Here is a 54,896-nt window from a genome sequence, read left to right as displayed (position 1 = left end):
CAAGTAACTTGGACCAGTGTTGATCATTTAGCATTGTTCGAGGCATAGCGAGTGTAAAATTGGGTTTGGCGATTTAATTTTACTATCTCGCTATTTTTTTAATCAACAAATGTCAACAGACCCTAATTAAAAATAACAAAAATCATGCGATTGAACTGTTGGATGAATATTTGGCTGATTGGTATCAAATGCATAAAAATACACTTTGGTACAATAGTCATTTAAATTTAGATAATTATTCATATGTTGGTTACTGGGCTTTTGAAGCAGCAGCTCTTGTTTATTTACTAGATTTGGATGACAGTTCTTTACATAAACATTTGTTTTATCCTAAAGATATAGTTGCATGGGTTCGTAAAAATAATACTCAATCTGAAGTAACCCAAGACAATCTAACTGTATTAAAAGTCAATGCTGGCGAAAAATCTCCAAAAACGGGCTATTGGACAACCCCTGCACAAGTGGATTCACGCGTTTATGTGTTAAGAGGTGAAATGTTACCAACACTTTCTAAGGCAGATTGGGGTGAAGTGTACTGGTATTTTAATGGTGAAGAATAAATAAAATATGCCCTTCGGGGCATTAATTTTAGGCTGAATATGAATTTTAAAATCGATCCTAAATTTTTATATTTATTAGAACATTTTAGTTCTAAAGAATTTTTTTATAGCATGAGAAATAACTATCAATCTTTTTTAGATCGTTTGGAATTGCTGTTTGCCGTTTATATGAGAAATCTACCCTATAATTATCTTGATTTTCCAATGCCAAAGCAAGTAGACATCAATTGGGGAGGGACGGTTTTACCACTTTTAAGAAAAACTATGGATACTTTAGATTTTGCTTATATAAGAATAAAAGAAGGCGATCTAACATATTTAGATTGCGCATCAGAGATTCGATCGAATGACAAAGGTATGAGTGAGTTTTCAAAAAAATGGATGGATGAACTACCTCATGAAAATGTGAAAGAATGTTGGGATTTTTATACAAAGGCTAAGGCCGAGGCATTCATTATTGAAAATACCTATCCAACGTATTGGAATCAAGAAAGTATTGTTGATGAAATATCTGATATTTCAAAAATTAATATTCCTGTGTCATATCCCATTTATCGTGTAAATCAAAGTATTAAAGTAAAATCGAATGAAAAAGTTGCGATAACAGGTTTATATATTTCCGAATTTGTGCCGAACCGAATAGAATTTATGGCTCATAGTAATGAAGATGATAGAGGTTTTGGTAGTGTAATTCCCACTACAATAGATCCAGAAACTTATGAAACATATTATGAGAAAACAGATTGGTACTTGATTGAAAGAGTTGCAAATGAAGGGGGCAAGTTTACCGATCGAAGCTGAAATGATTTGTGTTGTCTGATGTGTGTTGATAAATGATAGCGAAATAACACATATAATTTATCCAAAAGATTTGGTTAAATTTGCCCTAAAACAGGTGAATGGTATAGTCCTGCGAATAACATGGAAAAACGCCATTTTAATCAAGGAGAAGATATGCCTGAGATTAAAGATAACCCTTGGAGTCTTACGATTTGGTATCTGACTGAATAAGTAGATGCCATTCGAGGTATGTTGGAATGGATGGGTATGTGTACTGGCAGCTTGATGGTGATAAATAGGATAAAATTTCCTTTTGGTTATTCGTTTCTAATGGATAATATTTTTAATTTTCTTTGATTATTATTTTTAATTAAATAAATTAAAACCCAATATTTTTTAAAGGATAATGATGAAAGTTTTAAAAACGAATTTAATGTTTATTATGCTTTCAGCAATGAGTTTAATAGGGTGTAATACTCATTCAACAAAAACTTATGTGTTGACGACAACATCTTATGGTTATGATGCAAGTTATATACCTTATATTGTTGAATTAAATGGTGAAGAGTTGGGTGGCGGATTTGGTAGTGGAACGAAAAGATCAGCAGTGTTAACAGGGTCCCAATATGTAAAATGGGGTGAAACAAACAGTTCGCGTAAACATAAAGCTATAAATGTTCCTTTATTAATTTCTAAAGACTTAAAAGATAAAAAATATTTAGCAGTACATTTATACCCAGATGATAGTGTGGAGATTACTCTTTCAAATGAATTACCTCGTGCTACAAATAAAGGTTTAGAGTGGAGAGCAAAAATTATTGATGAATTGAAGGTAAAAGAAGAAAAATAGCTGTATCAGTCATGAGTGGCATATAGATCAAAAAAAAGCGCATGATGACATGCGCTTTTTAATTTACAGCTAATTATTTTTCAACGAATGCACGTTCGATCACGTAGTCGCCTAGAACGCCCATCTTAGGAGATTCTTTCAGGCCGTGCTGGTCAAGTAGTGCAGCAACGTCGTCTAGGAATGCAGGTGAACCGCAAAGCATTGCGCGGTCAGTTTCAGGGTTGAAACGTGGAAGCCCAATTTTTTCGAAAAGTTGTCCAGATTCAATGGCAGTTGTTACACGGCCTTGAGTATGGAATTCTTCACGAGTTACCGTAGGGTAGTAAACCAATTTTTCTTTCGCGCCTAATTCACCAAAGAATTCGTGGTTAGGAATTTCATCTAAGATTAAATCTTGATAAGCCAATTCCGAAATGAAACGTGTACCATGTACAACGATGATTTTTTCAAAACGTTCGTAAGTTTCAGGGTCACGAATTACAGAAAGGAACGGTGCAAGACCTGTACCTGAAGAAAGTAGGTATAAGTTTTTACCAGGGTTTAAGTCATCTAGAACCAACGTACCTGTAGGTTTTTTAGATACTAAAATTTCATCGCCAACTTTTACTTTTTGTAAAATAGACGTTAAAGGACCATCTGGAACTTTAATAGAGAAAAACTCTAATTCTTCTTCATAGTTTGCGCTTGCAATAGAATAAGCGCGCATTAAAGGCTTACCATTTACTTCAAGGCCGATCATCACAAATTGACCGTTTTTAAAACGTAACGCAGTATCGCGAGTGGTTTTAAAAGAGAATAAAGTGTCATTCCAATGGTGGACGTGAGTAATCTTTTCGACGTTAAAAGCAGCCATTAAAGGTCTCAATAAAATTATCAAATTAGAACAGCTTACTATTCTAATCTAAAATCATTCTCGATAAACTGAATATATTTAATTGAACTTATCAGAAAAAGTGATTATGTCTGAGCTTAAAATGCCAATTATCGGGTATATGAAATCTCCCTACCGAGAAAAGTTTGGTATTCCACGTCAGCCAAATTTGGTGCAAGTCGAATCTTATATTGAAATGGTAGAACCTTATAACGATTTATTGGCTTTTGAGGGGATTGAAGATTTTAGTCATCTTTGGCTGATTTGGCAGTTTCATGAAAATAAAAATGCAGATTCGACAAAATTTCGTCCGCAAGTTCGTCCTCCGCGTTTAGGTGGTAATCAAAAAATCGGGGTATTTGCGACACGAAGTATGTACCGACCGTCACCTATGGGCTTGTCGGTTGTGCAGCTCAAAGGGGTGAAAAAAGTCGGTAAATCGGTACGTGTCTATGTTGTCGGTAGTGATTTGTTAGATGGCACGCCAATTTTAGATATCAAACCCTATATTCAATATTCAGATGCAGTGATGGATGCGCAAAGCGGTTATGCGCAGGATGAGCCTGTGCGTAAACAAGTGATTTGGTCAGAAGCAGCAGAACTGCAAAAAGCTCAGTTGATCGGTATGGGGTCTTTAGGGATGCAGACAGTTTTAGAATTACAAGAGGTGTTATCTTTAGATCCACGACCTGCATATCAACACGATGAGGAGCGTGTGTATGGCATGTTGTTTGGTGGTTGTAATGTACGTTTTAAAGTGTTGGAGCTTCAGATTAAGATTTTAGAAATCACTTAAATGTAGAGGGAAAGACCGAACCCTAATAAGTTGATAAATAAGTAAAAATTATTTATCAACTGTGGGGTGTAGTAAAATTAATATTTTTTCATTTCATCTAAAATAATTTGGCTTGCTGTATTGTTAAATAAGCTGCAAGATTTGCTTTGTAATTCGATAAACTCATCTAAGGCTGTATTTTTTGGAGTGATTGCTTGTAAAGCTTGAATTTCTTTACTTAAGTTAAATTCTTCGCCCTTTTGATAATAATTAACTTCGTAGATGCTGCTTTTGAATTCAGCTAAACCATAAAAAGAGTCATCATCTTCTTTTATATAACTCGTTGAATCTTTGAAGATTTTTTTTATGTAATTTTGGGATAAAGTGCTGATATTATTCCATTCTTCTCTTAAGTAAGGTTGAATGTCGTTATCTAATGAATAGTTATATAATTCAATATATTCTTCAGAATTATTAATCGATTGGAATTGGATACAGCTAGAACCAGCTGGGAATTTAACATTTGAAAGGGCTTGATAAAAAGTTTGACCTTTAATTCCCATCGGATATGTTGATAGTAGATTGTGTTTTAAAGTTATGTAATTTGCAGGATGTAGTAGAGGTGCAATGAGTTGCCCTGAAATATCGAGCTTTTTAAATGCTACAGTTGTCGTCAAACCCATAGAATTAATTGAGGAGTAAGGGGACTGTACCCATGTATTACTATTGGCTTTAATTGTTCCTTTGTGTTTGCCATAAGTAGAATGAGGTATGCCATCATCATATATGCCATTTGCTGTCAGGAAAAAGGTTTCACTTTCATCCCAACCAGTATTTTGATCAATCTTGATATATATATTACCTTGATCAAATGTGATTCTTTCTATTTCATGTGCAAGAGAATCATCAGAATATTCATCAATATAAAAAGAAGTCCATTGCTGAAAATCTGGATTAGATAGATCGTTTCCGCCAGTTCCGCCAGTTCCGCCAGTTCCGCCAGTTCCGCCAGTGGATTCATTTGATGATGAGCCGCCGCAAGCGCTTAGAATTAAGGAACTAAAAATGGCTAGGCTTAAAATTTTAAATTTCATGTTACCCTCTTTAATAAATTATGAATTACGTCACTATTATTTGTGACTGTTACATATAGTATAGAAAAACATAAAAAAGGGAATGTTAAAAATTAACTAATTAAAATTAATGATTTAAGTTAAATTTTTCTTAATAATTTAAGTAAAAAATATTGCGTTTTAATCAGCTGGTTTTGTTATAGTGAACCTATGTTTGGGGAACATAGAACAATGACTTTTAATTTTGAAATTGACACTTCTTGGTGTTTAGACCAATTACAAAAAGATGGACGTATTACTGAACGGGACAAAATACTGATTCAAACCACGCACCGTCAGCGTGAGCAGTTGAAATGGCATCCTCTACAATGGATTGCCAATTTTAATTTAGTCGATCAGAGTCATCCGCAGTCTACCTTAACATTGAATAGACTTTGCCAATGGTTGGCAGAAAAGTCTGGAGTACCGTTTTATATTATCGATCCTCTAAAAGCTGATGTGCCTGCTTTGACAGCCATTATGTCTCAGGAATTTGCAGTACGAAATCGCATTTTAGCGGTTGAATTACAAAATGAGCATGTGCTGATTGCAACGGATCAACCTTATAAAAATGAATGGATTGCCAATTTAGAGAGAACGGTATTACCACGCAAGATTCAGCGTGTATTACTCAGTCCAGACCAACTACAGCGTTACTTGGTTGAATATTACCAAGTGAGTCGTGCGGTCAGTAATTCGCAAAAATCATCGAGTTATGACCGTGAAAATAAAGGCGTTGAAGCACTATTACAATTAGGTGATACACAAAATCCAGATGCCAATGATCAGCATATTGTGAAGCTTGTGGATTGGGTCTTACAGTTTGCCTTCGAACAAGGTGCAAGTGATATTCACCTCGAGCCGCGTAAAGATACAGGAAAGGTGCGTTTTCGTATCGATGGCGTATTGCATACCATCTACAACATGCCCGCAAATACCCTGACAGCCGTGGTCTCGCGAATTAAGATCTTAGGTCGGATGAATGTGGCTGAAAAACGTAAACCGCAAGATGGACGTTTAAAAACCCGTACACCCAAAGGCCAAGAAACAGAGCTACGTTTATCGACGCTGCCAACAGCCTTTGGTGAAAAGTTAGTCATGCGTATTTTTGACCCTGAAGTCTTGGTACGTAGTTTCCAACAGCTCGGTTTTGAAGGGCGTCTGTTGGATGATTGGAAAGCATTAACCAGTCATAGTCACGGTATTATTTTAGTGACCGGTCCGACGGGTTCGGGTAAAACCACCACGCTTTATTCATCGCTCAAGCAATTGGCAACTGAAGAAGTGAATGTCTGTACGATTGAAGACCCGATTGAGATGTTAGAGCCGAGCTTTAACCAAATGCAGGTGAATACAGGGATTGATTTAGGCTTTGCTGATGGTGTACGGGCTTTAATGCGTCAAGACCCTGACATTATCATGGTCGGGGAGATACGAGATCATGATACGGCAAATATGGCGATCCAAGCTGCATTAACAGGTCATTTGGTGCTTTCAACTTTACATACCAATGATGCACCATCGAGTTTGACGCGATTACATGACCTAGGTATTCAGCCTTTTTTAACCGCAGCGACCATATTAGGGGTTTTGGCACAACGTCTAGTTCGTCAACTCTGTCCACATTGTAAGCGTGAGACTTTTATCAATGAACAAGAGTGGAAACATCTGACCTTTGAATATGCGATTCAAATGCCTGATTTTGTCTACGAGGCGGTGGGCTGTGATGAATGCCGTCAAACGGGTTATAAAGGCCGTGTGGGAATTTATGAATTTATGCCACTCAGTATTGAAACCAAGCAATTGATTGGTGCTAATACAGATCTAACCCAACTACGTACACAGGCTCGTAAAGAGCATGTCGAGCCATTACGAATTGCCGGTGCGCGTAAAGTACTTGCAGGGGTAACCACTTTAGAAGAAGTCCTGCGTGTCGTGCCGCTCAACTAATGGTTCGATCAAAGTAAATAAAAACGTCTTTGCAGCTTAAGATTCGACTCATCTTGCTTTGTTTAAATAGCGCTATCGAAATAGACACAGTAAGAGAGACCGAAGATGAAAACATTCACTCAATTGGTATGTGGTTTAGCATTTGCAGGTGTGGCATCGGTTGCAGTCGCGAATACAGCCGTTAATCAAACAGCAGTTGCACCGATGAAAACCACATCTGTGAAACATGCCTTAGGCTTAAAAGATGATAGTAAAGTTCAATTGAAAGGTTATGTTGTGAAATCGATGGGCGATGAAAAATATCAGTTCCGCGATAGCACAGGCAGCATTACAGTGGATATTGATGATGAACTTTGGCAAGGCAAAGCGATTTCAGCTAAAACACCGGTAACGCTCATTGGAGAAATCGACATTGATTACAAACCAACAAAACGTGTTGAAGTGGATGTCGATCAAGTAAAATTTTAATTTAGCCTGTCATTCAATACAGTGCTGCGCCATGAAAAAAACCACAGCAAGCTGTGGTTTTTTTATGATATGAGTAGATATGAGCAAAAGTTCGATACACTGAAGTCGGAACCATAGAAATAGGGTAGGTAAGATGCGAATTTTATTGGCAGAAGATGATGCATCCCAAGCAGACAGTATAAAAACATGGCTTGAAATGGATGGCTATAGTGTCGATTGGGTTGAGCGAGGCGATCACGCTATTTTGGCTTTAGAACAACATCAATATGATTGCATACTTTTAGATCGTGGCTTACCAAAAGTAACTGGTGATGAAATTTTAAAACGTATCGTACAGTTGCATCCGCTTACACCAGTTTTATTCATTACTGCTCGTGACAGTATTGCAGATCGTGTTGAAGGTTTAGATCTGGGAGCCCATGATTATTTGGTGAAACCTTTTAGCTTGGAAGAGTTGTCAGCAAGGGTACGTGCCCAATTACGTTTGCATCATCAGCAGCGTGATAATTCTCTGACTTTCGGGGAATTAAGTTTAGATGTACTAGCCAAAACGCTGCGTAAAAATGCGGAATTGATTACGCTGACATCGCGTGAATATCAAATTTTGCATAAGATGATGTTGAATCCTGAGCATATTATGACGCGTAGCCAACTCGAAGAATCGCTCTATGCTTGGGGGGATGAAGTTGAAAGTAATGCGATCGAAGTTTTTATTTACCAATTGCGTAAGAAGATTGGCAGTGATTACATCAAAACCTTAAGAGGTTTGGGTTATCGCATGAATCTTCCACAACAAAGTTAAGTCTATGAGTGATAAAAAAAGCATTTCCTTACAGTCGCAACTGATTAAAACCTCACTGCTCAGTGCAATTTGGGCGGGAGCAATCTCCCTGTGTCTGATGTTGGGATTTGGTCTTTATCACATCATGAGTGTACATGATGCCCTGATGGACGAAGTGGCTGACATGCTCACTGCTACTGATCTCACGCTGAAGCAAGACGAACAAATAGATGAGCTGAGTGAAGAGTTTGATATGCAATATCAACTCATGCAAGGGTCGCAAGTCTTAACCACATCGGAACAACACACAGCATTTGAACATCAGCCCAATTTAAAACAAGGGTTGCATTATCAATGGAGAGAAGGCGCGCTTTGGCGTAGCTATGCACTTCAGGACGATGGATTAAGCGTACAAATCATTCAACCGATGAAAACACGGCTCAGAGAAACGCTGCAAAGCGTACTAGGCTATGCAGGGATTCTGTTGATTGTCTGGTTGATCCAATGGCTATTACTGCATATTTTGATTAAACGTCAATTGAAAGTTTTACAGCTTTTTTCAAAACAAATCGCTGAAAAAAATGTAGATGACTTACAAGCCATTGTCTTACCTGAACCTGTATTACAAGAACTAGAGCCGATCCAAACACAGCTGAATTTTTTATTAAGTCGATTAGATCAAGCCTTAGAGGCGGAACAACGCTTTACCTCCGATGCCTCACATGAATTACGCTCACCGCTGTCTGCGATTCAAATGCGACTTCAGGTATTAAAACGAAAATATCCCGACATTCAGCAGGATTTATTGAGCATACAGCACGATGTTAATCGAGGAACGCGCGTGTTGGAAAATCTACTGATTTTGGCACGGCTCGACCCGACGCAATCGGAGCAATTAGATAAAAAACAAGAAGACTTAGAACAGCTGAGTTTACAAGTCTTTGACGCTTTACAGCCTTTTATTGAAGAAAAACAGATCGAATTGAAGCTACAGACCCAGTCTGTACAGTTTGCTATGAACCCAGAGTTGATGTTTAGCTGTCTACGCAATTTAGTCGATAACGCAATTCGCTATAGTCCTGAGCAAGGACAGGTAAAGATTGATTTAACGGTAACAGCACAGCAGGCGGTTTGGACGATTGAAAATCAAGGTGCGGGACTGACAGTCGCAGAATTGCAACGCATTGGCGAGCGATTTTACCGTGTATTGGGAACGAAGACGCAAGGTTCAGGTTTAGGTATTTCAATTGCCCAAAAAATTGTACAGTTACATCAAGGCCATTTAAATGTGGATGCATCTGAACTTGGTGGCTTAAAGGTACAACTCACTTTTCCAATCCGTTAAAAACACGATTTGCTCTAAGGAATTTAGCGAAAGAGTGTTGTGAGAGGAAGATGAGTGTTGCGATTTAAATTAAGTTTGAGTAGCTATAAAACTTAATTTAACTAAGTACAAAACTTAAAAAAGCAGTAAGCGAATGGCTTACTGCTTGTGTCCACGATTATTTTTATTGCGCTGATAATTATTATTTTTATCAGAAATTATTTGGTCAAAATAAGGCGATTATTTCGTGTTAAACGTAGTCGATATTCTTCACCTGCATGCATAATGCGAATTTCACGTCCTAAAGCAAAAAGGTTGTTTGAATGTAGCATTGGCAGTGAGTGGTGTGCTTCATTGCTACGAGTAAAAAGGCTAAATGGTGCGTTCATTCCGTCGACTCCGTGGTGTATTTCTGAATGGTTTAAATGATAATCATTATCAAATAGGCCTGTCAACGGTAATTTTAGGATTTTATAAAAAAGATAAATTTGCTTACACTTAGATATCAATTGGAACAGAGTAGAGAGCAGGGAACTATGTCTAAACCGCAAATCGATGTCGCCATTGCGATTTTATTGCATCAAGACAAAGTACTGGTGGGTTGGCGTGAAGCAAAACAACATCAGGGCAATAAACATGAGTTTCCGGGCGGTAAAGTCGAGCAGGGTGAAAGTCCTGAACAGGCTTGTCGTCGTGAAATTTTTGAAGAGGTTGGAATTGGTTTACATGACTGGCATGCTTTTGATTTTATTCAACATGAATATGATGATGTCATTGTGAAATTACATTTATTTCATGCCACCGTCCCGCATGCGTTGCTGAATGAAATCCAAAAGCCATGGGCCTGGTATTCGCGTCAACAACTCATGAGTTTGAATTTTCCAAAGGCCAATCAAGCTATTTTGCAGCGTTTATATTGGCAGCAACAGATCAAAATCACCGCCGATTTACCAACACTTGAAACGCTTAAAGAGACGCTGTTGTATTATTGGCGAGTCGATGCCAGCGCAGAAAATGCAGAGGCATTAAATCAATTACCTACCGTGATTTTAAAACAACTGATAATTAATGAAGATCTATGGTCATTACTCTCTACAGAGGTGCAAGCACATATTTCGGCTTTACATCTTAAGCAGCACCAATTGCTGAAAAAAAATAAAGGTGATTTACAGCTTGGGAAGCGCTATATCGCAGCTTGTCATGATCAAGTTTCTGCGCTGCATGCGCAAAAAATTGGCTGTGAGGCTATTTTTATGAGCCCAGTTCTGGCGACACAAAGTCATCCAGAGGCGCAAGGTATGGGATGGGCGCATTTTTCTGAGATTGCACGAGGCATAGAAATCCCTGTTTTTGCTTTAGGTGGCATGCGTCCTGAATTATTGTCTATTTCACAGCAACATCATGCTTATGGGGTGGCAGGTATTCGCAGTTTTTAAATTAAAGTGTGTATTGAATTAAATTTGTATTTAAAGTCGATATTTTAGACTTAAAGTAACTATTGGAAATAAGCTTACTTTTAGTATGTTTTAAATAAAAAAGCCTGATCTCAATTAAGATCAAGCTTTTTTACGGGGTGCTTAAAGAGCTTTAATTGCTTGTTGTGCTTTTTGAATGGTGCTGCTTTTCTTTTGCATTTGACCAGCTTTTAAAACAACATTCCAAAGCTGTTGTTTCATCGGCTTGGTTTGAGCATAGCTTAATCCACGCAGTGCCAACGATTCTGCATTCGCAGGTTGATTTTTTCGATTGGCGATCATTGCCAAATATAAAAAAGTTTCCGCAGATTGTGGTGCCAAACGCTGTGCTTGAGTTGCAGCACTTTCAGCTTCATTCCATTTTCCATTGGCATAAGCGGTTTGCGTAGTTTGCATCAATTTTTTGAATGCAGGTAAGTCACGACCATCATCAAACTTTTGAATTTGGGTTTTCTGCTCAGGAATAACGATGCGTTGACGTTTAATTTCTGGATGGTCATATGGCGTAATAATGACCCCAGAAGAGTCATGGATATCTGCCTTTTTTTCAGGTGGAGCAAGCGGCTTTTGCTCAGGTTCGACTATGGTTTGGCAACCAGCCAAAATGATCGTCAAAACGCTCAGAATACTGAACGTTTTTAAAACTTTAATGTTTTGCAATTTAATTTGTATACTCTCCACTTGAGATGATGCGAGGTTGATCAGATGAACCCTGATCATTATCGACATCACTTTCACGAATGTAGTCACCTAAACTATCATTTTGTTCCTGAGTTGGCTGCGTCTCTTCAGTATCAACTGTGTAAGGTTCTACTTCATATTGTGTCGAACCACATGCCGTAGCCTGATTTGGAATAGAGTTGCGCGACAGAGGAATATACATCGCACCTGTACAATGCTGCGCAGATAAATTACCTGAATAGCGGTCTAACCAATGCCACTGTACGCTGTCTGGTTGACGTAAATTAACTGGCTTTTGACGTAACTGCTTCATCACATTGGTCCAAACAGGAAGGGCTCCTGACGAACCAGTTAAGCCTGTAACTTTATTGTTGTCTAAACCTAACCAAACCACACTTAAGTAATTACCTGAATAACCTGCAAACCATGAGTCACGTGTATCATTGGTTGTCCCTGATTTACCTGCAAGTTTAAGTGAAGCTGGTAATGATGCATAAGCAGAACGGCCTGTCCCTGAACTCATCACTTGTTGTAAACCGTAGTTCAAGATAAAGGCAGCATCAGGTGCAATAGTCGGTTGTACCGTTAAGCTATAACGATCTAATAAACGACCATTGGCATCGACCACTGAACGAATAGCTTTCACTGGATATTTGAAGCCACCGGTTGCAAAGTTACCATAGACACTCATGACTTCCATCGGTGACATATCAATGGCGCCGAGGTAAATCGAAGGGTAGTTTGGAATATTAGACGTCACACCAAACTTTTTCAGATGGTTAATAAAAGTCGACATACCGAACTCTTGACCTAAGCGTACCGCAGAGAGGTTATAAGAGTTTGATAGGGCATCGACCATTGGTACGACACCATGTGCGCCACCACTATAGTTTTTTGGTGTCCAAGCTTTGCCATCACTTTGAATGCTGATAGGGCTATCTTCGATCTGACTCGCCCAGTTATAGCGGTTGGATTCTATCGCACTGAGGTAAATCACAGGTTTTAGCAATGAACCGACTTGACGTTTAGCATCCATTGTACGGTTAAAGCCGGTAAAGTCCTGCGTTGAACCGACTGCTGAAACCAATTCACCATTTTCAGGATGAGACACCAATACCGCGCCTTGTAATTCTTTCAAACGTGCTGGATTGGCATTGCTTAAACGCGCCACAGATTCTTTAAATGCAGTTTGTACACGAGTTTGAGCAATCGGGTCCATCGCAGTGAAAATACGCAGACCTTGATTGGTCAAATCGCTTTCTTGATATTCAGTACGCAGTTGACGACGCACGATATCCATATAGTCAGGGAAGCGAGAAGGGCCCAATGTTGGTTTTGTAATAACATTCAATGGACGCGCTGACTCAGTTTCATATTGTTCCTGAGTTAAATAGCCCATCACCACCATATTGTTTAACACAATATTACGGCGTTTAATCGCACCTTCAGGGTTTTTCCACGGATTAAATAGGGTCGGGCCTTGTACCAAACCGACTAAATAAGCCTGCTGAGCAATATTTAGTTCACGTAGGGGTAAACCAAAATAGAATTGTGAGGCTAAACCATAACCATTGATTGAATAGTTACCGTTTTGACCTAAGTTCACTTCATTTAAATAAGCTTCAAGAATTTCATCTTTGTCATAGTGAAGTTCAATCAGCATCGCCATTAAGGCTTCATTGGCCTTACGTTTAATGGTTCTCTCAGGCGATAAATAAAAATTTTTCACCAATTGCTGAGTGAGGGTCGAACCACCTTGACGTTTTCCGCCTGTGACATTACTCACAATGGCACGTGCTGTACCACGAATCGAAATACCATGATGTTGATAGAAATTGCGGTCTTCGGTAGCAATTAAAGCTTGGATTAAAGGCTTAGGCACTTTATCCAGTTTGATCAGCACACGGTCTTCATTGTGCTGAGGATAAATACCACCAATTAACATCGGCTCTAAGCGGGCAATACCACTACTTGAAGGCTTGGTTGCACTCACTTCAGTGATTTGATCTTCACCAAAGGTCACTTTAAGGACTTGTTCCGGGTCGACACTATCACCAAAGTCAAAACCACGCGTATGGATATAGGTCACATTGCCAGAAGTAACGTAACTCCCCGTTTTCGCATAGCTATCTTGAGCTTTATAACCCAAAAGTTTCAGTTCTTGGTTGAGGTCTGCTTGGCTCACAGGCGCATTAGTATAAATTTCTAAAGGACGTGCAAATACCTTGGCTGGAATATCCCAACGTTGACCTTCGAATTTGTCGCGTACAATATTATCTAGACGAATAAGATAAATGCTAAACACGATAAATCCGCCGATAATCAACAGCGAAAAAATCAGTGCAATTATGCCTATGCCACGTTCAGACTTCATAAATAGTGATAAGACCCTGAGAAATTTTGCTAATCATGCGAAGCTTTTCAGTATTTTGCAATATTTAAACTGTTATATGTATGCAAAATATAGGAACCTACTTCACTAAAGTCGAAACTTTAAAGTTTTTTTAAATCATTTCTGTTAGTGATATGATACCAATGAGGCGAAGCGGAGCAAAAGCGCAGGTGCAAATTTCACATAAATCATTTCGAAACATTGGGTTGATTGGTCGTCCAGACAAATCATCAGTGATCGAAACCCTATGTTTGATCCACGATCATATTTTAAGTTTGGGATTACATCCTGTATTTGATACGCAAACAGCGCAGCTGGTACCCTATAACAATACTCAGACGGTCAGCCGTAACTTATTGGGTGAAGTCGTCGATTTGGTGATAGTTGTCGGAGGTGATGGTTCATTACTTCATGCTGCACGTGCTTTGGTGAAATATAATACCCCTGTGATTGGCGTGAACCGCGGTCGTTTAGGTTTCCTGACTGATATCAAACCGACTGAAGTGATTTTTAAGTTAGATCAAGTGCTCAAAGGTGAGTTTCAGTTGGATCGACGTTTCTTGCTGGAAATGGAAATTCGCTCGAAAGGTGAGTCGATTTATGATGCCGTGGCTTTAAATGATATTGTGCTGCATTCAGGTAAATCGGTACATATGATCGACTTTGAACTGAATATCGATGGCCAATATGTGTACCGCCAACACAGTGACGGTTTAATTGTTTCCACGCCAACCGGTTCAACAGCTTATGCATTATCTGGCGGTGGGCCGATTGTCCACCCAAGTATGGATGCGATTGCCTTAGTGCCAATGCATCCACATACTTTGTCGTCACGGCCGATTGTCGTAGGTGGACAAAGCGAAATTAAAATTTTGATTCGTGAAAATCGTGTTCTACCAATGGTCAGTGCCGATGGTCAACACAGTGTATCATTGGGTGTAGGCGATAGTTTACATATCCGCAAACATCCATTTAAGCTCAACTTATTACATCCACCTGGTTATGACTTCTATATGGCATGTCGTACCAAGCTAGGCTGGAACCAAGATTTTGACTCATTAAAGCAGGATTAATTATGAATATTGAACAGATGCTTGCCGTACTCGATCCTGAAATTGTTGGTCGATTAAAAACGGCAATTGAAATTGGTAAATGGCCAAATGGCGTAGCGCTGACTCAAGAACAACGTCAAATTTGTATGCAAGCGGTGTATGCATGGGAAATTAAACATTTGCCAGAAGATGAGCGTAGTGGTTATATCGACCGCGGGACCAAAGAAGAAGATGAGCATTGCGACTCGCATGTGGAAGAACCTGAGTTCAAGCCGATTCGTTTCGTTTAATCCGTTTTCTGTCTGATTGAAAAAGCCAGCTTAATGCTGGCTTTTTATTGGCTTGATGCATGCCTAAATTTTTTGCTTCATACTGCTTATTTAAGCGTGACGATTTGCCCACATGGTTTTGGCAGTTTGCATTGCATCATCAAAACTTGCGACGGCGCCCATGGTATACAGTGCGATTCCCATGGTTTCGGTCACTGCGATTTCACCATATTCATGTGTCTGCTGACCGTCCCAAACGGCTTTAAAAACGGCCAAATCAAGTTCTTCTTCGACTGGACTACGGTTGTCCGTCAGTTTAGGTAACTCATGTGCATACATTTCACCATCCTTGATGCCACAAATTAAGGTTTTTGCATCGGGGTTACGTTCGAATTCACCACCTTCACCCTTAATGACAGCACTATTTTGATAACCCAATTGGAATGCCGCACGTTGGTGTGATCCACGATAGGCTGGATGGAAAATCGCTTGCATGGTGGCTTTGGCATTAAATGGATTTATCAGACGCGCAAGGGTGTGAATTGGGGAACGTAAGCCCATGACATTGCGTAGTGAAATTAAATCACTGAGTATTGGTGAAATGACGTCGAGCGGAATATAAGCAAAATGACGTTGTATAAGCTGCTGTTCCACATCTGTATCATTTTGGCAAATAGGAAAACCCAAATACTCTAATACTTGTTCTGTATAAAGGCGGTTAATGGTATGACCTGAAGCGCCATGCATTACGACATTGTAGCCGCGTTTTGCCAGCGTTAATGCGGCCAATAAAAACCAAGGATAATGTTTGCGTTTACCTGCATAAGATGACCAATCTAAATCGACATCAAGCTTTTTAAACTTGAGCTGATCACGTGTGGCTTGGACAAAGCCTGTCAGTTCATCGACAGATTCTTCTTTTACACGCAATAACATCAAGAAAGCGCCCAATTGAACGTCTAAAACCTCATCTTTTAAGATCATGCTGAACGCTTGGTAGGCTTCATCATAAGTGAGAGAACGTGCGCCATTTTTACCTTTACCCACGATACGGACAAATTGCGCAAAAGGATGTTCAAAATCTTTGTAAATATTTCGTTTATTGTTCATGCAAATACTGGGCTTAAAATTAGGACTTAAGGATAGTTTACTTCTATAGTTGGTATTTTTCAGCCTGATAACAGGTTTAAAAAAGGATGTCTTTAGACTATCGTCTAATAAACTCGGTCTATTATTTAACCGAAATTAACATTTGTGGCAGAACAAGCCTTTAAAAAACAGGTAAAATTTAACCTACTTTAGTATGTGTTTCATCTCCTGATCAATGCGCTGATTTTATATCAGGTCCTGATGTGATTATTTAATCACCATACATATTTCGTTTTTCTGTATTTGGCTAAGTCAAATACCTTTGGTGCTCTTTTGTCGAAGACAAAGGGGTTTTGGGCTGTTTATTTTTTGAAAATAGACAAAAACTGAATATTTCTTTGAAGCAGAAATATATCGTGAAGTAATGTCATGGCTAAAAAACCAATTTATAAGTCACTATATTTTCAAGTGATCGTTGCCATTATTGCCGGTGTATTGGTGGGGCATTTCTCACCAAGTGGCACGCAAATTATCAATGGTACCGAGCAATACGTAAAAGGCTGGGGTGAATTGTTCTATCCACTAGGACAAGGTTTCATCAAGCTGATTAAAATGATTATTGCACCTGTGATCTTCTGTACCGTGGTGAGTGGTATTGCAGGTATGGAAAGCATGAAATCTGTGGGTAAAACAGGTGGTGTCGCTTTACTATACTTCGAAATCGTTTCGACCATCGCACTCATCATTGGTCTTGCAGTGATTAATATTGCAAAACCAGGTGTAGGCATGAACGTAGATCCAGCATCTTTAGATACTTCAGGTATTTCTAAATATGTTGAATCTGGTGCAGCACAATCTACCCAAGATTTCTTTATGAATATCATCCCAAACACCGTTGTTGGTGCGTTTGCTGAGGGTGAAATTCTTCAAGTTCTATTATTTGCCTTATTATTTGGTTTTGCTTTGCATAAACTTGGTGATGCAGGTAAGCCTGTATTGAAGTTTATTGATCAAATTGCACATGTATTCTTTAACATTGTAAACATGATCATGAAGCTTGCGCCAATTGGTGCCTTCGGTGCGATGGCTTATACCATTGGTAAATATGGTATCGGTAGTTTGGCGCAATTGGGTCAGTTGATCATCTGCTTCTATATTACCTGTTTACTGTTTATTTTCCTTGTACTTGGCTCAATTGCACGTATTTGCGGTTTCAGTATCCTCAAAATGATTCGTATGATTCGCGAAGAACTCTTGATCGTACTAGGTACGTCATCTTCAGAATCTGTACTGCCACGTATGTTGAAAAAACTCGAACTTGCAGGTGCAGAAAAATCTGTAGTGGGTCTGGTTATTCCAACAGGCTATTCATTTAACCTAGATGGTACGTCTATTTACCTGACTATGGCGGCGATCTTTATTGCACAAGCGACCAATACGCCGCTTGATATTTCGCATCAGATCACTTTGTTATTGGTTCTACTGATTTCATCTAAGGGTGCTGCGGGTGTGACGGGTTCAGGCTTTATTGTTATGGCTGCAACACTTTCTGCTGTGGGGCATATTCCTGTTGCTGGTTTGGCATTGATTCTTGGTATTGACCGTTTCATGTCAGAAGCACGTGCATTAACGAACCTTGTCGGTAACTCATTGGCAACGATTGTGGTTGCAAAATGGGTGGGTCAATTAGACAAAGAAAAACTGGATTTTGCTTTGGCAAACCCTGAAGAAATTGACCGTCAGATGCAAGAAGAAGGTAATGCACATCATGCCTAAGGCAGATGCTGTGATGTAAAAGATGTGTTTAAAAAGGAAGCTTCGGCTTCCTTTTTTTATGCAAGGCCAAAGCCAAATTTGAACGCTTTAGTTTTTAGGCATGACGGCTGTTCTAAACTGCAATAGGATGGAGTTCAACAAAACAACAAACTCAACCAAGGAAGAAACACATGCTGGCTTATGATGCAGACTTAGAATTATTTCGAGATAACTTTCGCCGTTTTATGGCAGAGCATGTCGCACCACATTATGAGCAATGGGAACGTGAAGGCATTATGCCGCGTTCAGTATGGAATGCCTTGGGTGAAAATGGCTTTTTATGTGTCGATGTGCCTGAAGAATATGGCGGCTATGGCGTCCCAACGCATTATTCACTGATGCTAGTCGAAGAATCTGCGCGCGCAGGTTTTAGTGCATTATCGACAGGTATTTCATGCCATTCTGAAATTGCAGCACCGTATATTTTGCACATTGGTTCAGAAGAACAAAAACAACATTGGTTGCCGAAAATGGTCACGGGTGAAGTGGTCGGTGCCATTGGTATGACGGAGCCGGGTGCAGGTTCAGACTTACAGTCTATGCGCAGTAGTGCAATTTTGCAGGGCGATCATTATCTTCTCAATGGTTCGAAAACCTTTATCTCAAATGGTCAACATGCAGACCTAGTGGTATTGGCGGCGAAAACTGATCCACAAGCACGTGCTAAAGGCGTGTCATTACTTTTAGTCGATACCCATTTGGATGGATTTAAGAAGGGCACTAACCTGGATAAAATTGGTCTGCATGCGCAAGATACGTCAGAGTTGTTTTATGACAATGTCAAAGTGCCGAAAGAGCAACTTTTGGGTCAAGCTGGACAAGGCTTTGCTTACTTGATGCAAGAGTTACCGCGTGAACGTACCGCGATTGCTTCGACTGCAATTGGTGCGATTCGTGGTTCCATTGATGTGGCAACGCAGTATGTCAAAGAGCGTCAAGCGTTCGGACAGGCGATTGGACAGTTCCAAAATACTCGTTTTGTCTTGGCACAGGCTAAGATTGACGAATTGGCTACCGCGGCGTTTTATAATCAAAATGTTGAGCTTTATATGCAAGGCAAACTTGATGTTGAAACTGCAGCAGCACTCAAGAGCTTCTCTACCGATATGCAAATGAAAGTGGCCCATAATCTACTTCAATTATTTGGTGGCTATGGTTATATGACCGAATATCCAATTTCACGTTTCTTTGTCGATGCACGTATTCAGCAAATCTACGGTGGCACCAATGAAATTATGAAAGAAATCGTGGCACGAAGTATTTTAGGTCGATAAACAAATTATCAGGCTGAACTTAAAATAGCGAAGTGAAGACTTCGCTATTTTTTTGACAATGTATTTCTATAGTGACGATGTATTTCTATAGATTTACGTGTTTGAATTAGATTATGCAGTTGAGTGTAAGTGAATATATTGAGATCTATGATAATGACGGTTGCCCCAAAACTTGTAGACAGACTTCAATAAATTCAGGCGTATCTAAAGTACTGCGAGACGATATATACAAGTTATTATCATTCACGACCGATTGATCCGACACCACCACACCTGCGTTTAATAAAGCGGATTTCAGCGTTTCAGATTGGGCGAAATGACGACCTTGTATGACACCAGCTTCTAGTAACAACTGTGGACCATGGCAACTGCTCAAGATCGGCTTTTGGCTATCTGCAAAATTACGTACAAAATAGATAAAACGGTCATCTAAAGCGAGTTTCTCTGGGGAATAACCGCCGGGAATAAATAAGGCATCAAAATCATGCACAGAGGCATCGTCGATACTTTGGTCAATGGTGATCTGGGAACGGCGTTTAATGCCGTAAACGATTTTTCCAACCTGATCTTCGATATTGATAATGCTGTGCCGAGCGGCTCGAAAGGCCTCCACAGGCTCAAGATACTCAATATCTTCAAAATCGTAGGTCACTAACACTGCAATTTTCTTGTGCATACTTGTACCTATGGGGCTGTTATTTTTTTTCTGATATTTAGACTACAAAGCAATGATAAGAATTACCTGTGTCTTTTGTAATAAATGCGTCAATGACTGTAAACACTAGATGAAAGTGCCTATTAAGTCACTGAAAAAACGATCAATGACCAAGTGTTTATATAGATCATCTTTAAGTTTCAAATTATTTCTATGCCATGAAAACCAAGTTTTGAAATTTTTATTTTGCTTCAAGTATTGAGAGCAAAATTTAAAACTGAAATGACCAATGAAACAAATTGATTGATGGGCTTATACAAGGAGATGGATCTGAGGCAAATTTGGAGGAAAAGAGAAGGGCTATTTATTGTGCTGCTCAAGATGAATGATCAATAAAGCCGTCAAAAGGTAAGATTTGCCTTAATTATGGCTTTACCTATCAGTTTGGCTGTTTTGGCTCTTAAGTTAAGCTGATGAAGCTTTAATCAACTGTATGTTTTTAAGGCTGAAACCATCAAAGTCGTATTGCGCAACATTTGAAAGCTAACTATTGTTATACTGTTTGCAAAATTTTTTTGAAGGGCGACATAACAATGATCAACGATGATCAAAACACTCCGACTTCTCTGGACTTAGCTCAAATTCGTGAAGATATCGACTCTGTTGATATGCAGATTCAACAACTTATCAACCGTCGTGCGAAACTAGCTGAAGCTGTGGCAAAAGCAAAATTTGCTGCAGAAGAGAATCCATTGTTTTATCGTCCTGAACGTGAAGCGCAAGTTTTACGTAAAGTTATGGATCGTAACGAAGGCCCATTGTCTGATGTGACAATGGCACGTTTATTCCGTGAGATCATGTCGGCTTGTTTAGCTCTTGAAGCACCGCAAAGTATTGCGTTCTTAGGTCCAGTTGGGACATATACACATTCGGCGGTGTTGAAACACTTTGGTCAAGACGCTGTTGTTCGCCCTCTTCCAACGATTGATGAAGTATTCCGCGAAGTAGAAGCAGGCAGTGCGCACTATGGTCTTGTGCCTGTAGAGAACTCATCTGAAGGTGTAGTGAACCATACTTTAGATTGCTTCAAATCTTCACATCTCAATGTTATTGGTGAAGTTGAACTGCGTATTCATCACCAGTTCCTAGTGTCTGAAAACACACGTAAAGACAGCATTAAACAAATTTATGCACATCAACAAACTTTGGCGCAATGCCGTGGTTGGTTAGATGCTCATTATCCAGGTGTAGAACGTGTTGCACTCAGTTCAAATGCAGAAGCTGCACGCCGTATTCGCAATGAATGGCACTCAGCAGCAATTGCTTCTGAAGTCGCTGCGAACATTTACAACCTTGAAATTTTGCATAGCAATATTGAAGACAATCCTGAAAATACTACTCGTTTCTTGGTGATTGGTCGTGAGAAAGTACCGCAATCGGGCAATGATAAAACTTCATTGTTGATTTCTGCGCATGACCGTGCAGGGGCATTACTTGAAATTCTTGCACCGTTTGCCAAGCATAATATTAGCTTAACAAGTATCGAAACACGTCCTGCATTACCAGAAAAATGGGCTTATGTATTCTTTGTGGACTTGGAAGGTCATGTTGAGCAAGAAAACGTGAAAGCGGCAATTGAAGAAATTCGTCCATTGGTTAAAGAAATTCGTGTATTGGGTTCATATCCGATTGCTGTTCTTTAAGATCACAACTGTGATCAATTCCATCAGGAGTTGATCACCTTCATCATTTGAAAAAACTGGAAGTGTAAAATGACGTTTGTCCCAGCCAATGAAGGCATTGCAAAGCTAAAGCCTTACCAACCAGGTAAACCAATTAGTGAACTTGAGCGTGAGTTGGGTATTACAGATATCGTAAAACTCGCATCAAATGAAAACCCATTGGGTTGTTCTGACAAAGTGAAAGAAGCGGTTGCTGCTGAACTTGCAGAAATTGGTCGATATCCGGATGGTGGCGGTTTTATTTTGAAAGACCAAGTTGAAAAACAATTTGGTATTGCACATGACCGCATTACGTTAGGTAATGGTTCAAACGATCTTCTAGAAATTTTCGCTCGTGCTTTTGTTTCAGAGCAAGACTCTGTGGTGTATAGCCAACACGCATTTGCTGTGTATGGTCTGGTGACACAAGCCATTAATGCTGAAGCGATTGAAGTGCCTGCAAAAGGTTTTTCACATGACCTAGATGCAATGGCTGCGGCAATTAAAGACAATACTAAATTAATTTTTATTGCGAACCCAAATAATCCAACAGGTACATGGTTTGAAGAAGCTGAATTTGAAGCGTTCATGCAAAAAGTACCTGCAAATGTGATCGTGGTTTTAGATGAAGCTTATGTGGAATATTTCCCAGAAAACTTCAACAGCTTGAAATTCTTAGATCAATACGCAAACTTAATCGTTAGCCGTACCATGTCAAAATGTTATGGCTTGGCTGCGTTACGTGTTGGTTTTGCCTTGGCTTCAGTTGAAGTGACGGATTTCCTCAATCGTATTCGTCAACCCTTTAACGTGAACCATCTTGCGATGGTGGCTGCAGTTGCTGCACTTAAAGATGAAGCATTTATTGAAAAATCACGCGTAGTGAACAAAGCGGGTATGGCTCAACTTGAGTCAGGCTTTGATGCTTTAGGTTTAGCGTATGTGCCTTCACGTGCCAACTTCATTTTAGTAAATGTAAAAGCAGATCCTGCACAGACGTTCAATGCTTTATTAAAAGAAGGTGTGATTGTTCGTCCAGTTGGTATCCCTGAGCATTTACGTGTATCAATTGGGACTGAAGCTGAAAATGCTAAATTCTTGGCGGCATTAGCTAAAGTTTTGGGCTTAGAGGCTAAAGCTTAAGTCATGTGTGTGCCACTATTTGAAAAAGTTGCTTTTATTGGGCTTGGTCTGATTGGCTCAAGCCTAGCTCGCGTCATGATTGCTGAAGGTTTGGCTAAGGAAATTGTGGCGTCTACGCGTTCACAAAAAACTTTAGAAGATGCAAAAGCTTTAGGGCTTATTCAGCAGGGTTATAGCGATCCTGCTGAAGCGGTCAAAGGTGCAGATCTTGTTGTTTTGGCTTTACCTGTTCGTGCGACACAAAAAGTCCTTGAAGCGATCAAACCTTATCTATCCGAACAGACGATTATTACCGATGTTGGAAGTACCAAAGGCAATGTTGTTGATGCAGCTAAAGCGGTTTATGGTGAGCAATTACCTGCTGGTTTTGTACCGGGGCATCCGATTGCGGGGGCTGAACTAACAGGTGTGCATGCCGGTAAGGTAGATTTATTTGCTAATCACAAAGTGATTTTGACACCATTACCTAGCAGTGCAGATTGGGCTGTAGAGAAACTGATTCAATTGTGGCAAGCTGCCAAAGCGGAAGTGATTTGCATGGATGTGGAAAAACACGACGAAGTGTTGGCCCATACCAGTCATCTTCCGCATTTGATGGCATTTAACTTGGTTGAGCAACTTGCGAACCGAGAAGACAATTTAGATATTTTCCGTTATGCCGCTGGCGGTTTTCGTGATTTCTCACGCATTGCTGCAAGCGACCCACATATGTGGCATGACATCTTTTTTGCCAATAAAAAGGCAATTTTAAAAGCGGTAGATGGCTTTGAAAAACAATTGGCTATTCTTCGCAAACTGATTGAAGATGAAAACTCACAAGCGTTGATGGGACTGTTGGGGCATGCACAAGCGGCACGTCAACATTTCAATCACATGCTCGCAAAGAAACCACTGATGGAGAAAAATAAAGTGACGACACAGCAATTCAAAATTTTACCGGGTCCAAAGCAATTCCAAGGTAAATTTACTGTGCCAGGTGATAAATCTGTGTCACATCGCTCTATCATGTTTGGTGCTATTGCAGAAGGCACAACGCATGTCACGGGTTTCCTTGAAGGTGAAGATGCCTTGGCAACCCTCCAAGCATTCCGCGATATGGGTGTAAGTATTGAAGGCCCTAAAAACGGCGAAGTCACCATTCATGGTGTAGGTATGCATGGTTTAAAAGCACCTGCAGGCGCTTTGTATATGGGTAACTCAGGCACTTCAATGCGTTTGCTTTCAGGCATGTTGTCGGCACAGAAGTTTGATTCGGTGATGACGGGTGATGCGTCATTATCAAAACGTCCAATGGAACGTATTGCAAAACCATTACGTGAAATGGGGGCGCAAATTCAAACCACAGGTGAGCGTGGTACGCCGCCCGTGTCTATTTCTGGAAGTCAACACCTTAAAGGTATTCACTACGACTTACCAATGGCATCTGCACAAGTAAAATCTGGTATTTTGTTGGCAGGTCTTTGGGCGGAAGGTGAAACTGTTGTCACTGAGCCAGAACCGACACGTGACCATTCAGAGCGTATGCTTCGTGCATTTGGTTATGACGTGAAAACAGAAGGCAACCGCATTTCACTTCAAGGTGGTGGCAAGTTAGTCGGTACAGACATTCAAGTACCCTCTGACATTTCATCTGCAGCATTCTTTATGGTGGGTGCAGCGATTACTGAAGGTTCAGATGTCACACTTGAAGCGGTCGGCATTAATCCAACACGTACAGGTGTGATCGAAATTTTAAAACAGATGGGTGCTGACCTGACTGTTGAAAATGAACGTATCGCTGGCGGTGAGCCGATTGCAGATATTCGTATTCGTGGTTCACGTACACTCAAAGGCATTCATATGCCAGAAGATCAAGTGCCATTGGCGATTGATGAATTCCCAGCGTTATTTATTGCTGCTGCATGTGCAGAGGGTCAAACCATTTTGACTGGTGCAGCTGAACTTCGAGTGAAAGAGTCGGATCGTATTCAAGTGATGGCAGATGGCCTAAAAATTATGGGTATCGATTGTACGCCAACCGAGGACGGCATTATCATTGAAGGTCAAGGCAAAGCGGGTGAGTGGGGTGCAATCTTCACAGGTGGTCAAATCGAATCACATCATGACCACCGTATTGCAATGAGCTTCTCAATGGCAGGTTTACGTACTTCGGGTGAAATTAATATCGTGGGTACAGAAACTGTTGCGACCAGCTTCCCGACATTTACAGAGCTAGCGACTCAAGCCGGTTTAACGATTGCGGTAAGTGAATAAATAATTCACTAAATTTGTATATTTATTCAACAACAGCCAAGCAAATGCTTGGCTGTTTGGTTTTAATTGCTTATGCTAAAACTATACAACAAGAATGTCTTTGGATAGATACATGAGAAAACTACAATTCACCGCCCATAGCGATTCAAATCGAGTTGAAAGCAGTGCTGATACGCAAACTCAAGTGGCTGAGTTTTTAGCAAGTAAGCTTGAGAAATATGGCTTTCAAACGTTATCGCAAAGTGGTGATCAGATTGCAGTCAGTGTCGATCAACATGAATTGCCACTTTCAGTGACATGTCAGGGGCAGGATGAATCAGGTCGTCTAGTCTGTGAAATTACCTCTTATCCAGATGAAGACCAAGATTGGTTAGATCGTATTACTGAGCAAAGTTTGTTGAATCAATTGGCTCAAGCGGTCGAAAACAGTTTAAAAGAAGAAGACTCGTATAGTGAGTTTCAATGGAAACAAATGACGAAATGAACTGAAAAATTGAATTAAAAATCATCTATAAAAAAGCAGCATAGTGCTGCTTTTTTATTTTTTAACGGAATGTATCGAACAACGTTATAGACATTCAATATTGATAGGATTAATAGTTCGATTGCTCTTTTTCACATAGTCACACATTTTTTCTGACTCTTGTTCATTGAGTCCCCAAAACACGATCACACCACGTTGATCAGTCAATTTGCTATCGCTAAGATAAATATAATGGGTGTCATGATAGTTTTTATCGAGCATATCTTTATATTTTTGATCGGTAAAAGGTGAACAAGATGAAATTTCAGCTTCTTTACACACCGAGTCACTCGAACAGCGTTGCTTAAAGGTTGAAATCATATTCATGGTGTCTGTGCTGTTGAGTTGGGCTTCACACACTTGGCTGTTGGGAAAGTCATAGACCATCTTTAAGCTAAAATCACGACCATCGACATTCATCTTGTATGAAGCAGTCAAATAGGCTTTGGGGCCATCGTTCGCAGCAACTGTAGAAACTGGCAAATTCGTCGTTGTGGAAGGCGTTGAATTAAAATAATAGACCAAAGCTGCAATGCCTAGACCTAAAATCACAGCAACAATAAATTTCATTTTTCCCCTCTAAATTTTATCTTAATTTTTCTGGGTATTATTTCTGTAGTTGATTATTTAAACAAGTAAATAATTGGTTTTTAGATAAAAAATTGAGGCGTAATCAAAATTAAACGAGCATCGGCTTAAGTCATTACATATTGAACGAATTGTGATCACTAATGCAAAAAAATGGATAAATCGAAAAGCGAGTAGTTCAGTTCATCTGGAATATTGGGGGAATAGAGCGTTCGCTAGGCAAGAAAAATGAGCCAGTTAAGCTGACTCATTTTTGGTATTGTTTATACTAAAAAGCGTGAAATCGCAATACGAAGCTGTTTGAGATAACCCGTAAAGAAGTGGTTTGCACCTGGCAAAACCGTGATTAAATGGCGCTGTGGTTTGGCCCACTGAATCAAGTCAGATAACAGTGTGACATTATCTTCTTCACCGTGAATAAATAAAATATCACCCTTAATATGCGGCGTCACATAGTGACGTACACCTGCAACTGTTGTAGTTGGTAGTCCGCATAAAATAGTCTGTACAGGCTGTAATTCTACAGGCAATAGGGCATAGCATTTAGTCATGACATTTGCACCAAAACTAAAACCGCCTGCATAAAATGGTAGGTTTGGATGTAGGTTACGCGCAAATTCAATAACTTGCATGGTGTCTTTGGTTTCACCATTGCCTTCGTCATGTATTCCTGCACTTTTGCCAGAGCCGCGGAAACTTGGGCGATAGACAACATAGCCACGTTCTAAGAACATTTGCGCTAAAAGCACAGGTACTTTGTGCTGTGGTGTGCCACCTTGCAATGGGTGAGGGTGTGTAACTACCGCGAATCCTTTCACTTCACCCTGTGGATAATCAACAAAAATTTCAAGCTGACCAACAGGCCCTTGAATGAACAGTTGTTCTGACATAATGACTAAAATGTGAAAGCGGGAGAGTCGCATAGTTTACAGATTAATATTATCTAAAACACAGATTGGATTTGAAAATACTCTACTGTTATAGTTTGTTTAATTAAAAATTAATCAGGATGTTTATGCTCGCTTTAATTTCTCCAGCAAAAACTTTAGATTACGAAACCGCTTTACCGACTGAAAAATTCACTCAACCACGGTTATTAGATCATTCTGAAGAATTAATCTCAGTCGCACGTAAATTGTCGGTAAGTGAAATTTCAAGCTTGATGAGTGTCAGTGAGAAAATTGCGACTTTAAATGTTGAGCGCTTCCGAGATTGGCAGCCTGATTTTGATTTTGCCAATGCACGCCAATCAATCTTTGCCTTTAAAGGTGATGTATATACCGGTTTAGATGCATATAAACTTACAAACTCAGACCTTGAATATGCACAAACCCATTTGCGTATGCTCTCAGGTCTCTATGGTTTATTGCGTCCACTGGATTTAATGATGCCATATCGTTTAGAGATGGGGACCAAGTTACAAAACCCACGTGGAAATAACTTGTATGAGTTTTGGGACAATACCATCACCAATCTGATTAATGACGATTTGGCAAAAGCGGGCTCTGAACTTTTCGTCAACATCGCTTCAGATGAATATTATAAGTCGGTTAAAGAAGCAAAAATCAAAGCCGAAATCATCAAGCCTGTTTTTCTGGATCAAAAGAACGGCAAATATAAAGTCATCAGCTTCTATGCCAAAAAAGCACGTGGCCTAATGGCGCGTTATTTGTTGGAAAATAAAATTGAACGTATTGAAGATATCAAGTCGTTCAATACCGATGGTTATTATTTCGATGCTGAGAGTAGCTTAAAGGGCGAATTGGTCTTTAAGCGAGATGAACAACAAGCCGCTTAATTTTAAAATTGAAAAACTTAGACTGAAAAGAATATGAATAGCCGCTGATTAGAAGTCAGCGGCTTTTTTCATCTTCGTCATTCGAGATTTAATAGTGGGTTGTGAAATTGATCGTGCTTTAAATTTCTTAGGTGAAATGATCTATGATTTGAAGCTTTTTGCGGAAAAGGATTCGAAAAAACATTCAGTGATTATCTTGTCTATCAGTCTAAAACATATTACAAATTTAACATTGATCGAACAAATAGCTTATTAAATAACTTAATAAGATATAAAATTGTGAAACACGTCACTTTTTTGTTTAAGTTTTTTGTTATTATAGCCAAATATTTAAACATGAATAAAATTTTGTTATGAAAAAAATACTGATACCAATTTTTATACTCAGCATTGTGTTCTTAGGGTTTAGTGTTTATAAAAATGCAGAGTTAAAGCGACAGCAAGAAATTAATCAGGTGTTCAATGATGATTTGAACGCATCACCTTATATGCGCTAAAAAAAGTCAATCTTGCAGCTTCTGCATTGAGCTCAAGCATGGTCTTGAAGTGTTCGTCTAAATCTTGATATTTTATTTTTATATATAATAATTTGAAACTTTATAAAGAAAACAATGTCTTAAATTTACTAAATTGAAAAGCGATGAAAATTTGGAAACATTAAAAAATCAATGTGTTATAATTTGCCGAAATTAATTTGATCAGTATTTATTGATATTAAATACGAATTAAATGACATAAATAGAGGAGCTGCATAGGTTTATGCAGCTTTTTTGTTTGCAAATTTCAACATTTGTACTGTGTTGTATGCTGTTGAAAATAGGATTTTTTAAAGCCTACAATCTGCCGAATTGGCATATTCGTTGCTTAGGCATACACAAAATTAATGATGAATACATCACATGATTAATTTTGTGGAATGCTTATATGCATAAAGTTTACTTCATAGGGGCTAGGTCATGACGACTCCTAATCCATCTTCCGAGAACATGCTTGAACGTCTGTTTAAACTGAGCGAAAACAAAACCAGTTTCAAAACAGAAGTCATTGCAGGTGTAACTACTTTCTTGACAATGTGTTACATCATTATTGTCAATCCAATGATTTTGTCCGAAACGGGTATGGATCATGGTGCTGTTTTTGTCGCAACCTGTCTAGCAGCAGCCATTGGCTGTTTGGTGATGGGTCTTGTTGCTAACTATCCAATTGCCTTAGCACCCGGTATGGGCTTAAACGCTTACTTTACCTATTCTGTATGTTTGGGTATGGGCGTGGAATGGCAAACTGCTTTAGCAGCTGTATTTGTCTCTGGCCTTGTTTTTATCGCTATCAGCATGTTCAAAATCCGTGAAGCGATTGTTAATGCGATTCCAATGTCGCTTAAACTGGCGATCGGTGGCGGTATTGGTTTATTCCTTGCCCTAATTGCGTTGAAAAATGCAGGCATTATTGTTGATAATCCAGCAACTTTAGTGAGTTTGGGTGATCTAAAACAACCTTCAGTTTTGTTGGCTTTACTTGGCTTCTTGATGGTTGTGGTTATGCATCACTTCAAAGTACGTGGTGCAATCATCATCAGTATCTTGGTGATTACTGCAATTGCAACCCTGCTGGGTTTCAACGAATTTAAAGGTGTTGTAGGCGCGATTCCTTCAATCACTCCAACATTCATGCAAATGGACTTTGAAGGTCTATTCACAGCAAGTTTGATTGGCGTGATCTTTGTATTCTTCTTGGTCGATTTGTTTGACTCTACAGGTACATTGGTGGGTGTATCACACCGTGCAGGTTTATTAAAAGACGGTAAATTACCACGTTTGAAGAAAGCATTATTTGCTGACTCATCTGCAATTGTTGCGGGTGCGGCATTGGGTACGTCTTCAACTACGCCTTATATCGAATCATCAGCAGGTGTTGCTGCCGGTGGTCGTACAGGGTTAACTGCAGTTGTAGTTGCTGTATTGTTTATTTTGGCATTGTTCTTAGCACCACTTGCTCAGTCTGTACCAGGTTTTGCAACTGCGCCAGCATTATTGTTTGTTGGTGTGTTGATGATTCAAGGTATCGTTCATATTGAGTGGGATGATATTACGGAAGCAGTCCCAGCATTCTTAACAATTGTATTTATGCCGTTTACGTATTCAATTGCAGACGGTATTGCAATGGGCTTCATTAGCTATGCATTGGTTAAATTGCTGACAGGTAAAGCGAAAACTGTACCGTATATGGTTTGGATTATTGCTGTACTTTGGGCATTGAAATTTGCTGCATTTGGCGGTTAATACTGTCAAATAGCGAAAGGGTGTAAACTCAGTTTGCACCCTTTTTTATTTTTATGAGGATAAGAGATGGATCAACTTGAGCTGATTCGCGCTTTGCCAAAAGCAGAGCTACATGTGCATATTGAAGGGACATTTGAGCCTGAACTCATGTTTGCAATTGCCCAACGCAACAATATTGCAATCCCTTATCAATCAGTCGAAGAATTAAAAGAAGCGTATAACTTTCATAATTTACAGTCTTTTTTAGACATTTATTATGCAGGTGCAAATGTACTGATTCATGAGCAAGATTTTTATGATTTAGCATGGGCATACTTTGAAAAATGTGCAGAAGATCATGTGGTTCATACCGAAATGTTCTTCGACCCACAAACTCATACAGACCGTGGGGTTGCTTTTGAAACTGTCTTGAATGGCTTACAACGCGCTTGTGATGATGCCAAAGCAAAACTGGGCATTAGCTCACATCTGATTATGTGCTTCTTGCGTCATTTATCTGAAGATGCAGCATTTGCAACATTAGAACAAGCTTTACCATATAAAGATCAAATTATTGGTGTCGGTTTAGATTCGAGTGAAGTGGGTCATCCACCATCAAAATTCGAACGTGTTTTTGCTAAAGCACGTGAAGCAGGTTTTCTTATCGTTGCGCATGCAGGGGAAGAAGGTCCAGCAGAATACGTATGGGAAGCCTTGGATTTGCTGAAAGTAAATCGTGTTGACCATGGTGTACGTTCAGAAGAAGATCCTGCTTTGATGCAACGTTTAATTGCAGAAAAAATGCCATTAACCGTTTGCCCGCTAAGCAATTTAAAGCTCTGTGTGGTCAATAATATGGCTGAGCATAATATTCGCCGTCTATTGCAACAAGGTGTGCATGTGACCGTCAATTCAGATGATCCATCGTACTTTGGTGGTTATATGAATGATAACTTCATTGCGATCACCAAAGCACTTGATCTAAGCAATGCAGAGTTAAAGCAACTGGCAATCAACTCTTTTGAAGCATCATTTATTTCAGATGCTGAAAAACAAGCTTGGATTAAAAAGATTGAAGCGTTGAATTAATAATCAGCGTATAATCTCAGGCAGTGAATATTCACTGCCTTTTTTATGTTTAAATCATGCTTTTATCTCATTCAAATCGCTCTATATTTGCCTCATCGATTACATTTTTAGCCGCAGTATTGATTTCTTCGGCTGCTATTGCAGATAAATCAAGTTTAAGTCAGCGTATGCTAAAGCCCGTGATTGAATATCAATGCTCGCAAGAATTAAATACTTCTAAAATTTGGAAAGGCGCTGCGATGTTTATGAGTGCTCAACAGAAAAAAGACAATCAAGCTGCGATTTGTCAGTGCGTGAGTGAGCATGCCATGGATGATATCGGTGCGAAAGATCTGATGACTGCTGCAGTGAATGAAACTGAAAAGAATAAACTGATTTCTAAAGCTGTTTTGAATAGTATGCGCGGCTGTGCTCAGCAAGTACTGAATTAAAAGATAATGCTTAAAATAAAAGCCACATGATGTGGCTTTTATTTTGTCTTTATTAGGGTTTTGGTTGTCGTGTCATACTTTTGAGCACATGGTCTTTATCAATAAAATGATGTTTCAACGCTGCCAAAATATGACCCACTAAGAGCAAGCCTGCTGCCCAAGAAATCCAAATATGTAGCGGTTTCACGATGGCTAATAATTCAGGATTATCTTGTACCAAGCGTGGTATTTCAAACAAATACAAGACAGGGGCCGGGTGACCTGCGCTCCAACTAAATAAGCAACCTGTAATCGGTAAAGCCAGTAGTACAAAATACAGTGCTAAATGACCCAAATGTGCCAAGGTTTTCATGCCGGATGACATACTGTCAGGTAATTCAGGTGTGGGGTGGGTATAGCGCCAAAAGATTCGTATCACCACCAAAAAAATAATCGTAGTCGCAATATTTTTATGGAGGGTAATGACTTGTCCTTTAAAGCTGCCATCGACGTCATAACTGAGAAAATTGCCACTATAAAAGCCAATGAACCATGCCACGATGAATATGATCGCCATCAGCCAATGTAAGACCTGAGCTGTTCGAGTGTAGTATTGTGTGTTATTGCTCATGTTGATTATTTAAGCGTTCAATCTTATGCAGATTCTAATACAGACCACAAAAATATGCGTCGTTTAAAATCGGTACACAGTGTTGTGAATATGCAACACAGGCTTTGATGATTAACTACACAATTACCGAATTTATTTTAAATAGTCATATCAGATGGTGTGTGATTTGGGGCACAATATGCGCGTTAATTAACAGAACAAAGGAAATATTCGTGAAAAAATTAGTTGCTGTTCTAGCGCCATTAGCGCTTGTTCTTTCTGCATGTGCTGCGACTGGTACAACAGGTACAAGTTCTACAGGTACAACTTCAGCAAACAGCTTGGCAATGATGGCGGTTAAAGTGGGTGTTCAAGCGAAATGCGTGACTGAGCTTAATAACAACAGCTACTGGAAAACAGGTTCAAAATTATTAACAGAAACTCAAAAATCTGAACTACAAACTGAAGTGTGTTCATGTGTAGGCGAGAAAGCGACAACTAGCGTGACTGCAACGGATTTGGTTGTAGCAGCAATGGATAAAACTTCACAAGCAAATCTTGCGGCTAAAATCGTGACAAATACTTTAAATGCTTGCGTGATTGAAACATTTAAAAACTAAGATTTAGAACATTTTATACGACCCTGACAATGGTTTTGCTGAGTATCAGTAAATCCAAATGAAGGGTCGTATTTTATTTTGAGTGAGAGATATATGAAAATTGCTGGTGCAGATGAAGCGGGTCGCGGTCCATTGGTGGGTTCGGTTGTTGCGGCAGCTGTCATTTTAGATCCAAATAACCCGATTGAAGGTTTAAACGATTCTAAAAAACTCACTGAAAAAAAACGTGAAAAGTTATTTATTGAGATTCAAGAAAAAGCCTTGGCTTGGGCGATTGCTGAAAGTTCTGCACAAGAAATTGATGAGATCAATATTTTGCAAGCATCATTACTTGCAATGCGTCGTGCAGTGGAAAAACTCAATGTACAGCCAGAACACGTGTTGGTCGATGGTAATAAAGTCCCAACCGGTTTAGCAATGAGCTGTGATGCAATCGTGGGCGGTGATGCGATTCATCCAGAGATTTCGGCTGCGAGTATTTTGGCAAAAGTGACTCGAGACCACGAAATGGTTGAACTGGATGCAAAATATCCACAGTATGGTTTTGCGAAACACAAGGGCTATCCAACCAAAGCGCACTTCGAAGCGATTGCACAGTATGGGGTGATTGATGAACATCGCCGCAGTTTTGGCCCCGTACGTAAAGTTCTAGAAGGGCAGTAATTAAGCTCAGTTGAACTTATATAGTAAACGCATGTTCTAGATAAATTTAAAGCGGCCTAATGAGCCGCTTTATCATTTAACAACTTAAATCTTAGCGATTATAGTTGTTTTGTGAATAATCAGTTTCTTCAAAAGATGGCTGATATTCTTGATCAATGTTTTGGAGATGTTCGTGCATTGCGCGTTCATGTTGAATTCGTTGGTAAATTTCTTCACGATGAACAGATACTTCTTTTGGAGCATTCACGCCAATACGAACCTGATTACCTTTAACACCAAGTACAGTCACGCTAACTTGGTCTCCAATCATTAATGTTTCTCCGACACGACGAGTCAGAATCAGCATGTTTCTCTCCTTGCAAAATGCAAAACCTGCAAATGATCTGTTATGTAAAATTCATAACTTGTAAAAGCAAAAAATTTAGCAGTGCATCTGAAACAATCATTGTGACAGTCGCAAACTGAGTAAATTTTAAAATCCTCAGGTTTAATATAACAGAGCCACTATAAAAAAAACTATAGTGGCTCTGAATTTTTACGATGTTTTTCAAAATCTGTCTAACAATGACAAATTTTGACACACAGCAAGGTTAATTAAGCACGTACACTTGATTCACCTGTTTCACGGTCTAGACCGAATGCAGTGTGTAGAGCACGTACAGCAAGCTCTAAGTATTTCTCATCGATAATCACTGAAATTTTGATTTCAGAAGTCGAGATCATCAAAATGTTAATGCCTTCTTTTGCAAGAGCAGTAAACATTTTGCTTGCAACACCTGCGTGTGAGCGCATACCAACACCAACAATCGATACTTTAACGATGTCTGCGCGAGTTGCAACTTCACGTGCACCAATTTCTTGTGCAGTCGCTTCAAGAATGGCTTTCGCTTTTGGTAATTCACCGCGGTTAACTGTAAATGTGAAATCAGTTGTGCCGTCTTCTTCAACGTTTTGGATAATCATATCCACTTCAACATTGGCATCACCAATTGGTGAAAGGATGTTTGAAGCAATACCCGGTTTATCCGGTACACCAAGAATAGTTAATTTAGCTTCATCACGGTTGAACGCGATACCTGAGATGATTGGTTGTTCCATGTTGTCTTCCGCTTCAGTGGTGATTAGTGTCCCGACGTTTTGTTTAAAGTTTTCGTCGAATGCGCCATCATCGTCATTATCAAAACTTGATAATACGCGTAAAGGCACTTGGTATTTACCTGCAAATTCTACAGAGCGAATTTGAAGGACTTTAGAACCAAGTGATGCCATTTCAAGCATTTCTTCAAAAGAAATACGATCAACTTTTTTCGCTTTTGGAGCGACACGAGGGTCAGTGGTGTAAACACCATCAACGTCTGTGTAAATCTGACATTCGTCAGCTTTAAGTGCAGCAGCCAATGCAACACCCGAAGTGTCAGAACCACCACGACCTAGAGTCGTTGTGTTACCTTCGGCATCAAAGCCTTGGAAACCTGCCACAACAATGACACGTCCAGCGTCAAGGTTTGAAGTCAATACATCCGTATCAATCGCTTCAATACGCGCCTTGGTAAATGCGCTGTCGGTTTTAATACCAACTTGACGACCTGTAAGTGATTTAGCTTCAACACCAATAGAGTTAAGTGCCATTGCTAACATAGAAATCGTTACCTGTTCACCCGTAGACACCATTTGGTCTAATTCGCGTGGATCAGGTGTTTCGGTAATGGCTTTCGCTAAAGCAAGTAGACGATTGGTTTCGCCACTCATTGCAGATACAACAACCACAACTTTGTGACCGTGATCATGCCAACGCTTTACACGACGAGCAACATTTAAAATGCGCTCTGGAGTACCCATTGAGGTACCGCCATATTTTTGAACGATTAATGCCATAACTATCCTTACCAAGTAAATAAGTCTAAAGACTTAAAGCACTTACACATATTTTAAGACCGCACTTGAGCGCGATTTTAATATACCACGTAGCTCATGAACTCCAAGGTAGGAGGAGTTCAAATAGATACTTTGTGTCTGCAGGGGATTCACATGAACCCAGCCTTTTAGACTCCATTTTCATCATTTAGCCAGAGGTTGAATATTGGTTTCAACATGATGATTGAGTTTGCGTTTTCACGCATCAACAGTGTTTAAGCAGGATCCAGCATTAAAAAACACACTGCTTAAACCTGTTGATTTGCTCAAAGGAGGTGAGTCACTTTGAGCTATAGGACTTTTGGTCTTATTTTGCAGCTAACCATGCAACGAGGTCAGTCATTACTGCTTCAAGTTTGTCGCTATAAGGCGCACCACCTTGAGCCATATCAGGTTTACCACCACCTTTACCACCAAGCTCTTGACCAAGGTGTTTGATGATGTCACCTGCTTTTACAGCAGCAGTGTATTCTTTAGCAACCGAAGCAATCAGGCTCACTTTGTCGGCATCAACCGCTGCGATCACGATCACAGCATTGTCTAATTTAGATTTCACACCGTCGTGCAAGTTGCGAAGTGATTTCGCATCTACACCTTGAACCGTGGTGATTAATGTTTTGCGGCCAGCAATCTCTTGAACTTGACTTAATAACTCAGCTGCTTGGAAGCTTGCTAATTTTTGGTTCAATTGTTCAATTTGTTTTTGCAGGCTAGATGCTGTGTGAGATAAAGCTTCAACTTTTTCTAAAGTTTGATCTTTTTGCGCTTTCAGCAAGTCATTAATTGCATGAATGTCACGATCAGCTTTTTGCGCAGCTTCAACTGCCTTAGTACCAGTAACGGCTTCAATACGACGTACGCCTGCTGCAACACCACCTTCAGAAGTGATCTTGAATAGGCCGATGTCGCCTGTGCGTTTTACGTGAATACCACCACAAAGCTCGATAGAGAAATTTTTCTCATCTTTGGTTGTACCCATTGAAAGTACACGTACTTCGTCACCGTATTTCTCACCGAACAACATCATTGCGCCTTTTTCTTTAGCCGCATCGATGTCTAAAAGTTCAGTTGAAACAGCCGTATTGGCAATCACTTCGGCATTGACAATGCGTTCAATTTCTTGAAGCTGTTCAAATGAAACAGGTTGATCATTGGCAAAGTCAAAACGTAAAAGTTCGCTGGCAACCAATGAACCTTTTTGCTGTACATGCGTACCCAAAACTTGGCGCAGCGCTGCATGCAACAGGTGAGTCGCAGAGTGGTTGCGTGAAGTTGCTTCACGGATATCCGCTTTCACAATCGCTTCGACCGCTTGAGCCGCTTTTAAGTTACCCATGGTCACGATGCCTTGGTGTACAAAAGCGCCGCCTGATTTTTTGGTGTCTTGAACTTCAAAAATACCAGTTTCGTTTTTGAAGATACCTGTATCGCCAACTTGACCGCCGCTTTCTGCATAGAACGGAGTTTGGTTGAGAACGATCAGTGCTTCATCGCCCTCAAAAACTTCATCAACTTGTTCGCCGTCTTTGTAGATTGCAACAATTTGACCTTGGCCTTGAGTTGCGTCATAGCCGTCAAATTGAGTTTCGCCTTCAACTTTCACAATTGAGTTGTAGTCGACAGCAAATTTACCAGCATCACGCGCACGTTGACGCTGAGCAGCCATTTCAACTTCGAAACCAGCTTCATCAATCGTTAAATCACGTTCACGTGCGATATCAGCAGTTAAGTCAGTCGGGAAGCCGTAAGTATCGTAAAGTTTAAATACTGTTTCGCCCGGAATCACTGAACCTTTAAGTTGAGCCAATTCACCTTCAAGCAATTTCAAACCTTGCTCTAAAGTTTTAGCAAATTGTTCTTCTTCTTTCAAAAGCTGTGCTTCGATACGTGCTTTTTGTGCTTCCAGTTCAGGATATGCAGCACCCATCACGTTAATTAACGGTTGAAGCATTTTGTGGAAAAATGAACCTGTCGCACCCAATTTGTTACCGTGACGCACTGCGCGGCGGATAATACGACGTAGTACATAACCACGGCCTTCGTTTGAAGGGTTAACACCGTCAGCAATCAAGAAGCAGCAAGAACGTGCATGGTCAGCCACAACTTTAAGTGAAGCAGGGTATTCAACTGGTTTGTTTTCTGCTTGTGCTTTTGCTTCAAGTTCAGTGGTATCTAAACCAATGATTTCAGCAGCAGCTTTAAGTAGGTTTTGGAATAGGTCAATTTCGTAGTTTGAGTTTACATGCTGTAAAACTGCAGAAATACGCTCAAGGCCCATACCTGTATCTACAGACGGCGCTGGAAGTTCATGCAGTACGCCATCAGCAGTACGGTTGAACTGCATGAATACGTTGTTCCAAATTTCGATGAAACGATCGCCATCTTCTTCAGGAGTGCCCGGTAAGCCGCCCCAAATGTGGTCACCATGGTCAAAGAAGATTTCAGAACATGGACCGCAAGGACCTGTATCGCCCATTGCCCAAAAGTTATCTGAAGCGTATTTTTCGCCTTTGTTGTCACCAATACGGATAATGCGTGAAGCGTCTAGACCAATTTCTTTGTTCCAGATATCAAATGCTTCGTCATCTGTATGGTAAACAGTGGCATAAAGTTTATCTTTTGGCAGACCTAACCATTTTTCGTTGGTTAAGAAATCCCAAGCAAATGTGATGGCATCACGTTTGAAGTAGTCACCAAATGAGAAGTTACCCAACATTTCAAAGAACGTGTGGTGACGTGCTGTATAACCAACGTTGTCTAAGTCGTTGTGTTTACCGCCGGCACGGACACATTTTTGTGAAGAAGTTGCACGAACGTAGTCACGTTTTTCAAGACCAAGGAAGCAGTCTTTAAACTGGTTCATACCAGCATTTGTGAACAATAGTGTTGGGTCGTTGGCAGGTACCAGAGAACTCGACGCGACACGTGTATGCCCTTGCGATTCAAAGTAGCTTAAAAAAGCTTCGCGAATTTCAGCTGATGTCATAAAACGAGTACTCACAACCAAGTCTCTCCTAATTTCGATTTGGTAATAGCATATCAAGCAAGTCTTACAAAATTTTAAAGCTGGCTTGAGATGCTGACATAAAATTTAAAAACGCTAAATTATAACGGAAAAAGGTGTAGCGACCAATGATTTTCAATGAACTATATGACTTTTTATATAATTCATTTGAATTGATTCATTTTCATTATGGTTGTGAAAATTTTGGCAGTTTTTACTCAATGGTACTTTGGTTTATTTATAAATTTAAGATGAAATTTTACTTAAATCCTAAACGCATTTTCAAATTTTAAAGGCGTGAATTAATCAGCTTATAAGTCAGGATCTGTCTTTTTTATGTGTTGAATGGGGTATTCCTTGCCATTAAATTTGAGCTGATAACGACCTTGGTCATGTTCAGCGGACGCTTTGCAGTTTTTGTGATTGTAATGGCTGCTAATGCTCGACTCTTTGATTAAGAAAATAGGGAAGCCCTTATGGGTTTGATTGCTGATGTGTAAGGTGCGCTTCAATTCTTCAGTATTCCAGTCATCACAAGCACTTTGTGTACTGCTGTTGTAGTTGGTCATTAGTCCATTTAAGACAGCTAAAATTTTTGAATCAGTTTGAATGGCATAAAGGTAAAGCAATCGTCTTGATGAATGAATACCGCCTATGTGCGATTGTTTTAAAGCAATACCCACCAAGTCCTGATCTTTTGCATAGGGAGTGAGATCAAATTGAACATTATCTAAACGTGTCGTAGGCACAATGCCTTTAGGTGACTTAAATACTTTTAGTACTTGAAATGTGCCTTTATCTATAAGATAAAGCTTTAGATCATAATTGCCCGCATTGTCCTGAATCACGTCAGTCGCATTACTAGAAAGGGCTAATAATCGACGACTATGCTGAAGTTGAATGCAGTCCTGAAATACAGGTTCATTGGCATTGGAGGAATTATCGTCTGAGAATAGGCGTTGTAATTTTTGTATCTCCGCTGATGAACAGTGTTGATATATTTGCGCTGTAGTCTCGGTTGAACCTAATAAAAATATCAAAAATATTGAGATGGAAGCGTAAAAGAGCTTTGTAGGTTTAAGCTTTTGCCAGAACAAATAAAATGGTTGTAGTGTTTGCTTCATCATTGTGATTTATAGTCTATAGAATATTTTTCTTCATTATAAAGTCGAAAAGCTATTTTGAATATTTTCACTCAACACCCATTTTAATAAGTATTAAGAGAATTAATGATTACGAATTATTGTTGAAATCCTTTAATATATAAGCGCTTTATAACTGTTTCAAAATGAAGGGTAAGTCATGCAGCGAGTGGCAATTAATGGATTTGGTCGAATCGGACGCAATGTATTACGCGCTTGGTTTGAAAATCCAAAAGAATTTCATTATGAAATTGTTGCCATAAATGATGTCGCTGATGTGGAAACCATGGTGCATTTGTTTAAATATGACACCACGCATGGTCGTTTTGCAGGCCAAGTCGAAATTCTTGAACAAGATGGCGCTATTTTTCTAGATATCTCTTGTGCTCAAGCGCATCTCAAAGTGCAAGTTTTAAATGAAGCACAGCCGAGTCTTTTGCCTTGGCAGCAACTGAATGTCGATGTGGTACTCGAATGTACAGGTTTATTTAGATCGCGAGAGGCAGCCACACAGCATATTGGTGCAGGTGCCAAACGTGTGATTATTGGTGCTGCGCCGTTTGACAGTGTTGATGCTGCGATTGTGTATGGTGTTAATCATCATGAAGTCAAAGCGACGGATCAAATTATTTCGAGTGTGTCGTGTACCACGCAGGCTTTGGTGCCTTTAGTCAAAATTATTGATGATGCCTTTGGTATAGACACAGCACTCATGACAGAAATTCATGCTGTGACTGCGGATCAGTCTGTATTGGATCATGCACATCGTGACTTACGTCGTGCGCGAGCTTCAGGTCAAAATATTATTCCAACAACCTCTTCAGCTCTGGGTGCGTTGAAACGGGTCATGCCGAAAATGGAAGATCGAATCGATGGCTATTCGATTCGTGTGCCGACTATCAATGTTGCTGCAATCGATTTAAGTTTTGTGTCTCAATCAGTTATCACCAAGCATGAGTTAAATGCAGTGTTAAGCAAAGCTGCACGTTTTGATTATCATGAAATTATGTCAGTAACCGATGAGCCCTTGGTCTCAAGTGATTTTAATCATTCACCTTATTCATTGATTGTCGATTTGAATCAAACCATGGTGGTAGGAAAGCAAGCAAAAGTTTTCGCATGGTATGACAATGAATGGGGCTATGCGAACCGCTTGCTCGATTTATGTGAAAGTTTTCACTCTTTATAAAAATTCAAACTTATCCAATATAGAAAACATCTACTAGCTTGTAGGTGTTTTTTTATTTTCTAAAATTAGATGAAAAATCATGCGTAATCTCGTTGATGTATCTCGAAAATATTGAAAAACTTTAAAAAATATTCAAGCACAGCCGATTTATTGTTTAAGATGAAAGTCAAAGAAATATATAAAGAGTATTGAGCATGATGTTGATGTTACTTTGGGGATTTATTTTATTATTGGCGCTGGCGGTTATATTTTTAATTTGGCTACAGTTTAATCGTGACGTATCGCAATCTACCGCGCATGAAACCTTGCCACTCGAGGAAAAAGTGGTGCATCTAGAAGCCAACCTGAAAAAGACCTTGGAAATTATGCAAGACCTTGCAAAGAAAATGCATATCCAGCAAGAAGTATTAGATCAAACCACTCACAAATTACAGCAAGTTGAATTGCAAAATGCAGAGTTGGTGAACCTTTTGGCAAAAGTGGTCAAAACCGATCAAAGCTAATCGAAAGATAAAGAAGACTGCCCATAGCTCGATATCTGCATGAAGCATGTAATCTCAAGGTATGGGTATTTTTTTATCCAATAAGATGATTCTCAATATTTATTGTCATTGGGTTCAAATCGTAGTTCACGCGTTTTTCAACATATGATCGTATGGGACTAAATCAAAATTTGTCTTAACACGGCTGCTGAAAGCATGCTAATCACAACGGTAGGCAATAACGAAAAACGTGATGCTGCAAATAGGGTAATGGCTATCGCGATTAAATCAGCAGGATTATCTTTGACAAAATAGGGCGCAATCACTGATATCAACACACAGCCGGGGACAACTTCCATAATTTGACGTTGTTTGTTGGTGAGGCTACGGTTTTTCAGTAACACATAACCCAAGATACGGGTCAGGTAAGTGGTTAAGGCTATAAATAGAATCGCGATCAGGGTGCTAGTGTGGATCATGCATCATCTCCAATTAGGAAAAATGCAGAAGCAATGCCAGTAACTGCGCCAATCGGAACATACCAGCCCGCAGGGAGATACAAGTAAGCCAAAGATGCGGCAATCAAACTGACCAGCCATGGACGCGCCGCTTTAAAGCCTTTCCACATGCCACGCAGTAAAACAAGAAATACAGCAGGGAAGGCCATATCAAAACCAAGTCGACTAATATCGCCAAGTATCGGCCCGATCATTGCCCCTAGCGTGGTAAAGCCAACCCACATCAAATATAGAGCACAGCATAAGCCTGCATAGAACATCAAACTAAAGGCGCGCTGAATTCCCAAAACATTAGATTTTTTTTGCGCATCAGCCAAACCCACAGCCCAACTTTCATCGCACATAAAAAATAAAGCGGTATAAACCTTACGATTCGGTAGATGTCGTAAATACGGGACAAGGCTAGCCCCCATTAATAGGTGCCGACTATTCACTAAAAACGTAATAAACATCAGCATGAGAATATTAGGAGGATTGGTCCAAACTTCCAAAATGGCAAATTCAGAACCACCTGCAAAGTTAAGACCAGTCAAAAGCGGTACTTCTAAACTAGAAAAGCCTTTATGTGTTGCCTGAGCACCCAAAACTAATGCAAAAGGAATAATGCCTAGCAGCATTGGAATAGATGTTTTTAGACCTCGTTTAAACTCAATAGAATGCTGTGAGTGGGTGTGATTGAGTGTACTTTGTCTAAACATCAACATGACGTTTTCCATGAAGCGAGATCGAAAGCAATATTTTATGGATATCTGAGCAGCATTTGGCAGCTATTTTATGGAAGATTGCTTTTATTGTGTAATGAAATTGCTAAAATAAAGATTATTGTGAAATTTAGTGCCTTTATTGATGGATCAGAGAGATAAACGCATTTTGCAAGCATTACAGCAAAATGGAAAACTACAAAATAATGAATTGGCCCAACTTGTTGGTTTATCACCTTCGCCGTGTTTGAGACGGGTTAAGCAACTAGAAGATGAAGGCTATATTGAGAAATATGTGGCTTTACTGAATCAGTCAAAATTGAATTTAAGTTTAACGGTATTTGCGCGGATTTGGCTAAAAGGTCAAGATGCAAAAACCGTGAATGATTTTGTCGCAGCGATTCAAACGATGCCTGAGGTCGTTGAATGTCAACTCATGGCAGGGGATTGTGACTTTTTCTTACGTATCGTCGTGGTAGATTTAGAAGCCTATCGAAAGTTTCAGATTCATCATTTAACGCAGATTGCCAGTGTGCAAAATGTAAAAACAGAGATACCTTTACAGGCCGTTAAACAAACTACAGCGCTTCCATTGGATTGATGTTCGTGTCTTAAATTAAGTTATTGAGCCTGATCATATTTATAACTTTGTTTAAAACTTCATCTATAGAAAGCAGGGTGCTGATTATTTTTTATCAAATGGTTAAAAAAATAACGTTCACAGGATTTTAAAATATAAGCATAAACATGGATTTAGTTGTAAAAGTTAAAGCTGTAGATGAAGTAATGAATGCTTAAGCATCTTTTATGAAAAAGTCGTGTGCAAGCGTAAAACTATCGTGCTAAACTAGGAGAAATCGGGTGTGCTCCCGATTTTTTTATGCGGATTTGTTCCGCGCTGACAAGAATTTAGGTTTACAACATGCCCATTTCAGAGACATGGTTATTACCTGATGGTGTAGCTGATGTACTGCCAGAACAGGCGCAAGTGATTGAATCTTTGCGTCGTGAAGCATTAGATTTCCTCGCATCTCGAGGTTATCAGTTGGTGTACACGCCATTCATTGAATACATCGAATCTCTATCTTCTCTTTCAGAATCGAATCAAGATTTAGACTTAGCCACTTTTAAAGTGATCGACCAACTTTCAGGTCGTTTGCTTGGTGTGCGTGCCGATATGACACCACAAGTGGCTCGTATTGATGCGCATGTACATCCTGTCGAAGGTGTAGCTCGTTATTGCTACGCTGGTACAGTACTACATACTAAGCCACAGGGTTTTAATACCACACGTGCACCTTTACAGTTAGGTGCAGAATTATTTGGTTCAGACAGCATTGATGCTGACGTTGAACTGATTGATGTCATGATCAACTTGCTTGCTAAAGCAGGTCATGCAGATGGTATCCATCTTGATTTAGGGCATGTCGGTTTATTCCGCAGCATGGTAAAACAAGCTGGTTTGAGCAAAGCGGTTGAACGTCAGTTATCTGACTTGTATCAACGTAAAGCGCTACCTGAACTTGCTGAATTCACACAAAAGCTTCCATTCGGTCAAGATTTTTATACCTTAGGTCGTTTTGCAAGTGATTTAGATGCGTTACAAGCAAATTTAAGTGCTGAAGTTTTAAATAACGAAGCATTTAAACTGGCTTTTGATGCAGTGAAATCGACTCAAGCGGCAATTCAGGTGCGTTGGCCAGAACTACATATTGGTATCGATGTGGTTGAACTTCGTTCATATCACTATCACACTGGTTTAATGTATGCCGTATATGCGCCAAACCGCGCTGCGCCATTGGCTCAAGGCGGCCGTTATGACGGTATTGGTGAACACTTCGGCCGTGCGCGTCCAGCAACAGGTTTCTCTTGTGACTTATATGCATTAACTGCAGGTCAAGTTCAGAAAAGCCAATTTTTGGTTGCACCAAAAGGCATCGAAGCAGATTTATTAAAGGCAATTGAGGCAGCACGTACCGAAGGGTTCAGTGTGGTTCAATTGTTAGGTAATGATGATTTAAGCTCTGCACCATATGCAACGCACCAGTTGGTGAATGCAAATGGCGAGTGGACAATCAAACAAATTTAATCGCGGATGTGCCTGCGGGCACACACGTTTTTTCCAATTTTAACAGCATGATGCAATGAGGCTATTATGGGCAAGAATGTTGTGGTACTTGGTACCCAATGGGGCGACGAAGGTAAAGGTAAGATCGTCGACCTGCTCACAGATCAAGCGGCTGCGGTAGTTCGCTATCAAGGCGGACACAACGCAGGTCATACACTTGTGGTTGGTGGTAAGAAAACTGTATTACACCTCATTCCATCTGGTATTTTACGTGACAACGTATTGTGCTTAATTGGTAATGGTGTTGTTTTATCACCTGAAGCTTTAATCCATGAAATGGAAGTTTTAGAAAAAGAAGGCGTGCCTGTACGTGAACGTCTACGTATTTCTCCAAACTGTCCATTGATCCTTCCACACCATATCGCCCTTGACCAAGCACGTGAGAAAAAACGTGGCAATGCGAAAATTGGTACAACAGGTCGTGGTATCGGTCCTGCATACGAAGACAAAGTAGCTCGTCGTGCAATCCGTGTTGCTGACTTGGTTCGTGGTGGTGCTCATCTTAAAGCTCAACTTGAAGAGCTTCTTGAATACCATAACTTCCAATTGACTCAATTCTTCGGTGTTGAAGCAGTTAAAGTTGAAGATGTGATCGCTCTATGTGACGAATGGCGTAAAGTCATCGAACCTATGGTGATGGACGTTACTGGTGAACTTCATGCTTACCGTAAAGCAGGTAAGAAAATCATGTTTGAAGGCGCGCAAGGTTCACTTCTTGACGTTGACCACGGTACATATCCGTATGTTACATCTTCAAATACAACTGCTGGTGGCGTAAGCTCTGGTTCAGGTCTTGGTCCATTACACCTTGACTATGTATTGGGTATTACTAAAGCGTACACAACTCGTGTAGGTGCTGGTCCGTTCCCAACTGAACTTGTTTATGATGCTGCGAACGATGTTGGTGATGCAATCGGTAAACACTTGGGTACTGTCGGTTCTGAGTTTGGTGCGTCTACTGGCCGTCAACGTCGTTGTGGCTGGTTCGATGCTGAAATTCTACGTCGCTCAGTAGAAGTAAACTCACTTTCTGGTATTTGCTTAACTAAACTAGACGTTCTAGATGGTTTAGAAGAAGTGAAAATCTGTGTAGGTTACGAAGCAGCTGATTCTGGTTGTGTAGGTTCTTCTGATGCGCTTGCATTTGAAACTTTAAAACCGATCTACGAAACTATGCCAGGTTGGTCTGAGTCTACTTTCGGTGCGAAATCACTAGATCAATTGCCACAAAATGCAATTAACTATGTGAAACGTTTAGAGCAATTGATTGAATGTCCAATCGACATCATTTCAACTGGTCCAGACCGTGATGAAACAATCGTATTACGTCATCCATTCGACGCATAATGTGCTGTTGAATTAAGATGTCAAAAGCCTCGCGAAAGCGGGGCTTTTTTTTATATAGCGAAGAATAAAACTTCAAAAAACGACATGTATTATAAACTGATAATACTTAGTAACATCCGAAGTGCCATTTGATTCAAATAAAAGAATGATACGCGGTATGGTCATCCGCAAGTGTTTGAGACAGGACTACTTTTAATTAAAAATGTTTTTGCAATACTGTGAATAATTTGACACTAGTGAACGAGTTTTGTCGGTGAGGTGCATTGCACCGCAAGATGGTTTCCTTGCGAAGCACGCTTCTCATTTTGCCTAATGAGAAACATTGTTTCATGTGTGTACCTCCAGCCGAAGGCTAATCCCTGTATTTAAACCCAAGATGTAAGACTCCGTTGAATATACTTAAAAGTAATTAAAAAATGTGAAATTATTTTTACGGGCTAACATCAGATATTAAATTTAAATAATGGAAAAATAAAGATTTTGAAAAAAATAAGCATAAAAATATTGAGTCAGTCAATTTTTTGTATATATTTGACACTCTTTATAAATAACTAGAGATCATGATGAATTATAAAAAATCTTTGGCATGCTTTGCCGTAGCAGCTTCTTTATCAGGTTGTACCACGATTGCTGATCTTGCAGGTGCCGATTCTGCATCATTGAACTTACAGGCAACTCAGTCTTATAACGCAATGCTGAAAGATGCACAAAGCAAACAAGTTCTTGATACCAAATCTGCGACATATCAAAAAGTAAATCGTGTATTTTTGAAAATGAAACCTTTTGCAGATCAAATGAACCAGACAGGGCAGGCATTTGATTGGAAAGTGGCCGTTATTAAATCTAAAGAAATCAATGCCTATGTTGCACCCGGCGGGAAAGTTGTTTTCTATACAGGAATCGTAGAAACCCTCAAACTCACGGATGATGAAGTCGCAGCAATCATGGGTCACGAAATGGTTCATGCCTTAGAAGAACATGCAAAAAATAAAATTGGCGCTTCAGCACTGACCAATCTTGCGGTGAGTATCGGTTCACAATATGTAGGCAATGCTGCAGGCGGCTATGGTGCAACCTTGCTTGATTTGGGTAGTCAGTTCGGTGTGGGCTTACCGTATTCACGTAATTTGGAAAGCCGCGCGGATAAAGGTGGCCTAGTGATGATGGCAAAAGCTGGATACAACCCAGAAGCAGCGATCTCGTTGTGGAAAAAAATGAATGCAAATGACAACAGTGGCAATGATGCACTGAGCAAATTTATGTCTACACACCCAAGCAATAATGACCGTATTGCTGCTATGCAAAAAATGATGCCAGAAGCACAGCAATATTATCAAAATGCGACACCTTCGAGTGTGCGTCGTTAATATCGGCTGTTTTCAAGACTAAAGTTGCATTTTAGTACGCTATACACATTGTGTTGAGTTGCTAAAATGCAATTTGAATTAGGAAGAGAAGTGCAGGATGCAAAAGAATATTTCGACCACCATTTTTTATTCTTTATTATTTGCGATGGGGGGAGCACCTACCATTGCCATGATGATTATTCGTGCCCAAACTCAAGACCCTCAATTGATTTATCAAGCTCTAATTGGTTTGTCGGTGATTATTGCATGTATTCTTGTACCTATAGTTTTGATACAAAATGCTGTCCTATTTTTTAAGCGAAAAAATGTGCAGTTAGAGGAAAAAATTAAGCCATTAATGCATGTGTATTTGGGCTTGAATGTGGTTTGTTTAATCTATTGGTTGGTTCTTCAATTTTCAGCTTAAAAAAATTACATAAATACTATTATAAGTCGCTATAACTTCGTTTTAAGCTCCAAACCATAAGAATATAATATCCATAAATTCACTTATATTTTAATGGTCTGGAGTATCCTTAATGAAAAAAATAATTCTAACGAGCCTGTGTATGGCCGGTGTAATGACGATTTCGGGCTGTGCGACAGTGGCAGATATGGCAGGAGCGGATACTGCTACATTGAACGCGCAAGCAACACAAAGTTATAACAAAATGGTGGCGGATGCGCGTTCTAAAAATCAGTTAGATACTTCATCAAGTACGTATAAACGAATTAATTCAGTATTCCTCAAACTTCGCCCATTTGCAGACCAAATGAACCAAACGGGTCAAGCGTTCCAATGGCAATTGGCAGTCATGAAATCTGATCAAGTCAATGCCTTTGTAGCTCCAGGCGGTAAAGTTGTATTTTATACAGGTATCGTCAATAAACTGAATTTAACCGATGCAGAAATTGCAGCAGTTATGGGACATGAAATGGTCCATGCTCTTGAAGAGCATGCAAAAAGTAAATTGGGAGCGCAAGCCTTAACTGATCTTGCATTGAATATTGGTTTAAGTGCGGCAGGTAATAATGTCGGTCAATTGGGTACTGCGGCCGCGCAGTTGGGTAGTCAAATTGGTATAGGTCTGCCTTATTCACGTTCTTTGGAAAGCCGTGCAGACCAAGGTGGCTTAATGTTAATGGCACGTGCAGGTTATAACCCACAAGCGGCGATTACGCTTTGGGAAAAAATGAATAAGCTTGAAGGTGCGGGAGGTTCATCATTCTTATCAACGCATCCATCAAACTCACAACGTATTGAAGCGATGCGTAAAAATCTACCTGCAGCGCAGCAGATTTATAACCAACGTCGTTAATTCATAAGAATTAATTATCCGTTTTAAAAAAGCAGGCCGTGGCCTGCTTTTTTGTATTTAATAGTTTGAAAAGTTCTTATATGGCATACCTATATCAGGCGCAATAAAAAAGGCAAAGTAAAAACTTTGCCTTTTTGCACTAGAGATCAGAAGATCTTAGTGGTGGTGACCGCCTGCACCGTGTACGTGACCGTGTTCAAGTTCTTCAGCAGAAGCTTCACGGATTTCAACGATTTCAACTTCGAAAGTTAAATCTTGACCAGCAAGTGGAAAGTTCGCATCAACAACAACGTTGTCGCCTTCAACCGCTTTAACTGTCACGATTTGAACGCCGTCATCAGTTTGAGCTTGGAATTGCATACCTGGTTGGATGTTGTCCACGCCTTGGAACATTTGAGCAGGAACTTCTTGAACGAGATCAGGATTGTATTCGCCATAACCTTCAGCAGCAGGTACAGTTACAGTGAATTTTTCACCAACTGTTTTGCCTAAAAGAGCTTTTTCAAGACCTGGAATGATGTTACCAGCGCCGTGCAAATATGCTAGTGGCTCACCTTGAGATTGGTCGAGAGTTTCACCCTCTGCATTAGTCAATGTGTAGTGGAAAGAAACCACAGAGTTATTTGCAATAGCAGTCATGTTATTGATCCATTCAATTTTTTAAGGGTTACATCATAAAGTGAAATTGCACTTTTGTAGACTAAATTTATCAAAAAAATGCAATTTTTAAATGTTTATGATGATTTTTTCATTAATCGGGGCAAATCTGTAAATTTCAATGCAATTTAATTTTAGGCGCAATTTTTCGTGTAACAAAATCTTTAGCCGTTAATAGTCCTGCATGTGCATAGCCGTAAATTGTAGCTTGATGCATTCGATACAGTGATACGTACATTGATTTGGCAACAAAGCCTTGAACATTGACCTGACCTAAAAGTTCACCAACCGCTTTATGCTTGCTTAATGAGACTAGGGAGCCTTTGTCTGAAAATACGAACATTGGGAGTTGTTGACCACGGATACGCGCCTTTAAACAATCCACGAGAAATGACGCTTGTTGGCTAGCAACTTGAGCGCGTGGGCCGAGGACAGGCTCATCTGCACGCGGTTGGCAATGTGCACAATCACCAAACGCGAAAATATCTGGGTGTGCCTTAGTTTGTAATGTTGCATATACACTTAAACGCCCCATGCGGTCTTTTTCAAAGCCTTCAAGTTTAGAAATTACTTCTGGTGTTTTAATGCCTGCCGCCCAAACTTTTAGTTCGGCTTTAATTTTGCTTCCATCATTAAAATAAACATGTTCAGCATCGACTTTTTCCACACGTTTAGAGGTTAAGACCTCAATTTTCATGCGTTGTAATTGCTGCTGTGCATGCTCGGCCATTTTTTCAGGCAGTGCAGGCAGAATCCGATCAGCACCTTCAATTAAATTGATCTGTACGCTTTGCGGATGAATTTTATTTAAACCATATTTATAAAAATTATGTTTGGCTTCGACCAATTCTGCGGAGAGTTCAACGCCAGTTGCACCTGCGCCAATAATGGCAATTTTCAACTCACGTGCTGTATTGCTATTTTGCGCATCCAAATATAACTGTAAGAGATCTTGTTGGAAGATTTCAGCTTGTTGTAGGCTGTCCAAATAGTGGCAATGTTCATACACGCCCGGCGTGTTGAAATCGTTAGAAACTGAGCCTAAAGCAAGAACAAGGGTGTCATAACTCAGTTGCAGTTGTTCTTGAGTAGATTCATATTTTCCTTGTTGGACTTTGCTGAGCTGAATGGTTTTTTCAGTAGGATGAACATTTTCAAACTTAGCCAAGACAAACTCATAATGATGCTTCGCAGCATGCGCATAGTAGTTGATTTCTTCTTCGCTGACTGACATCGTGCCTGCGGCAATTTCATGTAAAAGGGGTTTCCAGACATGCGTGAGTTTCATATCTACGAGGGTAATGCGCGCTTTCTTTTTTTTCCCGAGTAAGTCACCGAGTTGCGTAACCAGTTCTAAACCACCAGCACCACCACCGACAATGACAATATGGTGTAACTTGGAGTCATCAGCGTTATTCATTGAATTACCTATTTTATTATTGTTGAAAAAAAGAAGATGGCACGAGTATGTCATCTTCTTTATTGCACAAATAACGAATTGTCTTACAAGTTACATAATCACATCATTGACCTAAAGGGTAGGTTTTAACTTCTGCTACATCCGTATTAAAGATGCTAAAAAGGCCTTTGATCCACATCATGAAACGCTCAAAAATATTGGCTTCTTCAATTTGCACGTCATCTTCGATATCAAAGGTATTGATCAGCTGATTATTTTGATAAACAGTAACGGTGGCTAATTTCATTACTTCAGCCAAAGGCGCAGTGAGTTCTTTTTCATTTACTTCAACACTCAGTTTAGTCTGTGTTTCATGAAGTGGTTCAATGGCTTGAATTTGGCCATTGCCAGTATTTAAAAGAATACGTTGCTGTGTAGGATCAAAAGCTTTTAAATCGATGGCATAAGCTTGATCATAAAGTGAAGTTGTAATCAGTTTAGGTTGTTGAGTTTCCACCTTAAACATTTTCAAGGTTGATTTAACCACAGGTAATTCTGCAATTAATTGCTTATCTTTGATTGCAACTTCATTACGTGTATAGGTATAAGCCAAGTTCATGAGGTTGTGTGCTACTTCTGCACGTTTTAATCCACTTTTTGCCCCTAATACTACAACAATCAAACGACGTTCTGGCGCGTCAGGATTCGCGATCAAACGGTTGGCTGTTAAAGCTAAGTTATAACCTGCAGCTTTAGTAAAACCTGTTTTTAAGCCATCAACGGTGGGATCTTGTTTTAATAAGATATTGGTTGCACGGTGGAAGCGTTGGTTATAACTAAAACTTTGTTGTTTTGAATAATACAAATAGTCAGGTGTGTCAGTCACCAGTGCTTGCCCTAAACGTGCAAGGTCAGCCGCCGATGAATAATGTTCTGGCATGGTAATACCGGCTGGATTTTGAAAATTGGTGTCATTCATGCCCAAAGCTTTAGCTTCTTTGTTCATGCGTTCAATAAATTTTGGAATATCACCAGAAATGCGTTCAGCTAAAGTCACTGCGGCATCATTGGCTGACATGACCACAAGACCTGCTAAAAGCTGATCAACTGAAATTTGTTCACCAGCTTTGAGATACATTTGTGATTCATCCCATTGAACCACTTGTACGACTGGGGTTGCGGTTAAGATTTCATTTTTCTTTAAATGACCTGCTTTAATTTCCTTTAAAGCAATATAAGCCACCATCATTTTGGTAAGTGAAGCAGGGGCACGCTGAACATGGCTATTATGTTCTGCAATCACCTGACCCGACTGAGGGTCTAAAATGGTCCAAGCTTCAGCTTCAACGGTTTCAGGGACAATATTTAAAAGGGCAGCATTTGCTATCGTGGAGCATAGAAAACTAAGCAGCGCGATGAGGTAAATCATGTGTTTCAATGAGGTTCCTTAACCAACCATTCCGTTGGTGGTAAAACGAAAAAATTTTTAGGCATGCTATGCCTTTTTTTTTCTGCTGACTAGTCATTATTGTAGACAATTGCGACAGTTCCGCATTCAGTTGTAAAAAATGTTAATCTAATTGATAAGTTATCTTTTATTTATTTTATATCGCCCATTATGTTGCATTATCAAATCGAATTTGACGATTATCGTCAGCATCTAGTCCATGTCACTGCACGTTTCTTGGCAAATCCTACACAGGTGCTTTCGTTGCCTACTTGGATTCCCGGAAGTTACTTAATCCGTGAATTTTCGAAGCATATCGAAGCCGTTCGAGCATATGATGAAGATGGGCGTTTGTTACAAATTGAGAAATTTGAAAAAAATAAATGGCGTTTATTCAATACAGATCATGAGTTGATCACGGTTGAATATGATGTATATGCCTTCGATTTATCGGTCCGTGGTGCTTATGTCGATCAAAGCCGTTTATATGTCAATCCAGCTTGCGCATGTTTAGGTTTAGTTGACCAAGAAGATACAGCCATTGAGGTTGAAGTTTTCTTGCCACCCGAGTTAAAGCATTTCCAACTTGCGACTGGATTAAAGTCAAAAAGTTTAGTGAAAGGTCGTTATACCTTATATGCAGATAACTATGCTCAGTTAATTGATGCACCGTTTGAACTGGCGGAACAAACCCGTTTTAGTTTTGAAGCCAACGGCATTCCGCATGAGTTTGTGGTGTCGGGCAAACATGCTATGAACGCGCAGCGTATGCAGCAAGACATCGAAAAAATTTGTTCGACTGAAATTTCAATGTTTGGTTCGGCGCCATTTAAAGACTATACCTTTATGACCATGGCAACGGCCAATAGCTATGGTGGTTTAGAGCATCCAAACAGTACGAGTTTAATTAGCCCACGTGATGATTTGCCAAAAGCCAATGAACCTGTAGAACCATCGGCAGATTATCAACGTTTCTTAGGGTTATGCAGCCATGAATATTTCCACTCATGGTTGGTAAAATTTATCCGTCCAGAAAACTTTGTGAATTATGACCTCAACAAAGAAGGCTATACCTCTTTGCTTTGGATTTTTGAAGGTTTTACATCGTATTATGATGATTTGATCTTGCTGCGTAGCGGTGTGATCAATCAGGATTCTTATATCAAGCTTTTAAAAGCACAAATAGATCGCTATTTGCAAAATCCGGGTCGTGAGATTCAAACTGTGGCTGAATCAAGCTTTGATGCATGGGTGAAATTCTACCGTCAGGATGAAAACTCAAATAACGCAGGTACAAGTTACTACAACAAAGGTTGCCTCGTTGCATTGTGTTTAGATCTAGGCTTACGCCTGCGCGGTTCTAGCCTTGATGCCTTAATGCGTAAGCTATATGAAAATGCGCAAAATGGCATTCAAGTCAATGAACGGACTATTTTCAATTTATGCAATGAATTGACGGGTGATGATTGGTTAGAACAAATCAATCATTTGATTAATACTACGGATGAATTGCCGTTAGACCAGTTGTTCCCAGAGTTTGGCTTAAGCTACACGCTTAAAAATGACAAATCATTGCCATTTGGTTTAAAGCTGGTCGATAAGCCTGAAGGTGTGTTGGTTCAGTCTGCTCGTCGTGATGGTGCAGCGGCAAAAGCTGGCTTGTCTGCAAATGATGTGATTATTGCAATTGATGGTTTAAAAGCGACGGTTAAATTGGCAGAAAAATATGCCAAGCAAGACGGTACTTATACCGTACTAGCATTTCGCCGCGATGAACTGATGAGCTTTGAAGTGAAAGCGGCAGGTTCAGAATTAACTGAAGTTGAACTTAAAGTGGAAGATCAGGCTAAAGCTGAGAAGTGGTTGAAGGCTTAATTTGATAAGTATTTAATTTTCATGTAAAACCCATACTTAGGTATGGGTTTTTTATTAGAAAATGAATAGTAAAAATTTAATAATTGGAATTTCGATAACTATAGTTTGGTTCTTAGTTATAGGACTATTTTGCGTTCAAAACAATTTTGTATTTACCAATAGAGAGCTGAATTCACTAGGGGATTTTCTCGCAGGTATATTTGCTCCAGTTGCTTTTCTTTGGTTAATACTCGGGTATCTCCAGCAAGGTAAACAATTAGATCAAAATACCAAAGCTTTGGAACAGCAAGAAAAAGCACTTAAACTTCAAATAGAAGAGATGAAGGAGAGCGTTAAACAGCAAGGGTATCTTGCTCAGCTACAGTCAGAACAATTGAGAATGAATCATAATTCATGCCAACCTTACTTAGAATTATGCACTCCAAAATTAGAAATTCTTAATATTAGAGATCTATTAACTAGGGTGTGTTGACATTTACAGCCGATAAATTGAGCTAAAGAGGCAACCATATAAATATACAAGCTAAAGCAACAGCGCTTTGATAGTTACGTTTTAGCTTATCGTATCTTGTGGCAATT

The 54,896-nt window shown here is 39.7% G+C and carries 52 protein-coding genes and 2 pseudogenes; 34 read left to right on the top strand and 20 right to left on the bottom strand.

Features of this window, described 5'->3' with window-relative positions; all coding sequences use genetic code 11:
* Window positions 1-170 precede the first annotated feature (170 nt).
* The 4 genes and pseudogenes from FTV37_RS13640 to FTV37_RS13630 all read left to right on the top strand — a co-directional run bounded on the left by FTV37_RS13640 (window position 171) and on the right by FTV37_RS13630 (window position 2,190).
* Window positions 171-560, top strand: a complete 390-nt coding sequence (locus tag FTV37_RS13640) for a DUF1911 domain-containing protein (protein ID WP_257224345.1) — start codon at window positions 171-173, stop codon at window positions 558-560.
* A 39-nt stretch (window positions 561-599) separates the two neighbouring features.
* A complete protein-coding gene (locus FTV37_RS13635) occupies window positions 600-1,361 on the top strand; it encodes a hypothetical protein (protein ID WP_257224344.1) in 762 nt (253 codons plus the stop codon).
* A 78-nt stretch (window positions 1,362-1,439) separates the two neighbouring features.
* Window positions 1,440-1,571, top strand: a pseudogene (locus FTV37_RS17930) (hypothetical protein); the annotation flags it as partial.
* Between the two features lie 178 nt (window positions 1,572-1,749).
* Complete coding sequence (locus tag FTV37_RS13630; protein WP_180064115.1) at window positions 1,750-2,190, top strand: hypothetical protein; 441 nt, start codon at window positions 1,750-1,752, stop codon at window positions 2,188-2,190.
* Window positions 2,191-2,263: 73 nt separating this feature from the next.
* Here FTV37_RS13630 and FTV37_RS13625 read toward each other — a convergent pair whose 3' ends face one another.
* Entirely contained in the window at window positions 2,264-3,043 is a 780-nt protein-coding gene (locus FTV37_RS13625; RefSeq protein ID WP_078189109.1) for a ferredoxin--NADP reductase, read from the bottom strand.
* A 106-nt stretch (window positions 3,044-3,149) separates the two neighbouring features.
* On the opposite strand from FTV37_RS13625, the gene tsaA reads away from it, so the two are divergent.
* On the top strand, window positions 3,150-3,857 hold the full coding sequence (gene tsaA / locus FTV37_RS13620; RefSeq protein ID WP_180064112.1) for a tRNA (N6-threonylcarbamoyladenosine(37)-N6)-methyltransferase TrmO: 708 nt from the start codon (window positions 3,150-3,152) through the stop codon (window positions 3,855-3,857).
* 77 nt (window positions 3,858-3,934) lie between these two features.
* On the opposite strand, the gene FTV37_RS13615 is transcribed toward tsaA, so the two are convergent.
* On the bottom strand, window positions 3,935-4,930 hold the full coding sequence (locus FTV37_RS13615) for a hypothetical protein (protein WP_180064111.1): 996 nt from the start codon (window positions 4,928-4,930) through the stop codon (window positions 3,935-3,937).
* A 210-nt stretch (window positions 4,931-5,140) separates the two neighbouring features.
* Here FTV37_RS13615 and FTV37_RS13610 point away from each other — a divergent pair, with 210 nt between their 5' ends.
* From FTV37_RS13610 to FTV37_RS13595, 4 genes are all read left to right on the top strand, one after another.
* Window positions 5,141-6,898 carry a GspE/PulE family protein gene (locus tag FTV37_RS13610; protein ID WP_180064110.1) on the top strand — a complete coding sequence of 586 codons (1,758 nt, stop codon included), beginning with the start codon at window positions 5,141-5,143 and terminating at the stop codon, window positions 6,896-6,898.
* 105 nt (window positions 6,899-7,003) lie between these two features.
* Window positions 7,004-7,366 carry a NirD/YgiW/YdeI family stress tolerance protein gene (locus FTV37_RS13605; protein ID WP_168379331.1) on the top strand — a complete coding sequence of 121 codons (363 nt, stop codon included), beginning with the start codon at window positions 7,004-7,006 and terminating at the stop codon, window positions 7,364-7,366.
* 133 nt (window positions 7,367-7,499) lie between these two features.
* Window positions 7,500-8,168, top strand: coding sequence for a response regulator transcription factor (locus FTV37_RS13600; protein ID WP_180064109.1), 669 nt, complete (start codon window positions 7,500-7,502; stop codon window positions 8,166-8,168).
* Between the two features lie 4 nt (window positions 8,169-8,172).
* Complete coding sequence (locus tag FTV37_RS13595) at window positions 8,173-9,492, top strand: HAMP domain-containing sensor histidine kinase (RefSeq protein WP_180009490.1); 1,320 nt, start codon at window positions 8,173-8,175, stop codon at window positions 9,490-9,492.
* A gap of 197 nt (window positions 9,493-9,689) precedes the next feature.
* Here the strand turns inward: FTV37_RS13595 and hemP are convergent, their stop codons facing one another.
* Window positions 9,690-9,860 (bottom strand): hemin uptake protein HemP, encoded by a 171-nt coding sequence (gene hemP / locus FTV37_RS13590; RefSeq protein ID WP_078189103.1) that lies wholly within the window; start codon window positions 9,858-9,860, stop codon window positions 9,690-9,692.
* Between the two features lie 147 nt (window positions 9,861-10,007).
* Between hemP and FTV37_RS13585 the strand changes: the two genes are divergently transcribed.
* Window positions 10,008-10,907, top strand: a complete 900-nt coding sequence (locus tag FTV37_RS13585; protein WP_180009489.1) for an NUDIX domain-containing protein — start codon at window positions 10,008-10,010, stop codon at window positions 10,905-10,907.
* Window positions 10,908-11,048: 141 nt separating this feature from the next.
* Here the strand turns inward: FTV37_RS13585 and FTV37_RS13580 are convergent, their stop codons facing one another.
* Both FTV37_RS13580 and mrcB read right to left on the bottom strand, forming a co-directional pair.
* The gene (locus FTV37_RS13580; RefSeq protein ID WP_257224346.1) at window positions 11,049-11,570 is read right to left on the bottom strand and encodes a tetratricopeptide repeat protein; all 522 of its coding nucleotides are present in this window, start codon (window positions 11,568-11,570) and stop codon (window positions 11,049-11,051) included.
* A 37-nt stretch (window positions 11,571-11,607) separates the two neighbouring features.
* Window positions 11,608-14,001: a penicillin-binding protein 1B gene (mrcB, locus tag FTV37_RS13575; RefSeq protein ID WP_180064108.1), complete on the bottom strand. Its 2,394-nt coding sequence runs from the start codon at window positions 13,999-14,001 to the stop codon at window positions 11,608-11,610.
* A gap of 152 nt (window positions 14,002-14,153) precedes the next feature.
* On the opposite strand from mrcB, the gene FTV37_RS13570 reads away from it, so the two are divergent.
* Both FTV37_RS13570 and FTV37_RS13565 read left to right on the top strand, forming a co-directional pair.
* Window positions 14,154-15,092 (top strand): NAD(+) kinase, encoded by a 939-nt coding sequence (locus FTV37_RS13570; RefSeq protein ID WP_078189100.1) that lies wholly within the window; start codon window positions 14,154-14,156, stop codon window positions 15,090-15,092.
* Between the two features lie 2 nt (window positions 15,093-15,094).
* Complete coding sequence (locus tag FTV37_RS13565; protein ID WP_078189099.1) at window positions 15,095-15,361, top strand: YeaC family protein; 267 nt, start codon at window positions 15,095-15,097, stop codon at window positions 15,359-15,361.
* Between the two features lie 90 nt (window positions 15,362-15,451).
* Here FTV37_RS13565 and FTV37_RS13560 read toward each other — a convergent pair whose 3' ends face one another.
* A complete protein-coding gene (locus FTV37_RS13560; RefSeq protein ID WP_180064107.1) occupies window positions 15,452-16,450 on the bottom strand; it encodes a glycosyl transferase family protein in 999 nt (332 codons plus the stop codon).
* A 408-nt stretch (window positions 16,451-16,858) separates the two neighbouring features.
* On the opposite strand from FTV37_RS13560, the gene FTV37_RS13555 reads away from it, so the two are divergent.
* Together FTV37_RS13555 and FTV37_RS13550 are read left to right on the top strand one after the other, a co-directional pair.
* Window positions 16,859-18,205, top strand: coding sequence for a dicarboxylate/amino acid:cation symporter (locus FTV37_RS13555; RefSeq protein ID WP_180009487.1), 1,347 nt, complete (start codon window positions 16,859-16,861; stop codon window positions 18,203-18,205).
* Window positions 18,206-18,375: 170 nt separating this feature from the next.
* Complete coding sequence (locus FTV37_RS13550) at window positions 18,376-19,518, top strand: acyl-CoA dehydrogenase family protein (RefSeq protein WP_078189096.1); 1,143 nt, start codon at window positions 18,376-18,378, stop codon at window positions 19,516-19,518.
* A gap of 145 nt (window positions 19,519-19,663) precedes the next feature.
* Here the strand turns inward: FTV37_RS13550 and FTV37_RS13545 are convergent, their stop codons facing one another.
* Window positions 19,664-20,194: a DJ-1/PfpI family protein gene (locus FTV37_RS13545; protein WP_078189095.1), complete on the bottom strand. Its 531-nt coding sequence runs from the start codon at window positions 20,192-20,194 to the stop codon at window positions 19,664-19,666.
* 572 nt (window positions 20,195-20,766) lie between these two features.
* Here FTV37_RS13545 and pheA point away from each other — a divergent pair.
* The 4 genes from pheA (at window position 20,767) to FTV37_RS13525 (ending at window position 25,774) form a co-directional block, all read left to right on the top strand.
* The gene (gene pheA / locus FTV37_RS13540; protein WP_078194414.1) at window positions 20,767-21,876 is read left to right on the top strand and encodes a prephenate dehydratase; all 1,110 of its coding nucleotides are present in this window, start codon (window positions 20,767-20,769) and stop codon (window positions 21,874-21,876) included.
* Window positions 21,877-21,945: 69 nt separating this feature from the next.
* Window positions 21,946-23,037, top strand: a complete 1,092-nt coding sequence (gene hisC / locus FTV37_RS13535) for a histidinol-phosphate transaminase (RefSeq protein WP_078189092.1) — start codon at window positions 21,946-21,948, stop codon at window positions 23,035-23,037.
* Between the two features lie 3 nt (window positions 23,038-23,040).
* Complete coding sequence (locus FTV37_RS13530) at window positions 23,041-25,290, top strand: bifunctional prephenate dehydrogenase/3-phosphoshikimate 1-carboxyvinyltransferase (protein ID WP_180064106.1); 2,250 nt, start codon at window positions 23,041-23,043, stop codon at window positions 25,288-25,290.
* 112 nt (window positions 25,291-25,402) lie between these two features.
* Window positions 25,403-25,774 (top strand): hypothetical protein, encoded by a 372-nt coding sequence (locus tag FTV37_RS13525; protein ID WP_180010854.1) that lies wholly within the window; start codon window positions 25,403-25,405, stop codon window positions 25,772-25,774.
* Between the two features lie 84 nt (window positions 25,775-25,858).
* Here the strand turns inward: FTV37_RS13525 and FTV37_RS13520 are convergent, their stop codons facing one another.
* Together FTV37_RS13520 and FTV37_RS13515 are read right to left on the bottom strand one after the other, a co-directional pair.
* Window positions 25,859-26,383, bottom strand: a complete 525-nt coding sequence (locus FTV37_RS13520; protein WP_180064105.1) for a hypothetical protein — start codon at window positions 26,381-26,383, stop codon at window positions 25,859-25,861.
* Between the two features lie 281 nt (window positions 26,384-26,664).
* On the bottom strand, window positions 26,665-27,291 hold the full coding sequence (locus tag FTV37_RS13515; RefSeq protein ID WP_180064104.1) for an alpha/beta hydrolase: 627 nt from the start codon (window positions 27,289-27,291) through the stop codon (window positions 26,665-26,667).
* 125 nt (window positions 27,292-27,416) lie between these two features.
* Here FTV37_RS13515 and yaaA point away from each other — a divergent pair, with 125 nt between their 5' ends.
* The 4 genes from yaaA to FTV37_RS13495 all read left to right on the top strand — a co-directional run bounded on the left by yaaA (window position 27,417) and on the right by FTV37_RS13495 (window position 31,977).
* On the top strand, window positions 27,417-28,199 hold the full coding sequence (yaaA, locus tag FTV37_RS13510; protein ID WP_180064103.1) for a peroxide stress protein YaaA: 783 nt from the start codon (window positions 27,417-27,419) through the stop codon (window positions 28,197-28,199).
* A 956-nt stretch (window positions 28,200-29,155) separates the two neighbouring features.
* Entirely contained in the window at window positions 29,156-30,478 is a 1,323-nt protein-coding gene (locus FTV37_RS13505) for an NCS2 family permease (RefSeq protein WP_180064102.1), read from the top strand.
* Window positions 30,479-30,544: 66 nt separating this feature from the next.
* Window positions 30,545-31,546, top strand: a complete 1,002-nt coding sequence (locus FTV37_RS13500) for an adenosine deaminase (RefSeq protein WP_180020853.1) — start codon at window positions 30,545-30,547, stop codon at window positions 31,544-31,546.
* 56 nt (window positions 31,547-31,602) lie between these two features.
* Window positions 31,603-31,977, top strand: coding sequence for a hypothetical protein (locus tag FTV37_RS13495; RefSeq protein WP_180064101.1), 375 nt, complete (start codon window positions 31,603-31,605; stop codon window positions 31,975-31,977).
* Window positions 31,978-32,029: 52 nt separating this feature from the next.
* Here FTV37_RS13495 and FTV37_RS13490 read toward each other — a convergent pair whose 3' ends face one another.
* The gene (locus tag FTV37_RS13490) at window positions 32,030-32,587 is read right to left on the bottom strand and encodes a cytochrome b (protein ID WP_180064100.1); all 558 of its coding nucleotides are present in this window, start codon (window positions 32,585-32,587) and stop codon (window positions 32,030-32,032) included.
* A gap of 212 nt (window positions 32,588-32,799) precedes the next feature.
* On the opposite strand from FTV37_RS13490, the gene FTV37_RS13485 reads away from it, so the two are divergent.
* Together FTV37_RS13485 and rnhB are read left to right on the top strand one after the other, a co-directional pair.
* Window positions 32,800-33,186 carry a hypothetical protein gene (locus tag FTV37_RS13485; protein ID WP_168379346.1) on the top strand — a complete coding sequence of 129 codons (387 nt, stop codon included), beginning with the start codon at window positions 32,800-32,802 and terminating at the stop codon, window positions 33,184-33,186.
* A 93-nt stretch (window positions 33,187-33,279) separates the two neighbouring features.
* On the top strand, window positions 33,280-33,849 hold the full coding sequence (rnhB, locus tag FTV37_RS13480) for a ribonuclease HII (protein WP_168379347.1): 570 nt from the start codon (window positions 33,280-33,282) through the stop codon (window positions 33,847-33,849).
* A 91-nt stretch (window positions 33,850-33,940) separates the two neighbouring features.
* Here the strand turns inward: rnhB and csrA are convergent, their stop codons facing one another.
* From csrA to FTV37_RS13460, 4 genes are all read right to left on the bottom strand, one after another.
* Entirely contained in the window at window positions 33,941-34,195 is a 255-nt protein-coding gene (gene csrA / locus FTV37_RS13475; protein WP_078189080.1) for a carbon storage regulator CsrA, read from the bottom strand.
* A 248-nt stretch (window positions 34,196-34,443) separates the two neighbouring features.
* Window positions 34,444-35,724 (bottom strand): aspartate kinase, encoded by a 1,281-nt coding sequence (locus FTV37_RS13470; RefSeq protein WP_180064099.1) that lies wholly within the window; start codon window positions 35,722-35,724, stop codon window positions 34,444-34,446.
* Window positions 35,725-36,070: 346 nt separating this feature from the next.
* On the bottom strand, window positions 36,071-38,764 hold the full coding sequence (gene alaS, locus FTV37_RS13465; RefSeq protein ID WP_180064098.1) for an alanine--tRNA ligase: 2,694 nt from the start codon (window positions 38,762-38,764) through the stop codon (window positions 36,071-36,073).
* Between the two features lie 314 nt (window positions 38,765-39,078).
* Window positions 39,079-39,894, bottom strand: coding sequence for a hypothetical protein (locus FTV37_RS13460; RefSeq protein WP_180009413.1), 816 nt, complete (start codon window positions 39,892-39,894; stop codon window positions 39,079-39,081).
* A gap of 175 nt (window positions 39,895-40,069) precedes the next feature.
* On the opposite strand from FTV37_RS13460, the gene FTV37_RS13455 reads away from it, so the two are divergent.
* Both FTV37_RS13455 and FTV37_RS13450 read left to right on the top strand, forming a co-directional pair.
* Complete coding sequence (locus FTV37_RS13455; protein WP_180042042.1) at window positions 40,070-41,098, top strand: type I glyceraldehyde-3-phosphate dehydrogenase; 1,029 nt, start codon at window positions 40,070-40,072, stop codon at window positions 41,096-41,098.
* Between the two features lie 200 nt (window positions 41,099-41,298).
* On the top strand, window positions 41,299-41,601 hold the full coding sequence (locus FTV37_RS13450; protein WP_078189224.1) for a hypothetical protein: 303 nt from the start codon (window positions 41,299-41,301) through the stop codon (window positions 41,599-41,601).
* A gap of 158 nt (window positions 41,602-41,759) precedes the next feature.
* Here the strand turns inward: FTV37_RS13450 and FTV37_RS13445 are convergent, their stop codons facing one another.
* Both FTV37_RS13445 and FTV37_RS13440 read right to left on the bottom strand, forming a co-directional pair.
* The gene (locus FTV37_RS13445; protein WP_078194391.1) at window positions 41,760-42,059 is read right to left on the bottom strand and encodes an AzlD family protein; all 300 of its coding nucleotides are present in this window, start codon (window positions 42,057-42,059) and stop codon (window positions 41,760-41,762) included.
* A complete protein-coding gene (locus tag FTV37_RS13440) occupies window positions 42,056-42,802 on the bottom strand; it encodes an AzlC family ABC transporter permease (RefSeq protein ID WP_180012236.1) in 747 nt (248 codons plus the stop codon). Before FTV37_RS13440 ends, FTV37_RS13445 begins: the two co-directional genes overlap by 4 nt.
* Before the next feature lie 142 nt (window positions 42,803-42,944).
* On the opposite strand from FTV37_RS13440, the gene FTV37_RS13435 reads away from it, so the two are divergent.
* The 6 genes from FTV37_RS13435 to FTV37_RS13410 all read left to right on the top strand — a co-directional run bounded on the left by FTV37_RS13435 (window position 42,945) and on the right by FTV37_RS13410 (window position 48,939).
* On the top strand, window positions 42,945-43,400 hold the full coding sequence (locus FTV37_RS13435) for an Lrp/AsnC family transcriptional regulator (RefSeq protein ID WP_180064097.1): 456 nt from the start codon (window positions 42,945-42,947) through the stop codon (window positions 43,398-43,400).
* A 321-nt stretch (window positions 43,401-43,721) separates the two neighbouring features.
* Window positions 43,722-44,888, top strand: coding sequence for an ATP phosphoribosyltransferase regulatory subunit (locus tag FTV37_RS13430; RefSeq protein WP_180064096.1), 1,167 nt, complete (start codon window positions 43,722-43,724; stop codon window positions 44,886-44,888).
* A gap of 66 nt (window positions 44,889-44,954) precedes the next feature.
* Window positions 44,955-46,274 (top strand): adenylosuccinate synthase, encoded by a 1,320-nt coding sequence (locus FTV37_RS13425; protein WP_078189071.1) that lies wholly within the window; start codon window positions 44,955-44,957, stop codon window positions 46,272-46,274.
* 563 nt (window positions 46,275-46,837) lie between these two features.
* Window positions 46,838-47,641, top strand: coding sequence for a M48 family metallopeptidase (locus FTV37_RS13420; RefSeq protein ID WP_180064114.1), 804 nt, complete (start codon window positions 46,838-46,840; stop codon window positions 47,639-47,641).
* 97 nt (window positions 47,642-47,738) lie between these two features.
* Window positions 47,739-48,047: a hypothetical protein gene (locus FTV37_RS13415; protein ID WP_078194385.1), complete on the top strand. Its 309-nt coding sequence runs from the start codon at window positions 47,739-47,741 to the stop codon at window positions 48,045-48,047.
* Between the two features lie 112 nt (window positions 48,048-48,159).
* A complete protein-coding gene (locus tag FTV37_RS13410; protein ID WP_111885895.1) occupies window positions 48,160-48,939 on the top strand; it encodes a M48 family metallopeptidase in 780 nt (259 codons plus the stop codon).
* Window positions 48,940-49,095: 156 nt separating this feature from the next.
* Here FTV37_RS13410 and FTV37_RS13405 read toward each other — a convergent pair whose 3' ends face one another.
* From FTV37_RS13405 to FTV37_RS13395, 3 genes are all read right to left on the bottom strand, one after another.
* Window positions 49,096-49,578 carry a peptidylprolyl isomerase gene (locus tag FTV37_RS13405; RefSeq protein ID WP_078194383.1) on the bottom strand — a complete coding sequence of 161 codons (483 nt, stop codon included), beginning with the start codon at window positions 49,576-49,578 and terminating at the stop codon, window positions 49,096-49,098.
* Window positions 49,579-49,714: 136 nt separating this feature from the next.
* Window positions 49,715-51,016: an NAD(P)/FAD-dependent oxidoreductase gene (locus FTV37_RS13400; protein ID WP_180064095.1), complete on the bottom strand. Its 1,302-nt coding sequence runs from the start codon at window positions 51,014-51,016 to the stop codon at window positions 49,715-49,717.
* A 103-nt stretch (window positions 51,017-51,119) separates the two neighbouring features.
* Window positions 51,120-52,433 carry a D-alanyl-D-alanine carboxypeptidase PBP6B gene (locus FTV37_RS13395; protein ID WP_306670360.1) on the bottom strand — a complete coding sequence of 438 codons (1,314 nt, stop codon included), beginning with the start codon at window positions 52,431-52,433 and terminating at the stop codon, window positions 51,120-51,122.
* 180 nt (window positions 52,434-52,613) lie between these two features.
* Here FTV37_RS13395 and FTV37_RS13390 point away from each other — a divergent pair, with 180 nt between their 5' ends.
* Both FTV37_RS13390 and FTV37_RS13385 read left to right on the top strand, forming a co-directional pair.
* A complete protein-coding gene (locus FTV37_RS13390) occupies window positions 52,614-54,317 on the top strand; it encodes a M61 family metallopeptidase (protein WP_180064094.1) in 1,704 nt (567 codons plus the stop codon).
* A gap of 61 nt (window positions 54,318-54,378) precedes the next feature.
* The gene (locus FTV37_RS13385) at window positions 54,379-54,789 is read left to right on the top strand and encodes a hypothetical protein (protein WP_218947607.1); all 411 of its coding nucleotides are present in this window, start codon (window positions 54,379-54,381) and stop codon (window positions 54,787-54,789) included.
* Window positions 54,790-54,811: 22 nt separating this feature from the next.
* On the opposite strand, the pseudogene FTV37_RS13380 reads toward FTV37_RS13385, so the two are convergent.
* Window positions 54,812-54,896 (bottom strand): annotated as a pseudogene (locus tag FTV37_RS13380) (IS5/IS1182 family transposase); the annotation flags it as partial.

The sequence above is a fragment of the Acinetobacter sp. YH16042 genome (assembly GCF_013417245.1).
Taxonomy (GTDB): domain Bacteria; phylum Pseudomonadota; class Gammaproteobacteria; order Pseudomonadales; family Moraxellaceae; genus Acinetobacter; species Acinetobacter amyesii.
This window is presented reverse-complemented; position numbering and strand designations above follow the sequence as displayed.

Excerpts from the sequence above, each read along its gene's own strand:
- FTV37_RS13635 (WP_257224344.1), top strand. The coding sequence starts at position 600 with ATGAATTTTAAAATCGATCCTAAATTTTTATATTTATTAGAACATTTT.
- FTV37_RS13630 (WP_180064115.1), top strand. The coding sequence starts at position 1,750 with ATGAAAGTTTTAAAAACGAATTTAATGTTTATTATGCTTTCAGCAATG.
- FTV37_RS13625 (WP_078189109.1), bottom strand. The coding sequence starts at position 3,043 with ATGGCTGCTTTTAACGTCGAAAAGATTACTCACGTCCACCATTGGAAT.
- tsaA (WP_180064112.1), top strand. The coding sequence starts at position 3,150 with ATGTCTGAGCTTAAAATGCCAATTATCGGGTATATGAAATCTCCCTAC.
- FTV37_RS13615 (WP_180064111.1), bottom strand. The coding sequence starts at position 4,930 with ATGAAATTTAAAATTTTAAGCCTAGCCATTTTTAGTTCCTTAATTCTA.
- FTV37_RS13610 (WP_180064110.1), top strand. The coding sequence starts at position 5,141 with ATGACTTTTAATTTTGAAATTGACACTTCTTGGTGTTTAGACCAATTA.
- FTV37_RS13605 (WP_168379331.1), top strand. The coding sequence starts at position 7,004 with ATGAAAACATTCACTCAATTGGTATGTGGTTTAGCATTTGCAGGTGTG.
- FTV37_RS13600 (WP_180064109.1), top strand. The coding sequence starts at position 7,500 with ATGCGAATTTTATTGGCAGAAGATGATGCATCCCAAGCAGACAGTATA.
- FTV37_RS13595 (WP_180009490.1), top strand. The coding sequence starts at position 8,173 with ATGAGTGATAAAAAAAGCATTTCCTTACAGTCGCAACTGATTAAAACC.
- hemP (WP_078189103.1), bottom strand. The coding sequence starts at position 9,860 with ATGAACGCACCATTTAGCCTTTTTACTCGTAGCAATGAAGCACACCAC.
- FTV37_RS13585 (WP_180009489.1), top strand. The coding sequence starts at position 10,008 with ATGTCTAAACCGCAAATCGATGTCGCCATTGCGATTTTATTGCATCAA.
- mrcB (WP_180064108.1), bottom strand. The coding sequence starts at position 14,001 with ATGAAGTCTGAACGTGGCATAGGCATAATTGCACTGATTTTTTCGCTG.
- FTV37_RS13570 (WP_078189100.1), top strand. The coding sequence starts at position 14,154 with ATGATACCAATGAGGCGAAGCGGAGCAAAAGCGCAGGTGCAAATTTCA.
- FTV37_RS13565 (WP_078189099.1), top strand. The coding sequence starts at position 15,095 with ATGAATATTGAACAGATGCTTGCCGTACTCGATCCTGAAATTGTTGGT.
- FTV37_RS13560 (WP_180064107.1), bottom strand. The coding sequence starts at position 16,450 with ATGAACAATAAACGAAATATTTACAAAGATTTTGAACATCCTTTTGCG.
- FTV37_RS13555 (WP_180009487.1), top strand. The coding sequence starts at position 16,859 with ATGGCTAAAAAACCAATTTATAAGTCACTATATTTTCAAGTGATCGTT.
- FTV37_RS13550 (WP_078189096.1), top strand. The coding sequence starts at position 18,376 with ATGCTGGCTTATGATGCAGACTTAGAATTATTTCGAGATAACTTTCGC.
- FTV37_RS13545 (WP_078189095.1), bottom strand. The coding sequence starts at position 20,194 with ATGCACAAGAAAATTGCAGTGTTAGTGACCTACGATTTTGAAGATATT.
- pheA (WP_078194414.1), top strand. The coding sequence starts at position 20,767 with ATGATCAACGATGATCAAAACACTCCGACTTCTCTGGACTTAGCTCAA.
- hisC (WP_078189092.1), top strand. The coding sequence starts at position 21,946 with ATGACGTTTGTCCCAGCCAATGAAGGCATTGCAAAGCTAAAGCCTTAC.
- FTV37_RS13530 (WP_180064106.1), top strand. The coding sequence starts at position 23,041 with ATGTGTGTGCCACTATTTGAAAAAGTTGCTTTTATTGGGCTTGGTCTG.
- FTV37_RS13525 (WP_180010854.1), top strand. The coding sequence starts at position 25,403 with ATGAGAAAACTACAATTCACCGCCCATAGCGATTCAAATCGAGTTGAA.
- FTV37_RS13520 (WP_180064105.1), bottom strand. The coding sequence starts at position 26,383 with ATGAAATTTATTGTTGCTGTGATTTTAGGTCTAGGCATTGCAGCTTTG.
- FTV37_RS13515 (WP_180064104.1), bottom strand. The coding sequence starts at position 27,291 with ATGTCAGAACAACTGTTCATTCAAGGGCCTGTTGGTCAGCTTGAAATT.
- yaaA (WP_180064103.1), top strand. The coding sequence starts at position 27,417 with ATGCTCGCTTTAATTTCTCCAGCAAAAACTTTAGATTACGAAACCGCT.
- FTV37_RS13505 (WP_180064102.1), top strand. The coding sequence starts at position 29,156 with ATGACGACTCCTAATCCATCTTCCGAGAACATGCTTGAACGTCTGTTT.
- FTV37_RS13500 (WP_180020853.1), top strand. The coding sequence starts at position 30,545 with ATGGATCAACTTGAGCTGATTCGCGCTTTGCCAAAAGCAGAGCTACAT.
- FTV37_RS13495 (WP_180064101.1), top strand. The coding sequence starts at position 31,603 with ATGCTTTTATCTCATTCAAATCGCTCTATATTTGCCTCATCGATTACA.
- FTV37_RS13490 (WP_180064100.1), bottom strand. The coding sequence starts at position 32,587 with ATGAGCAATAACACACAATACTACACTCGAACAGCTCAGGTCTTACAT.
- rnhB (WP_168379347.1), top strand. The coding sequence starts at position 33,280 with ATGAAAATTGCTGGTGCAGATGAAGCGGGTCGCGGTCCATTGGTGGGT.
- csrA (WP_078189080.1), bottom strand. The coding sequence starts at position 34,195 with ATGCTGATTCTGACTCGTCGTGTCGGAGAAACATTAATGATTGGAGAC.
- FTV37_RS13470 (WP_180064099.1), bottom strand. The coding sequence starts at position 35,724 with ATGGCATTAATCGTTCAAAAATATGGCGGTACCTCAATGGGTACTCCA.
- FTV37_RS13460 (WP_180009413.1), bottom strand. The coding sequence starts at position 39,894 with ATGATGAAGCAAACACTACAACCATTTTATTTGTTCTGGCAAAAGCTT.
- FTV37_RS13455 (WP_180042042.1), top strand. The coding sequence starts at position 40,070 with ATGCAGCGAGTGGCAATTAATGGATTTGGTCGAATCGGACGCAATGTA.
- FTV37_RS13445 (WP_078194391.1), bottom strand. The coding sequence starts at position 42,059 with ATGATCCACACTAGCACCCTGATCGCGATTCTATTTATAGCCTTAACC.
- FTV37_RS13440 (WP_180012236.1), bottom strand. The coding sequence starts at position 42,802 with ATGTTGATGTTTAGACAAAGTACACTCAATCACACCCACTCACAGCAT.
- FTV37_RS13435 (WP_180064097.1), top strand. The coding sequence starts at position 42,945 with ATGGATCAGAGAGATAAACGCATTTTGCAAGCATTACAGCAAAATGGA.
- FTV37_RS13430 (WP_180064096.1), top strand. The coding sequence starts at position 43,722 with ATGCCCATTTCAGAGACATGGTTATTACCTGATGGTGTAGCTGATGTA.
- FTV37_RS13425 (WP_078189071.1), top strand. The coding sequence starts at position 44,955 with ATGGGCAAGAATGTTGTGGTACTTGGTACCCAATGGGGCGACGAAGGT.
- FTV37_RS13420 (WP_180064114.1), top strand. The coding sequence starts at position 46,838 with ATGAATTATAAAAAATCTTTGGCATGCTTTGCCGTAGCAGCTTCTTTA.
- FTV37_RS13415 (WP_078194385.1), top strand. The coding sequence starts at position 47,739 with ATGCAAAAGAATATTTCGACCACCATTTTTTATTCTTTATTATTTGCG.
- FTV37_RS13410 (WP_111885895.1), top strand. The coding sequence starts at position 48,160 with ATGAAAAAAATAATTCTAACGAGCCTGTGTATGGCCGGTGTAATGACG.
- FTV37_RS13405 (WP_078194383.1), bottom strand. The coding sequence starts at position 49,578 with ATGACTGCTATTGCAAATAACTCTGTGGTTTCTTTCCACTACACATTG.
- FTV37_RS13400 (WP_180064095.1), bottom strand. The coding sequence starts at position 51,016 with ATGAATAACGCTGATGACTCCAAGTTACACCATATTGTCATTGTCGGT.
- FTV37_RS13390 (WP_180064094.1), top strand. The coding sequence starts at position 52,614 with ATGTTGCATTATCAAATCGAATTTGACGATTATCGTCAGCATCTAGTC.
- FTV37_RS13385 (WP_218947607.1), top strand. The coding sequence starts at position 54,379 with ATGAATAGTAAAAATTTAATAATTGGAATTTCGATAACTATAGTTTGG.